The 54892-nt window shown below is 68.7% G+C and carries 54 protein-coding genes (2 of these 54 running past the window's edge); 33 read left to right on the forward strand and 21 right to left on the reverse strand.

The features are described 5' to 3' along the window. Positions 1 to 94 carry the final stretch of a glutamine synthetase beta-grasp domain-containing protein gene (locus AB5S17_RS09135; protein WP_369238459.1) on the forward strand. 947 nt of this gene lie to the left of the window's left edge, so 94 of the gene's 1041 nt are visible here — the last part of the coding sequence; its start codon lies beyond the left edge, outside the window; its stop codon occupies positions 92 to 94. A 144-nt stretch (positions 95 to 238) separates the two neighbouring features. On the opposite strand, the gene speB is transcribed toward AB5S17_RS09135, so the two are convergent. Further along, positions 239 to 1201: an agmatinase gene (speB, locus tag AB5S17_RS09140; protein WP_369238461.1), complete on the reverse strand. Its 963-nt coding sequence runs from the start codon at positions 1199 to 1201 to the stop codon at positions 239 to 241. A gap of 226 nt (positions 1202 to 1427) precedes the next feature. On the opposite strand from speB, the gene AB5S17_RS09145 reads away from it, so the two are divergent. Further along, positions 1428 to 1775: a DUF952 domain-containing protein gene (locus AB5S17_RS09145; RefSeq protein ID WP_369238463.1), complete on the forward strand. Its 348-nt coding sequence runs from the start codon at positions 1428 to 1430 to the stop codon at positions 1773 to 1775. After that, positions 1772 to 2875, forward strand: a complete 1104-nt coding sequence (locus tag AB5S17_RS09150; protein ID WP_369238465.1) for a quinone-dependent dihydroorotate dehydrogenase — start codon at positions 1772 to 1774, stop codon at positions 2873 to 2875. Before AB5S17_RS09145 ends, AB5S17_RS09150 begins: the two co-directional genes overlap by 4 nt. Before the next feature lie 62 nt (positions 2876 to 2937). On the opposite strand, the gene AB5S17_RS09155 is transcribed toward AB5S17_RS09150, so the two are convergent. Continuing rightward, on the reverse strand, positions 2938 to 4329 hold the full coding sequence (locus tag AB5S17_RS09155; protein ID WP_369238467.1) for an MATE family efflux transporter: 1392 nt from the start codon (positions 4327 to 4329) through the stop codon (positions 2938 to 2940). Positions 4330 to 4408: 79 nt separating this feature from the next. On the opposite strand from AB5S17_RS09155, the gene AB5S17_RS09160 reads away from it, so the two are divergent. The 3 genes from AB5S17_RS09160 (at position 4409) to AB5S17_RS09170 (ending at position 6256) form a co-directional block, all read left to right on the forward strand. Further along, on the forward strand, positions 4409 to 5311 hold the full coding sequence (locus AB5S17_RS09160) for a histone deacetylase (protein ID WP_369238469.1): 903 nt from the start codon (positions 4409 to 4411) through the stop codon (positions 5309 to 5311). A 94-nt stretch (positions 5312 to 5405) separates the two neighbouring features. After that, a complete protein-coding gene (locus tag AB5S17_RS09165; protein ID WP_369238471.1) occupies positions 5406 to 5606 on the forward strand; it encodes a hypothetical protein in 201 nt (66 codons plus the stop codon). 137 nt (positions 5607 to 5743) lie between these two features. Next, positions 5744 to 6256 carry a hypothetical protein gene (locus AB5S17_RS09170; RefSeq protein WP_369238473.1) on the forward strand — a complete coding sequence of 171 codons (513 nt, stop codon included), beginning with the start codon at positions 5744 to 5746 and terminating at the stop codon, positions 6254 to 6256. Positions 6257 to 6265: 9 nt separating this feature from the next. Here AB5S17_RS09170 and AB5S17_RS09175 read toward each other — a convergent pair whose 3' ends face one another. Next, positions 6266 to 6541 carry a DUF6460 domain-containing protein gene (locus AB5S17_RS09175; RefSeq protein WP_369238475.1) on the reverse strand — a complete coding sequence of 92 codons (276 nt, stop codon included), beginning with the start codon at positions 6539 to 6541 and terminating at the stop codon, positions 6266 to 6268. 279 nt (positions 6542 to 6820) lie between these two features. Between AB5S17_RS09175 and AB5S17_RS09180 the strand changes: the two genes are divergently transcribed. Beyond that, positions 6821 to 8185 (forward strand): sugar porter family MFS transporter, encoded by a 1365-nt coding sequence (locus AB5S17_RS09180; protein WP_369238477.1) that lies wholly within the window; start codon positions 6821 to 6823, stop codon positions 8183 to 8185. Positions 8186 to 8404: 219 nt separating this feature from the next. Here the strand turns inward: AB5S17_RS09180 and AB5S17_RS09185 are convergent, their stop codons facing one another. The 4 genes from AB5S17_RS09185 to AB5S17_RS09200 all read right to left on the reverse strand — a co-directional run bounded on the left by AB5S17_RS09185 (position 8405) and on the right by AB5S17_RS09200 (position 13639). Next, on the reverse strand, positions 8405 to 9604 hold the full coding sequence (locus tag AB5S17_RS09185; RefSeq protein ID WP_369238480.1) for a pyridoxal phosphate-dependent aminotransferase: 1200 nt from the start codon (positions 9602 to 9604) through the stop codon (positions 8405 to 8407). Positions 9605 to 9925: 321 nt separating this feature from the next. Next, a complete protein-coding gene (locus AB5S17_RS09190) occupies positions 9926 to 12088 on the reverse strand; it encodes an OmpA family protein (RefSeq protein ID WP_369238482.1) in 2163 nt (720 codons plus the stop codon). Positions 12089 to 12174: 86 nt separating this feature from the next. After that, complete coding sequence (locus tag AB5S17_RS09195; protein ID WP_369238484.1) at positions 12175 to 13350, reverse strand: FAD-dependent monooxygenase; 1176 nt, start codon at positions 13348 to 13350, stop codon at positions 12175 to 12177. Positions 13351 to 13393: 43 nt separating this feature from the next. Further along, positions 13394 to 13639, reverse strand: coding sequence for a zinc-finger domain-containing protein (locus AB5S17_RS09200; protein ID WP_369238486.1), 246 nt, complete (start codon positions 13637 to 13639; stop codon positions 13394 to 13396). A 137-nt stretch (positions 13640 to 13776) separates the two neighbouring features. Between AB5S17_RS09200 and AB5S17_RS09205 the strand changes: the two genes are divergently transcribed. From AB5S17_RS09205 to AB5S17_RS09215, 3 genes are all read left to right on the forward strand, one after another. Continuing rightward, the gene (locus AB5S17_RS09205; protein ID WP_369238488.1) at positions 13777 to 14535 is read left to right on the forward strand and encodes an alpha/beta fold hydrolase; all 759 of its coding nucleotides are present in this window, start codon (positions 13777 to 13779) and stop codon (positions 14533 to 14535) included. 185 nt (positions 14536 to 14720) lie between these two features. After that, the gene (gene cysE, locus AB5S17_RS09210; RefSeq protein WP_369238490.1) at positions 14721 to 15545 is read left to right on the forward strand and encodes a serine O-acetyltransferase; all 825 of its coding nucleotides are present in this window, start codon (positions 14721 to 14723) and stop codon (positions 15543 to 15545) included. 72 nt (positions 15546 to 15617) lie between these two features. Then, on the forward strand, positions 15618 to 15827 hold the full coding sequence (locus tag AB5S17_RS09215; RefSeq protein ID WP_369238492.1) for a DUF3126 family protein: 210 nt from the start codon (positions 15618 to 15620) through the stop codon (positions 15825 to 15827). Positions 15828 to 15969: 142 nt separating this feature from the next. On the opposite strand, the gene AB5S17_RS09220 is transcribed toward AB5S17_RS09215, so the two are convergent. Further along, positions 15970 to 16557 carry a transglutaminase-like cysteine peptidase gene (locus tag AB5S17_RS09220; RefSeq protein ID WP_369239078.1) on the reverse strand — a complete coding sequence of 196 codons (588 nt, stop codon included), beginning with the start codon at positions 16555 to 16557 and terminating at the stop codon, positions 15970 to 15972. 534 nt (positions 16558 to 17091) lie between these two features. Here AB5S17_RS09220 and AB5S17_RS09225 point away from each other — a divergent pair. From AB5S17_RS09225 to AB5S17_RS09245, 5 genes are all read left to right on the forward strand, one after another. Next, entirely contained in the window at positions 17092 to 18132 is a 1041-nt protein-coding gene (locus AB5S17_RS09225) for a cysteine synthase A (RefSeq protein WP_369238494.1), read from the forward strand. 11 nt (positions 18133 to 18143) lie between these two features. Continuing rightward, positions 18144 to 18878, forward strand: a complete 735-nt coding sequence (locus AB5S17_RS09230) for an alanyl-tRNA editing protein (RefSeq protein ID WP_369238496.1) — start codon at positions 18144 to 18146, stop codon at positions 18876 to 18878. 98 nt (positions 18879 to 18976) lie between these two features. Continuing rightward, on the forward strand, positions 18977 to 19834 hold the full coding sequence (gene sseA, locus AB5S17_RS09235; protein ID WP_369238498.1) for a 3-mercaptopyruvate sulfurtransferase: 858 nt from the start codon (positions 18977 to 18979) through the stop codon (positions 19832 to 19834). 5 nt (positions 19835 to 19839) lie between these two features. Next, on the forward strand, positions 19840 to 20388 hold the full coding sequence (locus tag AB5S17_RS09240) for a GNAT family N-acetyltransferase (protein ID WP_369239080.1): 549 nt from the start codon (positions 19840 to 19842) through the stop codon (positions 20386 to 20388). Then, entirely contained in the window at positions 20385 to 21323 is a 939-nt protein-coding gene (locus tag AB5S17_RS09245) for an ornithine cyclodeaminase family protein (RefSeq protein WP_369238500.1), read from the forward strand. Before AB5S17_RS09240 ends, AB5S17_RS09245 begins: the two co-directional genes overlap by 4 nt. Positions 21324 to 21366: 43 nt before the next feature. Here the strand turns inward: AB5S17_RS09245 and AB5S17_RS09250 are convergent, their stop codons facing one another. Together AB5S17_RS09250 and AB5S17_RS09255 are read right to left on the reverse strand one after the other, a co-directional pair. Further along, the gene (locus AB5S17_RS09250; protein ID WP_369238502.1) at positions 21367 to 21993 is read right to left on the reverse strand and encodes a hypothetical protein; all 627 of its coding nucleotides are present in this window, start codon (positions 21991 to 21993) and stop codon (positions 21367 to 21369) included. Positions 21994 to 21996: 3 nt separating this feature from the next. Next, positions 21997 to 22224 carry a DUF2188 domain-containing protein gene (locus tag AB5S17_RS09255; protein ID WP_369238504.1) on the reverse strand — a complete coding sequence of 76 codons (228 nt, stop codon included), beginning with the start codon at positions 22222 to 22224 and terminating at the stop codon, positions 21997 to 21999. Between the two features lie 167 nt (positions 22225 to 22391). On the opposite strand from AB5S17_RS09255, the gene AB5S17_RS09260 reads away from it, so the two are divergent. Further along, positions 22392 to 23396, forward strand: a complete 1005-nt coding sequence (locus tag AB5S17_RS09260; protein WP_369238506.1) for an alpha/beta hydrolase — start codon at positions 22392 to 22394, stop codon at positions 23394 to 23396. Positions 23397 to 23456: 60 nt separating this feature from the next. On the opposite strand, the gene pgsA is transcribed toward AB5S17_RS09260, so the two are convergent. Continuing rightward, positions 23457 to 24038, reverse strand: coding sequence for a CDP-diacylglycerol--glycerol-3-phosphate 3-phosphatidyltransferase (gene pgsA / locus AB5S17_RS09265; RefSeq protein ID WP_369238508.1), 582 nt, complete (start codon positions 24036 to 24038; stop codon positions 23457 to 23459). Positions 24039 to 24127: 89 nt separating this feature from the next. After that, on the reverse strand, positions 24128 to 26227 hold the full coding sequence (gene uvrC / locus AB5S17_RS09270) for an excinuclease ABC subunit UvrC (protein ID WP_369238510.1): 2100 nt from the start codon (positions 26225 to 26227) through the stop codon (positions 24128 to 24130). A 276-nt stretch (positions 26228 to 26503) separates the two neighbouring features. Here uvrC and AB5S17_RS09275 point away from each other — a divergent pair, with 276 nt between their 5' ends. Next, positions 26504 to 27187, forward strand: coding sequence for an outer membrane protein (locus tag AB5S17_RS09275; protein ID WP_369238512.1), 684 nt, complete (start codon positions 26504 to 26506; stop codon positions 27185 to 27187). Between the two features lie 66 nt (positions 27188 to 27253). Here the strand turns inward: AB5S17_RS09275 and AB5S17_RS09280 are convergent, their stop codons facing one another. From AB5S17_RS09280 to AB5S17_RS09290, 3 genes are all read right to left on the reverse strand, one after another. After that, a complete protein-coding gene (locus AB5S17_RS09280) occupies positions 27254 to 27850 on the reverse strand; it encodes a glutathione S-transferase family protein (RefSeq protein ID WP_369238514.1) in 597 nt (198 codons plus the stop codon). A gap of 11 nt (positions 27851 to 27861) precedes the next feature. After that, positions 27862 to 28404, reverse strand: a complete 543-nt coding sequence (locus AB5S17_RS09285) for a hypothetical protein (RefSeq protein WP_369238516.1) — start codon at positions 28402 to 28404, stop codon at positions 27862 to 27864. 67 nt (positions 28405 to 28471) lie between these two features. Further along, on the reverse strand, positions 28472 to 29314 hold the full coding sequence (locus tag AB5S17_RS09290) for a 23S rRNA (adenine(2030)-N(6))-methyltransferase RlmJ (protein WP_369238518.1): 843 nt from the start codon (positions 29312 to 29314) through the stop codon (positions 28472 to 28474). A gap of 186 nt (positions 29315 to 29500) precedes the next feature. Between AB5S17_RS09290 and AB5S17_RS09295 the strand changes: the two genes are divergently transcribed. Then, positions 29501 to 30613: an alkene reductase gene (locus tag AB5S17_RS09295; RefSeq protein WP_369238520.1), complete on the forward strand. Its 1113-nt coding sequence runs from the start codon at positions 29501 to 29503 to the stop codon at positions 30611 to 30613. Between the two features lie 148 nt (positions 30614 to 30761). Here AB5S17_RS09295 and AB5S17_RS09300 read toward each other — a convergent pair whose 3' ends face one another. Together AB5S17_RS09300 and AB5S17_RS09305 are read right to left on the reverse strand one after the other, a co-directional pair. After that, a complete protein-coding gene (locus tag AB5S17_RS09300; RefSeq protein WP_369238522.1) occupies positions 30762 to 31250 on the reverse strand; it encodes a DUF1236 domain-containing protein in 489 nt (162 codons plus the stop codon). Between the two features lie 221 nt (positions 31251 to 31471). After that, positions 31472 to 32254, reverse strand: coding sequence for a PadR family transcriptional regulator (locus AB5S17_RS09305; protein WP_369238524.1), 783 nt, complete (start codon positions 32252 to 32254; stop codon positions 31472 to 31474). Positions 32255 to 32438: 184 nt separating this feature from the next. Here AB5S17_RS09305 and AB5S17_RS09310 point away from each other — a divergent pair, with 184 nt between their 5' ends. Both AB5S17_RS09310 and AB5S17_RS09315 read left to right on the forward strand, forming a co-directional pair. Further along, a complete protein-coding gene (locus AB5S17_RS09310; protein WP_369238526.1) occupies positions 32439 to 34544 on the forward strand; it encodes a molybdopterin-dependent oxidoreductase in 2106 nt (701 codons plus the stop codon). Positions 34545 to 34900: 356 nt separating this feature from the next. Beyond that, positions 34901 to 35902, forward strand: coding sequence for an SDR family oxidoreductase (locus tag AB5S17_RS09315; RefSeq protein WP_369238528.1), 1002 nt, complete (start codon positions 34901 to 34903; stop codon positions 35900 to 35902). 76 nt (positions 35903 to 35978) lie between these two features. On the opposite strand, the gene purN is transcribed toward AB5S17_RS09315, so the two are convergent. Continuing rightward, entirely contained in the window at positions 35979 to 36695 is a 717-nt protein-coding gene (gene purN / locus AB5S17_RS09320) for a phosphoribosylglycinamide formyltransferase (RefSeq protein ID WP_369238530.1), read from the reverse strand. A gap of 13 nt (positions 36696 to 36708) precedes the next feature. Next, positions 36709 to 37776 carry a phosphoribosylformylglycinamidine cyclo-ligase gene (purM, locus tag AB5S17_RS09325; RefSeq protein WP_369238532.1) on the reverse strand — a complete coding sequence of 356 codons (1068 nt, stop codon included), beginning with the start codon at positions 37774 to 37776 and terminating at the stop codon, positions 36709 to 36711. A 220-nt stretch (positions 37777 to 37996) separates the two neighbouring features. Between purM and AB5S17_RS09330 the strand changes: the two genes are divergently transcribed. From AB5S17_RS09330 to AB5S17_RS09345, 4 genes are all read left to right on the forward strand, one after another. Further along, on the forward strand, positions 37997 to 39184 hold the full coding sequence (locus AB5S17_RS09330) for an AI-2E family transporter (RefSeq protein ID WP_369238534.1): 1188 nt from the start codon (positions 37997 to 37999) through the stop codon (positions 39182 to 39184). A gap of 8 nt (positions 39185 to 39192) precedes the next feature. Then, positions 39193 to 39912, forward strand: coding sequence for a DnaA/Hda family protein (locus AB5S17_RS09335; RefSeq protein WP_369238536.1), 720 nt, complete (start codon positions 39193 to 39195; stop codon positions 39910 to 39912). A gap of 245 nt (positions 39913 to 40157) precedes the next feature. Continuing rightward, positions 40158 to 42359, forward strand: coding sequence for an RNA degradosome polyphosphate kinase (locus tag AB5S17_RS09340; protein ID WP_369239082.1), 2202 nt, complete (start codon positions 40158 to 40160; stop codon positions 42357 to 42359). Beyond that, on the forward strand, positions 42352 to 43866 hold the full coding sequence (locus AB5S17_RS09345) for a Ppx/GppA family phosphatase (protein ID WP_369238538.1): 1515 nt from the start codon (positions 42352 to 42354) through the stop codon (positions 43864 to 43866). The genes AB5S17_RS09340 and AB5S17_RS09345 overlap by 8 nt, the downstream gene beginning before the upstream one ends. Positions 43867 to 43879: 13 nt before the next feature. Here the strand turns inward: AB5S17_RS09345 and AB5S17_RS09350 are convergent, their stop codons facing one another. Next, complete coding sequence (locus tag AB5S17_RS09350) at positions 43880 to 44944, reverse strand: RIO1 family regulatory kinase/ATPase (RefSeq protein WP_369238540.1); 1065 nt, start codon at positions 44942 to 44944, stop codon at positions 43880 to 43882. Between the two features lie 203 nt (positions 44945 to 45147). Between AB5S17_RS09350 and AB5S17_RS09355 the strand changes: the two genes are divergently transcribed. The 8 genes from AB5S17_RS09355 to AB5S17_RS09390 all read left to right on the forward strand — a co-directional run bounded on the left by AB5S17_RS09355 (position 45148) and on the right by AB5S17_RS09390 (position 53495). Further along, positions 45148 to 45648, forward strand: coding sequence for a cupin domain-containing protein (locus AB5S17_RS09355; protein WP_369238542.1), 501 nt, complete (start codon positions 45148 to 45150; stop codon positions 45646 to 45648). Between the two features lie 144 nt (positions 45649 to 45792). After that, positions 45793 to 47604 (forward strand): chloride channel protein, encoded by a 1812-nt coding sequence (locus tag AB5S17_RS09360; RefSeq protein ID WP_369238544.1) that lies wholly within the window; start codon positions 45793 to 45795, stop codon positions 47602 to 47604. 123 nt (positions 47605 to 47727) lie between these two features. After that, positions 47728 to 49398: a thiamine pyrophosphate-dependent enzyme gene (locus tag AB5S17_RS09365; protein ID WP_369238546.1), complete on the forward strand. Its 1671-nt coding sequence runs from the start codon at positions 47728 to 47730 to the stop codon at positions 49396 to 49398. A gap of 190 nt (positions 49399 to 49588) precedes the next feature. Further along, positions 49589 to 49777 carry a hypothetical protein gene (locus AB5S17_RS09370; RefSeq protein WP_369238548.1) on the forward strand — a complete coding sequence of 63 codons (189 nt, stop codon included), beginning with the start codon at positions 49589 to 49591 and terminating at the stop codon, positions 49775 to 49777. A 23-nt stretch (positions 49778 to 49800) separates the two neighbouring features. Next, positions 49801 to 50454, forward strand: a complete 654-nt coding sequence (locus AB5S17_RS09375) for a DUF2161 domain-containing phosphodiesterase (protein WP_369238550.1) — start codon at positions 49801 to 49803, stop codon at positions 50452 to 50454. Between the two features lie 206 nt (positions 50455 to 50660). Continuing rightward, a complete protein-coding gene (locus tag AB5S17_RS09380) occupies positions 50661 to 51806 on the forward strand; it encodes a mechanosensitive ion channel family protein (protein ID WP_369238552.1) in 1146 nt (381 codons plus the stop codon). A gap of 92 nt (positions 51807 to 51898) precedes the next feature. After that, a complete protein-coding gene (locus AB5S17_RS09385; RefSeq protein WP_369238554.1) occupies positions 51899 to 52048 on the forward strand; it encodes a hypothetical protein in 150 nt (49 codons plus the stop codon). A gap of 130 nt (positions 52049 to 52178) precedes the next feature. Next, a complete protein-coding gene (locus AB5S17_RS09390; RefSeq protein WP_369238556.1) occupies positions 52179 to 53495 on the forward strand; it encodes an extensin family protein in 1317 nt (438 codons plus the stop codon). A gap of 21 nt (positions 53496 to 53516) precedes the next feature. Here AB5S17_RS09390 and AB5S17_RS09395 read toward each other — a convergent pair whose 3' ends face one another. Continuing rightward, positions 53517 to 53954, reverse strand: coding sequence for a hypothetical protein (locus AB5S17_RS09395; RefSeq protein ID WP_369238558.1), 438 nt, complete (start codon positions 53952 to 53954; stop codon positions 53517 to 53519). Here AB5S17_RS09395 and AB5S17_RS09400 point away from each other — a divergent pair. Continuing rightward, positions 53947 to 54892 carry the 5' portion of a chemotaxis protein CheB gene (locus tag AB5S17_RS09400; protein ID WP_369238560.1) on the forward strand. 80 nt of this gene lie beyond the right edge of the window, so the window shows 946 of its 1026 coding nt (coding positions 1-946); its start codon is at positions 53947 to 53949; its stop codon lies beyond the right edge, outside the window. The genes AB5S17_RS09395 and AB5S17_RS09400 overlap by 8 nt on opposite strands.

Genomic DNA, 54892 nt, shown 5'->3' on the forward strand with positions numbered 1-54892 from the left:
GAACTCGCAGGGCGACCCGTACGCCATCGCCTCGCAGATCCTGAAGACGATCTCGGAAGTGCCGCTCGGCGCCGCCGCCGCTGCCGCCGCTTGAGCGGATGAACATCGGCCGCTCCGCTCGCCGGAGCGGCTGACGACATAAGCAAGGCCGGGTGCGACGGTGATGTCGCGCCCGGCCTTTTGGCCTTCGTGGGCGCCTGCGGCGGGGCCGGCCCGCTTGCCGGCCGCCGCGCGGCGGTCAGAGCGGCTGGCGCAGCACGGCCGCCTCGGCCGCGACGCACAGGAGTTCGAACAGCATCGTCGCGCCGGTGAGCGCGGTCAGCCCGCTCGAATCGAGCGGCGGCGAGACCTCCACCAGGTCCGCTCCCACGATGTCGACGCCGGCGAGTTCGCGCACCAGCGCCTGCGCCTGGAAGGTCGAGATGCCGCCGATCTCCGGCGTGCCGGTGCCGGGCGCGAAGGCCGGGTCGATGACGTCGATGTCGAAGGAGACGTAGGTCGGCCGTGTACCGGCCATCTCGCGCGCCTCCGCCATGACGTCGGAAATGCCGCGCCGCATCAGCTCCTCGATGAAGATCAGCCGGATGCCCTCGGCCCGCGCGAAGTCGTAGTTCGCCGCGCTCGAGATCGCGCCTCTCAGGCCGATCTGCACCATATGCTTGGGGTCGAGCAGGCCTTCCTCCACCGCCCGCCGGAACGGCGTGCCGTGATTGTAGCGATTGCCGAAGAAGTCGTCATAAGTATCGGAATGCGCGTCGAAATGAATGAGCCCGAGCGGCCCGCCCTTGGCGACGCCGCGAAGGATCGGCAGGGTGATCAGATGATCGCCGCCGGCGGTCAACGGTACCGCGCCGGCGGCCGTGACGGCTCTGTAGAACCCGGTGATCAGCTCGAGGCTCTCCCCGGGATCGACCGGGTTGACCGGCGCATCGCCGCAGTCGGCGACGCGCACCAGGTCGAAGGGCGAGCGCAGGGTGGCGTGGTGGACCCGGCGCACCAGGCTCGACTGGTTGCGGATCTCGCGCGGCCCGTGCCGGGCGCCCGTCCGATTCGTCGTGCCGCCGTCGAAGGGAATGCCGAGGAGCGCGATGTCGACCTCCTCCGGCGCCGCGATCGGCAGGCGCATGAAGGTCGCCGGCCCGGAAAAGCGCGGCACCGCACCGGAATCGAGCGGCTGGAAACGGGACAGATCGGTCGCCATGACGGGAACTCCACAAGAGGCGGAGGCCATACTCCGAGAGCGGCCGCGCCCTGTCCAGCCTTGCCGCCGAGGTGCCGGGCCGCATCCAGCCGAGCGACCCGGCACCCTTTCCGGCCACGACAACGCGAGGGGGCGTGGCGCGCCGAACGGGCGCGGAACCTTTGGCCCCTGCGGCAGACGCGCGCGGCCGATTGACGGCGGCCGCTTTGTTTGCCAACGGTTTGCCATGGAACAGCCCATCTACAAGATTGTGCCCCGCGACATGTGGGAAGCCGCGCAGGCGAAGGGCGTCTTCGACGGCGCGCCGGTGGACAAGGCCGACGGCTACATCCACTTCTCGACCAGCGCGCAGGTGCGCGAGACGGCCGAGAAGCATTTTTCGGGGCAGCACGGGCTCGTCCTCGTCGCTGTCGACCCGGAGAAGCTCGGCGAAGCGCTGAAATACGAGCGCTCGCGCGGCGGTGCGCTGTTCCCGCATCTCTATGCGGATCTGCCGCTCTCGGCCGTGCTCTGGACCGAGGACCTGCCGGTCGGGCAGGACGGCTATCACCTCTTTCCGGGCTCGATGCGATGACGAAGTGGTACCGGCTGGCGCGGCCGGTGCTGTTCCGCCTGGATCCCGAGCGCGTGCACGGGCTGTCGATCGACGCGCTGCGGCGCGGTCTGGTGCCGCGCCTCGACATTCCCGTCGACGACCGGCTGCGCACCAGGGTCGCCGGCATCTCCTTTCCCAATCCGCTCGGCCTTGCCGCCGGCTACGACAAGAATGCCGAGGTGCCGGATGCGGCGCTGAGGCTCGGCTTCGGCTTCGTCGAGGTCGGCACGCTGACGCCGCTGCCGCAGGAGGGCAATCCGAAGCCGCGGATCTTCCGGCTGGAAAAGCACAAGGCGGTGATCAACCGGCTCGGCTTCAACAACGAAGGCCATGCGGAGGCGGTGGAGCGGCTCGCCGCGCGCGCGCGAAAGGCCGGGATCGTCGGCGTGAACATCGGCGCCAACAAGGATTCCGAAGATCGCATCGCCGACTATGTCGAGGGCGTCAACGCCTTCGAGAGCTTCGCGAGCTATCTCACCATCAACATCTCCTCGCCGAACACGCCGGGCCTCCGCGGGCTGCAGACCGGTGACGACCTCGACCGGCTGCTGAAGTCGGTCGTCGCCGCCCGCAACGGCTTTGCCGCCCTGAACGCTTCCGCGAAGAAGCCCGTCTTCGTGAAGGTCGCGCCGGATCTGAGCGAGGATCAGGTCTGGGAGATCGCCGAGGCCGCGAAGAAGCGCGGGGTGGACGGGCTGATCGTCTCGAACACGACCCTGTCGCGGGCGGAGGTCGCCGGCGACCCGCTGGAAGGTGAGGCGGGCGGCCTCTCCGGCGCACCGCTGCTCGACCGCTCGACGCACGTGCTGGCGCAGTTCCGCCGCGCCGTCGGGCCGGACCTGCCGCTGATCGGCGTCGGCGGGGTGCACGACGCCAAGAGCGCGATCCGCAAGATCGAGGCCGGCGCCGACCTCGTCCAGCTCTATACCGGCCTCGTCTATGGCGGCCCGGGGCTGCCGTCGAAGATCCTCGCCGGGATCCTGCGCTATCTCGAGCGCCAGGACCTCCACCACGTCTCGGAACTGCGCGACCGGCGGCTGGAGGAGGAACTGGAGGCCCCGCCGCCCGTCGCGGCCTGAGGCAACGTCCGTCCGGCTCCAGAGCCGCTCGATCCGGCGCCCGCCCGGGCTGTCCGGTAGTGTCAGGGGACCGTCGGCGCGAAAGCCTGCCGCCGGCGCTTCGGCAGGACGGCGAGAAGGCTGAGGCCGCGGGTGCCGAGGAACAGCTCCATCGCGATCCACAGGCCGTGATTGCCGAGGATCGGCGTCAGGCCGTAGGCGCTCGCGACGAACAGGGCGAGCGAGAGGATCATCATGTCGCGCATCGTGTGCGACCAGGTCGCGCCGATATAGACCCCGTCCATGATGAAGGCGAGCGCGCCGGCGAGCGGCGTCAGCGCCGCCCAGACGAGATAGTCGGCGGCAGTCGTACGCACGCCGGCATCGGTGGTGAGAAAGGCGACGACGGCATTGCCGCCGGCGAGGAAGACGCCGCCGGTGAGGACGCCGAGGCCGAGGCCCCAGGCGATGGTCAGGCGCGTCGCGCGGTCGAAGGCGGGGCGCCAGTTGGCGCCGATGGCGCGGCCGATCAGCTGCTCGGCGGCGGTCGCCATGCCGTCGAGGAAGAACGAGCCGATCATGAAGAGGTTCATCAGGATGCCGTTCGCCGCCAGCATGGTCGCGCCGAAGCTCGCGCCGATCCGGGTGAACAGGGTGAAGGCGGTGAGAAGGCAGAGCGAGCGGATCATGATGTCGCGGTTGACGGCGATCATCCGGACGAAGCCCGCCCGCTCGAAGATCTCCCGCCGCGACGCGCGCTCCGACCCGTCGAAGCCGCGCAGCACCACGACCAGCCCGACCAGCGCGCCGGCCGCCTCGCCGCAGACCGTGCCGAGCGCGACGCCGGCGACGCCCCAGCCGAGGACGAGGCCGAACAGGATCGACAGGCAGATATTGGTGCCGTTGACCACGAGCTGCAGGGCGAGACCGAGACTGCCGCGGCCGCGCCCCAGCACATGGCCGAGGATGGCGTAGTTGAGGAGCGCGAAGGGCGCCGAGAACATCCGCACGAAGACATAGGTCTCGACCGTCGCGGTGACCCCCGGACCCGGCGCGACGGCGAGGAGGCCGAGCCGCACGGCGAGTGGTTCGAGAGCCAGCAGCGCGAGGCCGAGGCCGACCGCGAGCAGCGCGGCGCGCACGAACACCGCGTGGATCTCGCGCCGGTTGCCGGCCCCCACGGCCTGCGCCGTCAGGCCGGTCGTGCCGGAGCGCAGGAAATTGCAGACGGAGAAGGCGAAGTCGAAGATCAGCGATCCGACGGCCAGCCCGCCGAGCGCCGCAGCATCGCCGATCCGTCCGACCACCGCCGTGTCGGTCAGCCCGAGCAGCGGCGTCGTCAGGAAGGCGAAGGTCATCGGCAGCGTGATCGCCCAGACGTCGCGATGCGTGACGTCGAAGCGGCGGTCGGTCCCGCCTGCGGCACCGGAACCGGTTTCAGGTCTGTCGATGGCTTCGTCCGGCGCGCGCTGCATGGTGCTGCGATGGCATTGCGCGCCGCGCCGCGCAAGCGCGAACTCCCGCTCCCGGCATAACCTCCTATGTAGAGCGGCCATGCCGGTCCCGATCGTTCACCACCCCGCCTTCGACGCCCTGTTCGACGCGCATCATCGCTTCCCGATGTCGAAGTTCACCCGGCTCGCGGAGATCCTGATCGAGGACGGGGTCGTCGGCGAGGGGCGCTTCCACGTGCCGGCGCCGGCGCTGCCGACATGGCTGCGGCTCGCCCACGATCCCCGCTATGTCGACCAGGTGCTGCACCAGGCGGTGCCGCCGGCGATGGAGAAGGCGATCGGCTTCAAGGTCGACGAGCGCGTGGCGATGCGCTCGCGCTGCGCCACCGGAGGGACGGTGCTCGCCGCGCGTCTGGCGCTCGCCGAGGGCCTTGCCTGCAACACCGCCGGCGGCAGCCACCATTCGGCCCGGGACGGCGGCGCCGGCTTCTCGGTCTTCAACGACGTGGCGGTGGCGGCGTCGGTGCTCCTCGCCGACGGCGACGTCGGCCGTGTCCTCGTCGTCGACTGCGACGTGCACCAGGGCGACGGCACCGCGAAGATCTTCTCGGGCGAGCCGCGTGTCTTCACCCTGTCGCTGCACGGCGAGAAGAACTACCCGGTCCGCAAGGCGATCTCGGATCTCGACGTGCCGCTGCCGGACGGTACCGGCGACGCCGCCTACCTGGAAGTGCTCGGCGCGGCTCTGGGGAAAGCCTTCGAAGCCGCCAAGCCCGACATCGCCTTCTACAATGCCGGCGTCGATCCGCATGCGGAGGATCGCCTCGGTCGGCTGTCGCTCACCGACGATGGCCTCGCCGAGCGCGACCGCCGCGTCCTCGGCTTCTTCCGCGACAGGGACATTCCCGTCGCGGCGGTGATCGGCGGCGGCTACTCCCGCGACATCGACCGCCTGGCCCGGCGCCACACGATCATCCACCGTGTGGCGCGGGAGTTTGGGTGAAAAATCTACTCCGCGGCCCTCCGTTGAATTACGTAGAGGAAGATTGTACTCTATACAAGAAAACGTTGTGAGTGACTGCCGCTTGGAGCCCCATATGCCCGACGAAGCGCCGGATGCCGTTGCCCGAAATTTCTCTGTCAAAGATGTTCGAATTGGTGTTGCGGATTCCGCCGGAAACCACATTGATCGAGTGTACTTGAAGGTTGAAGATCTGGCGATCTATCGCGCGAGCCGCGTCGTGTGCGTGCAATTCTCGGATGATGTCGAACAGCGAAAAAGCAGCAGAACGCGGTGAGGCCGTTGCTGTCTCGTCGGGCGAAACTCGAGTACCTCGCGAGCGGCGTCGAGCGAACGACGGAATTTCGTCAATCTCAGATCGCCACGGCGATCCGGTTAGCCGTTGATGGCGCTGGTCAAGAAGCAAGTTCGCTCATGGACGACGCCATCACCAGCGTGATCCAGGAAAGACTCCTCCTGGGGCGAATGTCCTATACCGGATGCGCAGTGACGGTTGCTGGTGTGCTAGTTTTACTCAGTGTGTTCTGGGCGTCCCTCGACAAGAGCTTCGGTATTTTGGGAGTGGCGAGCATCTTCGGCACTCTCGGCGCATTCATGTCGATGGCCGTTGCTCTGAGGCGAAGGGCTGTATCGCCTGATCATCGCTGGCGACCAAACTTTTTTGACGCGGGATTGAGAACTCTCGTCGGGCTTTTGTCTGCCGTGGTGATTCTTGTTCTCATGCGGTCCGCACTTAATCCTGGGATCAAGATCGGCAGTTTCGATCCCGGCGCCCTAAAGGAGCCAAGTATCTACACGATCGCGATCATCGGCTTCCTGGCGGGATTCTTCGAACGACTGCTGCCGGATTTTCTAAAGCCGTTCGATCCTGACAATACCGGGCAGAGCGGTTCATCGTCCCGGCCCGCCACTGCGGAACCTCACTGATGAAATCGCTCAGTACCGGCTGCGTCCCATCTTCAAAATCCGCGAGATCAGGAACACCGGCACGACGATCGCCGCGCCGAGCAGGAAGTAGTAGCCGGCGCGCTGAACCGAGCCGAACAGGCTGACCCACAGCCAGTCGAAGAAGTGGACCGCCCAGCGGACCACATCGTGCGGGTTCCACGACAGCCAGGACAGGATCAGCCCGACGACGACCGACAGGACGATCAGCCGCACCGCGACCGCGATCGGCGAGCCCCCGAGAAATCCTGTGATGCGATCGGACATCCGTGTCTACCTTCAGCCTTGGCCCTTCGGCCTGCAGGTAGGCGGCCACGCATTCGGCTGCAAGGCACGAGGCGCGCTTCGCCATGTTTCGCGGAGACGGCGGACCGGCTGCATCGCGGGGAGCGCGGCCCTTTCGTCCGCCCATGGAAGCTGCCGTCCCACCGGCTCGCCGCCTCTGTTCGCCAGCCATGAACGGTGCGGAGCGTTCTCGCCAGGAACAATCAGCTTTCCGAACAAGTTTCACGCGCACCTATCTGCGTCAGCGTGAAAGCGCCCATCATGAGTTTTCGGAAAATCGCGGCGACGGCCTCGCTCGGCGGCCTGCTTTTCGGCTACGACACCGGCGTCATCTCCGGCGCCCTGCCGTTCATCAAGGACCAGTACTCGCTGAGCCCGACCGACCAGGGGCTGGTGGTCTCCATCGCGCTGGCGGGCGCCGCGGTCGGCGCCGGCTTCGCAGGCGGCATCGCCGACAGCCTCGGGCGGCGGCGGGTGATCATCACCGCGGCGGCACTGTTCGTCGCCGGCGCACTGATCTGCGCGCTGGCACCGAGTTACTGGATCCTGCTCGCGGGACGCCTCGTCCTCGGCCTTGCCATCGGCGTCGCGTCCATGCTGACGCCGCTCTACCTCTCGGAGATGGCCCCGGCGGACAAGCGCGGCGCCGTCGTGTCGCTGAACCAGATGTGCATCACCAGCGGCATCCTCGGCTCCTACATCGTCGATTACCTCCTGTCCGGCTCCGGCACCGGCTGGCGCTGGATGCTGGGCCTCGGCGCGGTGCCGGGCCTGGTCCTCGGCATCGGCATGATCTTCCTGCCGGACAGCCCGCGCTGGCTGGCGGGGCAGGGCGAAATGAACGCCGCCCGCGACGCGCTCAACCGCATCAACGGACCGAAGGGCGTCGACACCCAGCTTCACGAACTGCGGACCGACCTCAAGCGCGAGAACGGCCGTGTCGCGCCCTGGTCGGAGATGTTCAGCGGCAAGGTGAAGTACGCGCTGATCGTCGGCGTCGGCCTCGCCATCTTCCAGCAGATCACCGGCATCAACACCGTGATCTACTTCGCCCCGACGATCTTCAACGCGGCGGGCCTGCCGAGCACGTCGGCCTCGATCCTCGCCACCGCCGGCGTCGGCGTCGTGAATGTGGTCATGACCTACGTCGCGCTGCGGCTGATCGACCGCGCCGGGCGCCGCTCGCTGCTGATCGTCGGGCTGATCGGCATGGCGGTGACGCTGGCGATCCTGTCGGCCGGCTTCTTCATCGGCAATTCCGGCGCGCTCGCCTGGATCACCACGCTGTCGGTCGCCGCCTATGTCGGCTTCTTCGCCATCGGCCTCGGCCCGGTGTTCTGGCTGCTCATCTCGGAGATCTTCCCGCTTGCCGTGCGCGGCCGCGGAATGTCGATGGCGACCGTTGCCAACTGGGTGGCCAATCTCGTCGTCAGCCAGGTCTTCCTCGTTCTGATCGACGGTATCGGCTCGGCCTCGACCTTCCTCCTCTTCGGCGTCCTGACGGTCGCCGCGCTCCTCTTCACGCTGCGGCTGGTGCCGGAGACCAAGGGGCGGTCGCTGGAGGAGATCGAGGCGGATCTCGGCGGCGAGGAGCATGCCCATGGCGGCGCCCGCGCCTCGGCGTGAGGGCCGGGGGAGAGCGGCGGGAGGCATAGCCTCTCGCCAGCCCCGGCACGCCCCGAGGTGTGACGGAGAAGTTCGAGGTGCGGGCCCGAACGCTCCCGAGTTCGCCGCGATGCGTCCTCGTCAGTGCCTCCGGGTGTCAGCCTGCCGACCACGGTCCTGCGAGTAGCTTCAACCTCGCCGAAACAGCGGAAGGACGCGCAGCAAGGACGGAGAGGGCGTTCAGCTCCTCGCCGGATGCTCCGCGAGGAACGTCCCCATCCGTTCCAGCGCGCGACGGATGTTCTCCTCGGAATTGGCGTAGGACAGCCGGACATAACCCTCGCCGAGCACGCCGAAGTCCGGGCCGCCGATCAGCGCGACGCCCGCCTCTTCGAGCAAAGCGGATGCGAGCTTCTTCGCCTTCCAGCCGGTCCCCTTGATGTTGGGGAAGGCGTAGAAGGCGCCCTTCGGCGTCGCGCATGTCACGCCCGGAAGCGCGTTCAGCCCCTCGACCACCACCTTCCGGCGCCGGTCGAAGGCCGCCATCATCGCCGCGACGTCGTCCTGCGGCCCGTCGATCGCGGCGATGCCGGCGAACTGGCTCTGCGCGTTGACGCAGGACCAGCAGTTCACCGCCAGCTTGCGGACATTGTCGTAGAGCTTGCGGCCCGCGCCGCCCGCCGGCCAGATCGACCAGCCGAGCCGCCAGCCGGTCATCGCCCAGGTCTTCGACCAGCCGTTCAGGACGATCAGCCGGTCGGCGATCTCCGGGAAGGCGAGGAGCGATGTCGCGGCCTCGCCGTCGTAGGTCATGACGTCGTAGATCTCGTCGGACAGGATGGCGACGTCCGGATGGTCGGCGAGCCCCTTCACCAGTTTTTCGATCTCGGCGCGCGGGGTGACCCCGCCGGTCGGATTGGCCGGCGAGTTGAGGATCAGGAGCCGCGTCTTCTCGGTGATCAGCGCCAGCGTCTCCTCGGCCGAGAAGGCGAAGCCGTTTTCCTCGCGGATCGGCACCGGCACGGGCGTCGCGCCGGTATATTCGATCATCGAGCGATAGATCGGGAAGCCGGGATCGGGATAGAGAATCTCCGCGCCCGGCTCGCCGAACATCACAATCGCCGCGAACATCGTCGGCTTGCCGCCCGGCATGATCATCACCTGCTCCGGCGAAACCTCGACTCCGGTGGTCGTCAGCGTCCGGCGCACCACCGCCTCGCGCGTCGCGAGCAGCCCCGTCGCCGGCGTGTAGCCGTGATGGCCGTCGCGCAGCGCCTTGACCGCCGCCTCGACGATATGGGCCGGCGTCGAGAAGTCCGGCTGGCCGATGCCGAGATTGATGACGTCCTTGCCGGACTGCTGCAGGGCTGTAGCCCGGGCGAGCACGGCGAAGGCGTTCTCTTCGCCGATGCGGTCGAAGGCGGCGGTGGTATGCAGCATGACGTTGGTCCGTTCCTCTCCCAGGCCGGCAGCGTTGATGCCGGCGCTCCGATCCTTGGACCGGGCGGGCCGATTTTGGCAAGTGAGCGGCGGCGGATCTCGAGGGATTGGGACGGGGCGCGGGACGGTGGCCCGCAGCTGGGCTCACCGACGGTGGCCGCGTGGGTGCCGACGTCGCGGCGCGCCGCCCGCCGCCGCTTCAGGGCATGCGCCGTTAGAGGATCGAAGTCGTCCGATCTCCGCTTCCGGACATGCAGGCGGCCGGCGCACCCTTCGCAGGGGGCGCCGGCCGTCGATGGGCGTCTCAGCCGCCTGGCGACGTCATCGCGCCGAGGTTTCGATCGGCTTCACCAGCGGCGTGATGCGCAGAACGGTGACCCGCCGGTTCTCCCGGCTCGGCCCCTGCGTGTCCACCTTCAGCCCCTGCTCACCATAGCCCTGCGCGACGAGGTTCTCCGGCGGGATGTCGAAGTGGTCGGTCAGCGCCGAGGCCACCGCCTGCGCGCGCTCGTCCGACAGGACGAGGTTGCTCTGGACGCTGCCGACGGCGTCGGTGTGGCCTTCGACGAGGAAGGTCTCCCCAGGGTTCTTGTCGATGATCTGGCCGATCGCCTGCGCCAGCGCCCTCAGCTTGCCGATCTGGTCCGGCGCGATGGTCGCCGAGCCTGTGTCGAAGTTGATCGTGTTGAGATCGATCCGGCGGACCTTCTCGCGAATGCGCTGGGAGCGCAGGACCTGGTCGAGCGAATAGATCCGATCCACCGTCTCGACCGGCGGAGCCGCCAGCGTCTCGTAATAGAGATGCTCGTCGGGCTGTTCCGGATCGACGATGTACTCGTCGCGCGGGATGTCCAGCCGCAGCGGCGGCAGGTCCGCGCCGGGATCGTGCCGCCAATAGTCGGGGCGGTCCGTACGGCCGGCGTCCGGATCGTAGAACAGCACGATCTCGCGGCCGCCGGGCAGCACCTTCGAGCGCTGGATGACGTCGCCATAGCGGTTGCGGATCGTCACCACCCGTACGCCGTCTGGGCGGACCACGGTGTAGCGGGTGCGATCGCCCGGCAGCCGCTCGGCATACTGGTCGCGCGCATGCTCGGCGATGCGGCTGTGATCGTCGTTCTGGATGAAGTAGGCCGCGGCGCCGCCGACAGCGGCACCGGCGATGCCCGCGCCGACGATCGACAGGATGTCGCGATTGCCGACGCGATCGACGACCTTGGCACCCGGAGGAACCTGCGGCTCGTCCGGCCGGCGATGATCGCCGCGCCGGTTATCGTGCCGGCGGTCTCCACCGGCTCTGCCCTTGCCGCCGTTGTTGTTGATCGTGATGTCGATCCGCTGACCTTCCTGCGAGCGCACCGACGGCACCTTCACCGGCTGCTGCAGCTTCTGGACCTCGGCGTCGCGGGCGTTGAGGTTTCCGTTCGACGGGGCGTTCTGCAGGTCGGCGGGAACGGGCTGCGGCGTGCGTGCAAGATCGCGACGCTCCTGCTGCGATCCGGGCTTCGTGTCGGCCGCGGGAGCGCCGTTCGGCCCTGCCAGAGTGGCTTTGGCATCGGCGTTCGGTGCCCCGGGAAGAGCTTTGTCGGGGCTGCCGTCCGGACCGCGCCGATGTTCGCCGGGCCGGCGGGGGGCGCCCTGCGACTGCTGCGAGGCAGCCGGAGCCGGCGCCTCGGTGTCGGGCGTGTTGTCCCGCGGCATCGGGGCCTTCGGCACGCCCGGCGGCTGTGCCGGCTGCGGCGTGCGGGAGGTGTCTGCGCCCGGACGATGGTCGCGGCGCGCGCCACGCGGCTCGCCGGGCTTCGGCTCGACCTTCGGCACGGCCTCCTCGACGCTGCCGGCGCTCGGCTGCGCCAGAGCCTTCGGCGTCGCGCCCGCCTGCGGCTGGGGCTCGCGCACGGCCGGGGCGAGATCGGGCGCGGCCTGGCCGGGTTTCGGCTTCGGCGGCGCCTGGTCGTGGGCCGTCGGGTGGCCGGCCTTTTCACCGGGAGCCGCCTGCGGGGCGCTCGGCTTCTTGGGCTCGGGCTTGTCGCCCGGCGGCTTCGGAGTCTTCTGCTGGCGCTGCTCGAACATCTTCTTCGAGTCGTGCTTATCTTGGGCCGCGGGCCGGTCCCTCGCGTGATCGGGGGCGCGAGCCTGATCCGGGCGGGGCTTCTGGCTGTCCGCCTCGCCGGCGCGCGGGGCGGGCGCATGATCCGCGGCCGGGGCGTTCTGTTCAGGCCGCTCGGCATGGCGCGGCGAGGTCTGCCCCTGGGCCTTGTCGGGCGCACGGTGCTCGGCGCCACGTTGCTCGCCCACTTGTGCGGCCTCGGGCTTCGGCTTGCGCGGCGGCTTGGCGTCTTTGCCCTCCGGCGGCGGCGGGGCCGCCTGGGCGAGGCGCACCGGCGGCTGCTGCGCCTGCGCGGCGAGGGGGCCGGACAATGCGGTCGACGCAGCGAGCGCCGCCACCCCGAGCAGTCTGCCGGCGCGGGTGAAACTGGACATCTGGATTGCCTTCTCGTTCTGGTCCCTTGGGCCCCTGAACACCCGGGATCGCCGAGATGTTTCGCCGCGACTTGATCGGGGTCGCGTCAGGCCGACGGCGGCTGCCAGTCGTAGAGCCAGGCGAGATCGTCACGAAGGCTTGCGGCGGATCTGAGGCTGAGCACCGCGTCGCGGCCGAGCGTCAGCGGGAAGCGCAGGTGATAGACGCGGCGGTGGAAATCCACCCGCTCGCGTACCCGGTCGATCCGGGGCCGGCGCGCCGCCTCGTAGGCCGCAAGCGCTGCCGAGGTGGACGGCGTCGTCGCGAGCGATGCGGCCAGGACCGCGGCATCCTCGATCGCCATGGCGGCGCCTTGCGCTGCGTAGGGCAGCATGGCGTGGGCGGCATCGCCGAGGAGCACGATGCGGTCGTCCAGCAACCGCCAGGACCGGCCGCGGTCGATGCCGAGCAGCGGCCAGAAGGTCGGCCGTTCCGCGATGGCGATCAGCCGCGTGAGCGTCGCGTTCCAGCCTCCAAAGCGCCGGGAAAGGCCGGCCGGATCGGGGTCGGGCGCGTCGCCGGCGGGCTCGATCAGCACCAGATTGATCCCCTGCCTGTCCCGCACGGGATAGGAGACGGCGTGGCGGCGCGGGCCCAGCCAGGCGGTGATCTCTGCCTGTGCCCCGCCCGCGATCCCGGTCGCAGGAATCTGCGTCCGCCAGGCGATCGCCCCGGTGGCGACGGGGCCGGGCAGACCGAGCGAGCGGGCGATGGTCGAATGGACGCCGTCGGCGGCGATCAGAAGATCGGCTTCGAACCCGCCGGTCGCCTTCCCGTCTTGCTGGCCGAGGGTGACGCGGACCGCTGACCCGGCGGTGGGCTCGATCCCGCAAAGCTCGGAGCCGAGACGGAAGTCGATCGCCGGTTCGGCTGCGACCGCTTCGGCCAAGACGCCCTGCAGGTCGGCGCGATGGATCGAGAGGTAGGGCGTCCCGTCGCCGGCGTGCACCGGCACCTTCGCGACGACACGGCCGCTGCGGCCGTCGCGCAAGGTCACCTGCCGCGCCTCGCAGCCGCGCGCGCGCAGCGCCGGCATCAATCCCAGGCGGTCGAGGACCCGCAGCGCGTTCGGCGAGAGCTGCAGCCCCGCGCCGACCTCTTCCAGCCTGGCGGCGCGTTCATGCAGGGCGACGCGGAAGCCGAGCCGTGCGAGCTCGAGCGCGGCCGTCAGGCCGCCGATGCCGGCGCCGACGATGGCGATCCTGCGGCTGGCGAGGGTCATGGCCGGAGAGCCGGGCAGGGGGAGCTGTCGAAGGACGGGGCGGTTACGCCGCCTGGTCGACGAACAGGCAGCCCGGCGGGTTGGTCTCGTCCGGCTTCAGCGCGGTGTTCAGCTTGTAGAGCGTCGAGCAGTAGCCGCAGACGATCTCCGCCTCGTCGCCCATGTCGAGGAAGACGTGCGGATGGTCGAAGGGCGGATTCGCGCCGCAGCACATGAATTCCGTCACGCCGATCTCGATGCTCTGATGTCCCGCATCGTTCTGGAAATGGGGGATGAGATGTCCGGCCATGCCCGGTTTCCTTGCCTCGTGGTCTGGTCGGCGCGGACCATAGTGTCAGCGAAGCCGAATGAACAGGGGTGACAAGCCGCTGGTGCCGCGACTATCGAGGCGCATCTTTCGCGACGCAATCGCCGGGGACGAATCCGATGGACCACTTCACCCATGACGGGCTGCAGCTTGCCTATATCGACGAGGGCGACCGCGGCGCGCCCGTCGTCATGCTGCTGCACGGCTTCGCCTCGTCGATGCGCGTCAACTGGATCGATCCCGGCTGGGTGATGGCGCTGACCCGCGAAGGCTACCGCGTCGTCGCCTTCGACCATCGCGGCCACGGCAGGAGCGACAAGCCGACCGACGCGGCGGCCTATGCGCCGGAGAAGATGGCGTCCGACGCGCTGGCGCTGGCCGACCACCTTCAGATCGGGACCGCGACGCTGTTCGGCTATTCCATGGGCGCCCGGGTGTCCGCCTTCGCGGCGTTCGCCTATCCCGGCCGCTTCACCCGGCTGATCTTCGGCGGGCTCGGCATCGGCCTCGTCAAGGGCGTCGGCGACTGGGACCCGATCGCGGCGGCCCTGCGGGCGCCCTCGCTCGATGACGTCGCCGACGAGCGCGGCCGGATGTTCCGCGCCTTCGCCGACAAGACGAAGAGCGACCGGCTGGCCCTCGCCGCCTGCATCGAGACCTCGCGCGACGAGCTGACGCCGGACGAGGTGGCGAAGATCAACCAGCCGACGCTCATCGGCGTCGGCACGCGGGACGAGATCGCCGGCTCGCCGCAGGATCTCGCGGCGCTGATGCCGAATGCGCGGGTGTTCCAGATCGAGAACCGCGACCACATGCTGTCGGTCGGCGACCGCAGCTTCAAGGCGGCCGTCATCGACTTTCTGCACGAGACGGACTGACGTCTGCCGGCGACCCGCCGCCGGTGTCGCCGGACAGTCGAATCCGTAAGGGCCCGGGTCGATCGTTGCGGCTGAACGAGGTGTTCGGCAGCCCGCTCTTTCCCCGCCGCATCCGATCCCTTATCTGCCATGAACAAAGGCGGGCACGGCACGCTGCCGCCTGCCGACGGCGAGGGAGAACGCGCATGAGCGTCAACAGCCCGCAGTTCCAGGACAAGCTTCAGGCGGTCGATCCGATCTGGGCGACGGTCCGCAGCGAGGCAGAGGCCGCGGCCGAGCGCGAGCCCGTGCTGTCCGGCTTCATCTACGCGACCGTGCTCAACCAGCGCAGCCTGGAAGCGGCGCTGATCTACCGCGTGTCGCAGCGGCTCGATCATCCCGACGTTCCGGCGGTGCTGATCGCCCAGGCCTTCGAGGAGATGCTGGCGAGCGGCGGCAGCTTCCCGGAGACGCTGCGCACCGACATCCAGGCGGTCTACGACCGGGATCCGGCCTGCGAGCGCTATCTGGAGCCGCTCCTCTACTTCAAGGGCTTCCACGCGATCCAGACGCACCGGCTCGCCCACTGGCTCTGGGGGGAGGGGCGGCGCGACTTCGCCCTTTATCTCCAGGCGCGCTCCTCCGCGGTGTTCCAGACCGACATCCATCCGAATGCCGGCATGGGCCGGGGCATCTTCCTCGACCATGCCACCGGCCTCGTCGTCGGCTTCACCGCGAAGATCGGCGACAACGTCTCGATCCTCCAGGACGTCACGCTCGGCGGCACCGGCAAGGAGTTCGGCGACCGGCACCCGAAGATCGGCTGCGGCGTCTTGATCGGCGCGGGCGCCAAGATCCTCGGCAACATCAAGGTCGGTAACTGCTCGAAGATCGCCGCCGGCTCGGTGGTGCTGAAGGAGGTGCCGCCGCATTCGACGGTCGCCGGCGTGCCGGCCCGTGTGATCGGCACGACGGGCGATTGTGACGAGCCAGCGCGGGAAATGGATCAGCGCTTCGACCGCCCGGACTGATCATTCGAAAGAGCTTGAATTCTCGCGGCGCGATCTAGCTAAGCCCCTTCGAACATTCAGAGGGAGAGCACCGTGAAGCCTGACGAGATCCGCAAGCTCGAAAGCTATCTGAAAAAAAGCTTCAAGGGCGCGGACCTGGAGGTTCGCACCCTGCCGCGAAAGGCGGATTCGGCGGAGGTCTACCTCAACGAGGAGTTCGTCGGCCTGATCTCCAAGGATACCGACGAGGGCGAGACCTCCTACCATTTCACCATGACGATCCTCGACATCGACCTGGAATAGCGCGGGCCGCGTCGAACGCTGGAATGAAGAAGGGGCCGGTCTCCCGGGAGACCGGCCCCTTCGGCGCGCTCGGGACAGGACGGGAACACCCGCGCGCACCGAACGAGAGGAGACCCGGCAAGGCCGGGTCCGCTCCAAGTCCTTATCGCACGCTGCCGACGAGCAGGTTGCGGCTGTCGTTGATCGAGACCCACTTGCCGGGGTCCTTGTCCGACTGGCGCTTCAGATACTGGTAGTCCGTCGCGTCCCAGGCGAGCACCCGGTTGTCGAGATTGTCGAGGATGTAGTCGCCCTGGTCGGTGCGCACGGTCAGCACCGCATGGCCTTCGCCATTGGTCTGCCGCACCACGGTGATCAGGAGAGCCGACGCCGGGACCCCGTCCCGCTGCAGCATGTACTGCTTCAGCAGCGCGAAATCCTCGCAGTCGCCCGCGGTGGTCGGATAGGCCCAGTATTCCGGAACCCCGTAGATCTCCTGGTCCGTCTCCGGGATGATCGCCGTGTTGACGGCATTGTTGACCTCGACCAGCGTCGTCCAGGCGGCGCGCGTCAGCTTCAGCGCCGCGACCACCTTGTTCGGCTGGCAGGTGGCGGGATAGCGCTTGCAGAAGTCGTAGTGGCCGATCGGCTGCGAGGTGATGCCGCCGGTCAGCATCGCGGAGCCGTTTGCGCTGGCCGGCGTGGCGAGCGCGGCCGCCGCCAGAAGTGCAATTCCCGCCGCGGCGGCCATCCTGATGATCTTTTTCATTGTTCATTCTCCCCGTCGTTCCCAGGAGAATGGCAGACCAGTTTTACTTTGACGCGAAAGACGCAAACGCGGTTTGATTCAAATTGCGGCCAAAGTTGCAGGGAATTTTACTTAGATAAATCTCAACTTCGTCAGGAGAAATGTGGCCTGAAGTTTCGTGTTCTGTCAACCATGTTGCGCCGGAGTGGCCGGCGGCAGGGCTGCCGGCCGGTCTGGCCGGATCGCAGGCGGCGCTTCCTCGGGGAAAAGGCGTGCCAGAGCCGCGGGGCGGCGCGGTAAGGATTGGCTCCGACGGCACCGAAATCCGCAAGAGATCGGAAAGCATGGCGGAGAAATCGCGCCGGCCGGCCCCGCCCGATCCACGCCGCAAACGGCGCTCCGGCGACAGCATCCATTCCAGACCGGTGTTCCGGCCAGGCGCAGCGAAGCGCCCGCGCCGTCAACCTTGCCTTGCTCCTTCCCGGGTCATAGGTTCCCCGTAACGTTCCGAAGCCCAGCGCCCCCGAGTCCCCGCAAATGACCCGCTACAACTCCGTCATCGACGCTATCGGCAATACGCCGCTGATCCGCCTCAACAAGGCGTCGGAGGCGACCGGCTGCGAAATCTACGGCAAGGCCGAATTCATGAACCCCGGCCAGTCGGTGAAGGACCGGGCCGGCCTGTTCATCATCCGCGACGCGGAGGAGAAGGGGCTGCTCGAGCCGGGCGGCCTGATCGTCGAGGGCACGGCGGGGAACACCGGCATCGGCCTCGCGCTGGTCGCGAACGCGCTGGGCTACAAGACGGTGATCGTCATCCCGGAGACCCAGAGCGAGGAGAAGAAGGACGCGCTCCGCCTGATGGGCGCCGCCCTGATCGAGGTCCCGGCCGTCCCGTACAAGAATCCGAACAACTACGTGAAGCTGTCCGGCCGCCTCGCGGAACAGCTCGCCCGAACGCATCCGCAGGGGGCGATCTGGGCCAACCAGTTCGACAATACGGCCAACCGCGACGGTCATGTCGTCACCACGGCCGAGGAGATCTGGCACCAGACCGGCGGCGAGGTCGACGGCTTCATCTGCGCCGTCGGCACCGGCGGCACGCTCGCCGGCACGGCGATGGGGCTGAAGCGCCATTCCGGCAAGATCAAGATCGGCATCGCCGATCCGATGGGGGCTGCGCTCTACGAATACTACGCCCATGGCGAGCTGAAGTCCGAGGGATCCTCGATCACCGAGGGCATCGGCCAGGGGCGCGTCACCGCCAATCTCGAAGGCTTCGAGCCGGACTTCGCCTACCAGATCGGCGATGCCGAAGCCCTGCAGATCATCTTCGACCTCGTGCCCGAAGAGGGGCTCTGCCTCGGCGGCTCCTCTGGCATCAACATCGCCGGCGCGATCCGCATGGCGAAGGAGATGGGACCGGGCCACACGATCGTGACCATCCTCTGCGACTACGGCAACCGCTACCAGTCGAAGCTGTTCAATCCGGCCTTCCTGCGCGAGAAGAACCTGCCGGTGCCCGGCTGGATCACGGAGCGGCCGCAGTTCGACATCCCCTACGAAGCGGTCTCCTGAGCGTGGCCGGCATGGGAACCGAACGGGTCTATCAGGAGGACAGCTACCTCTCGACCATGGAGGCGCGGCTGGTGCGCACCGCAGGCGACAACGGCCTCGTCTTCGACCGCACCAATTTCTTCGCCACCGGCGGCGGCCAGCCGGGCGACACGGGCTTCGTCGAGCGAGAGAACGGCGACAAGATCGCCATCGGCGCCACCATCTATTCGGACGACAAGGAAGACGTGGTCATGCTGGCGGAGGAGGGGGCGACCCTGCCCCAGCCCGGCGAGACACTGGTGCTGCATGTCGACTGGAAGCGGCGCTACAGACTGATGCGCATGCACACCGCCTGCCATCTCCTCTCCGTCGTCCTGCCGTTTCCCATAACGGGCGCCGCTGTCGGCGAGGAGGAGAGCCGGGTCGACTTCGACCTGCCCGACGCCGAGGCGGACAAGGCTTCGGTGACGGCGCGGCTGATGGAGCTCGTCGGCGGCAACCACCCGGTCTTCACCCGCTGGATCACCGAGGCGGAGCTCGACGCCAATCCGGGGCTGGTGAAGTCCGCCAACGTCAAGCCGCCGCGGGGCGCCGGCCGCATCCGGCTCGTCTGCATCGGCGAGGAGGGCGCGGTGGACACGCAGCCCTGCGGCGGCACGCATGTGCAGGAGACCGGCGAGGTCGGCGAGATCCATATCGGCAAGATCGAGAAGAAGGGCCGGGAGAACCGCCGGTTCCGCATCCGCTTCGGGCCGCTTCCCGCCTGAGCGGGCCGCGGGATTTTCCGTTGCCGGGCAATTTGCGCGGTGGCGGGACTGTCCTAAGTCTGACGAACCGCCCGCACACGTTCCAAGATGTCGGTTGCATGAACCAGAATCCGTTCCTCGTCACGCCCGCAGATCTCGCGCCGCATCTCGGCCGCGCCGGCCTGTCGGTCGTCGACGCCTCCTGGTACCTGCCGGTGCAGGGCCGCGTGGCCTATGCCGAGTTCGAGGCCGCGCATGTCCCCGGCGCCGTCTTCTTCGATCAGGACGAGGTGGTGGAGCCCGGGTCGAACCTGCCGCATACGCTGCCGTCGCCAGAGATCTTCGCCGAGGCCGCCGGCCGGCTCGGGATCAGCGAGACCGACACGATCGTCGTCTATGACGGGATGGGGCTGTTCTCCGCGCCGCGCGTCTGGTGGATGTTCCGCACCTTCGGCGCGAGGGACGTCCGCATCCTCGACGGCGGCTTTCCCGCCTGGCGGGAGGCCGGCCTGCCGATCGGGACGGGTCCGGCCGGGCCTCGCCGCGCGATCTTCACGCCGCACTTCGATGCGGGCGCCGTGGCGAGCCTGTCCGACATGCGCGGGATCGTCGCCGATGGCAGCCGCCAGATCGCCGACGCCCGTCCGGCCGACCGCTTCGCCGGCGCTGTGCCGGAGCCGCGGGCGGGCGTGCGGTCCGGCCATATGCCGGGTGCCCGCAACGTGCCGATCGTCTCGCTTGCGGAGAGCGGCCGGCTGAAATCGCCCGACGCGCTGCGTGCGGTCTTCGCCGCGGCCGGCATCGACCCGGAGAAGCCGGTGGTGACGAGCTGCGGCTCGGGCGTGACGGCTGCGGTGATCAGCCTGGCGCTCGAAAGCCTTGGCAGCCGCGACCTCAAGCTCTATGACGGCTCGTGGACGGAGTGGGGCTCGGCAGACGACACGCCGGTCGAGACCGGCGCCGCATCCGGCCGTTGACCCTGATGCGCCTGCTCGCGACGACGGTCACCAGCCTCGAGATGCGCCGGCGTCCGGACGAGCGCCTGCCGCCGCCGCCGACCGACGCACCGCTGAGGATCGACGAGGTGCGCCAGATGCCGATCGAGCGCTACCGCGCGCTCTACAAGGCCATCGGCGCGCCGCATCACTGGACGTCGCGGCTCCTCCCGGATGCCCGGCTGAAGCGCGAGATCCACGCGCCGCGCACCCGCATCTTCGTCATGACGCTCGGCAGCGCGACCGCCGGCTGGTTCGAGCTGGAGATCAAGCGCGAGATCGACGAGGCGCGCATCGTCCATTTCGGCATCATGCCCGGCTTTCGGGGGCGGGACCTTGCGCACTTCATGCTCTCGCAGGCGATCTGGGCGGGATTTTCCGAGGGCGCCAGGCGGCTGACCATCGAGACCAACACGCTCGACCATCCCGCCGCGCTGCCGCTCTACAAGAAGCACGGCTTCCGCCCCTATGCGACGCGCGACGTCAAGACGCCGGCGATCGAGGCCGTGCGCGAACCGGTGCGGGAAGTCCGATGAGGGTCATCTCCTTCGATGAGGCCGACCGGCTGCTGACCTGGTCGATGGTGGCGGATGCGATCGCGGACGGTCACCGTAGCGGCCCCGCGGAGATCGGCGACCTCCTGCTGCAAAAGGACGGCAACAGCCTCCTCAACCGCGCCGCCTGGATCGGCGGGCTCGGGATCGCGCTGAAGTCGGTGACGGTCTACTCCGGCAATCCGCAGAAGGCGCCGCCGCTGCCTTCGGTGCAGGGCAGCGTCCTCTTGTTCGACGAGGCCACCGGCGCGCCGAGCGCGGTGATCGACGGCGTCCTCGTGACCAAGTGGAAGACCGCCGGCGACTCGGTCCTCGGCGCGAGGCTGCTGGCGCGGCCGGACTCGCGCGAGCTCCTGGTCTGCGGCGCCGGCACGGTGGCGCGGACGCTGGTCGCCGCCTATCGCGAGCTGTTCCCGGCGCTCCAGGCGATCCGCATCTGGAACCGCTCGCCGGACAAGGCCGAGGGGCTGGCGGCCGAACTGGCGGGCGAGGGCGCTCCGGTGTCTGCGGCAACCGACCTCGCCGAGGCGGCGGCGTCGGCCGACATCATTGCGACGGCGACCATGGCCAGCCAGCCGTTCCTCAGGGGCGAATGGCTGAAGCCCGGCACCCATGTCGACCTGATCGGCGCCTATCGGCCGGACATGCGCGAGGCGGACGACACCGTCCTCACCCGGAGCGAGCTCTTCGTCGACAGTTTCGCGACGACGATCGGCCATATCGGCGAGATCGAGATTCCGCTGCAGGCCGGCACGATCGCCCGCAGCGACATCCGCGGCGACCTCTCCGACCTCGTCGCCGGCCGCGCCGGACGCAGCGGAGCGGACGCGATCACCGTCTTCAAGAACGGCGGCGGCGCGCATCTCGACCTCATGGTCTCCGAACTGATCCGGCGACGGGTGGAAGCGGCGGTGTGAGGGCGCCGAGCCGCAACCGTTCGGTTCGTTATGTCCTCCGGCCTCATGCGACCCCAACCTCTGCCACCCAGATGAGCATCGAATCCAACAATTCTTTCGTCGGATAGTCCTGAATGTCCTCTTCCGAGAAGCCGGCTCGCAATTGTCTCTCGTAGTGCCATTCCTGGAAGTCAACATACTTCCCAAGGATCAGAGCTGCGCCGAGATTGTCGGCACCTGCTTCGCTCACCAGCCAGTTTCGAACCTTCCGGACAGCCTTCTGATAATCGGCCTCGTGTGTTTCGATGTCGCAGCCGGATAAATCCGACAGTGCGGCCTGATATCGGTAACGCTTCTCTTCCAGGATGAGGATCTTTTTCTCTTCCCTGCCGCTGCCGAAGTAGAGGCGGCACGCATAGTCGATGCCCAGCTCAAAAGGCATGTTGAGCCGATAATGTTCACCGGCAACGGTCGCCTGGCAGCGGCTGAGGTCGTGGATCGAGTAACGAGATGACTCGATCAAGCCGCGAATTTTCTCCAGTCGATTCTCGGCGGAATCTGTCCGCTCTGTCGCAAGTCGAGGGACAAATCCGAGGTAGACGACGCAGAATAGGATCGCCTGCAATATAGGCGAATAGTCGTCGTCAAAGGGACAGTTGATGAAAACGGAGTTCTCGAAGGAGGACGCCAACCGTCAACCCTTAGGCGGATAGGAGTCGTTTCCATACGAGTTTCGCTCGCGAATTCGGCCGTCCTCGCCATGGATATACAGTTCTGTCTTCTGGGCCCGCGCGATCCGGCGGGCTTCCTCTATGGCTTCCTTCTGCGTCGGGAATGTTCCGGAGGCGCGTGACGCGCCTGCCCGCCGGACGCTCCAGTTGTTTCCGCTTGGTACGACGTGCTGACCCTTCTTCGACCGCATTGTCCTGCCCCGATCTTGATCCCGTCACGATATACGATCCTTCGCCTGCTTCTGCCATCCCGGAAGGTGCGCGGACCCCGTCGCCAGGAGCGCCTAGGTGGTTCCACCCCGCCGCCGGACGCGCTAGAGGTTCTCCGCCTCATGATCCGCGAACGGACGTCTGACCCTTGCTCGCACGCATCCTCCTCGGAATTCTCGCCTTCGTCGTTCTTGTCCTCGTCGCCGGCGCCGGCTTCTGGTTCCTCGGCCCCCGCGAGCCGGTGGACACGACCGTGACCTTCGATCCCGCGGTGATCGGCAGCGATCCCGATGCCTATCTCGCGCGGGAGGAGGCGGACATTCCGAACCTTCGGCAGAACGCGCAGAAGGAGATCGTCTGGGCCTATCCGGCCTCGCGCGCCAAGACGCCGCTCGCGATCGTCTACATCCACGGCTTCTCCGCGGCGAAGGCGGAAGTGCGCCCGCTGCCGGACGAGGTGGCGAAGGCGCTCGGCGCCAACATCTTCTACACACGCCTCACCGGCCATGGCCGCGACAGCGCCGCCATGGAGCAGACGAGCGTCCACGACTGGATCAACGACCTCGCCGAAGCCGTCGCGATCGGCCGCCGGATCGGCGAACACGTGATCATCATCGCCACCTCGACCGGCGGCACGCTGACGACGCTGGGTGCCAGCGTCCCGCACCTCATGGACGGCGTCGAGGGCGTGGTGATGATCTCGCCGAACTTCGCCATCCAGAACCGCTGGGCGTTCCTGCTCGACATGCCCTACGCCCGCGAGATCCTGCCCATGATCGGCGGCAAGACCTACGGCTTCCGGCCGCTCAACCGGGCGCAGGCGGAGAACTGGACCACCAGCTATCCGATCGGCGCGGTGGTGCCGATGGCGGCGATGATCCGGGCCGTCGACCGTCTCGACCTCTCGAAGATCAAGCTGCCGCTGCTCGTTCTCTATTCGCAGAACGACAAGGTCGTCGATCCGAACGCGACGGAGAAGGTGCTGTCGCAGTGGGGCGGTCCGCATCAGGCGGTGGACGTGCCGAAGTCCGGCGACCCGGCCAACCACGTGATCGCCGGCGCCATTGTCTCGCCGAAGACGACCGACGAACTGGCGCAGCGGATCGTCGAATGGGTGAAGGCGCTGCCGACGGGCAATCCGCCGGCGTCGTAGGGCTGACGAAGAACGGCTATGCGATGTCCGCCGCGGGCGATGCGGCGGCTCACGACCGACTCAGTCGTCGATATGCCGCAGCCCCGCGCGGAAATAGTCGTAGCCGGTGTAGAGGGTGATCACGGCGGAGACCCAGAGGAGCAGGATGCCGGCGATGGTGATGCCCGGCACGATCTTATCGCCGGCAGGGCCGAGCAGCAGGAAGCCGATGGCGATCATCTGCATCGTCGTCTTCCACTTGGCGAGCCGGGTGACCGGGACGGAGACCTTCAGCTCCGCGAGATATTCGCGAAGGCCGGAGACGAGGATCTCGCGGCACAATATGACGATCGCCGCCCACAGGCTCCAGCCGGCGATGGTGCCGTCGGCGGCGAGCAGCAGCAGCGCCGCGGCGACGAGCAGCTTGTCGGCGATCGGGTCGAGCATGCGGCCGATCGTCGAGGTCTGCTGCCAGGCCCGGGCGAGATAGCCGTCGAAATAGTCGGTGATCGAGGCGATGATGAAGATCGTCAGCGCCGTCCAGCGGGCATAGTCCGGACTCTTCAACTGGCCTTCCATGAAGAAGGTCAGCACCACCAGCGGAACGCAGACGATGCGGAAATAGGTGAGGAGGTTGGGAAGGCTGTAAGCCCGAGATGCCATGGGACTGTCCGATCGGTAAGCGCGTCAGTCAAAGCGCGGGGAGGCGCCCCGCGTCAACCGCCGAGATGCCGGGATTGTGTGACGTTTCGCTAACCCCGCTCGTGGAAGTGGTCGTAGATCGACCGGGCCATGGCGGCGGAAATGCCTTCCACCTCGGTGAGGTCGGAGAGCGCGGCGCGCGAGACGGCCTTCGCCGTGCCGAAGTGGTGCAGCAGCGCGCGTTTGCGAGAGGGGCCGATGCCGGCGATCTCGTCGAGCGGGTTCTTCACCATCTCCTTCTTGCGCCGCGCCCGGTGCGAGCCGATGGCGAAGCGGTGCGCCTCGTCGCGAAGGCGCTGGACGAAGTAGAGGACCGGGTCGCGCGGCGGCAGCGAGAAGGGCTCGCGCGTGCCGGTGACGAAGCGCTCGCGTCCGGCGTCGCGGTCGACGCCCTTGGCGACGCCGATCGTGACCACCTTCTCGGCGATGCCGAGTTCGTCGAGGATCGCGCGCACGGCCGAGATCTGGCCCTTGCCGCCGTCGATCAGCACGAGGTCCGGCCAGGCCGGCATCGCGGCGTCGGCGAGCGCCTCCGCCTCGTCCTCCGGCTCCTCGGCCGCGGCGGATTCCGCAGCCGTCGGGGCGTCCGGCGCCTCGTCGGCATGCTCCTTCAGGAGCCGCGAGAAGCGGCGGCGCATGACCTCCTTCATCATGCCGAAGTCGTCGCCCGGCGTGATGTCGTCGCCCTTGATGTTGAACTTGCGGTACTGGTTCTTGGCGAAGCCCTCCGGCCCCGCGACGATCATCGCGCCGACGGCGTTGGTGCCCATGATGTGGGAGTTGTCGTAAACCTCGATGCGCCGCGGCGGCCGGGCGAGGCCGAAGGTCTCCTGCAGGCCCTTCAGGAGCCGCGCCTGCGACGACGTCTCGGCGAGCCGCCGGCCCAGCGCCTCGCGGGCGTTGGCACTGGCATGGTCGACGAGGTCCTTCTTCAGGCCTCGCGCCGGGACGTTGATCTGCACGCGGCGCTCGGCCTTGAGGCCCAGCGCCTCCGCCAGAAGTTTCTCGTCCTCCACCGCGATCGGCAAGAGGATCAGCCGCGGCGCCGGCTTGTCGTCATAGAACTGCGCCAGGAAGGCGCCGAGGACGGCTTCCGGCTCCAGCAGCGGATCGGCCTTGGGGAAGTAGGCCCGGTTGCCCCAGTTCTGGCCGGTGCGGAAGAAGAACACCTGGATGCAGGTGAGGCCGCCCTCCTGATGGATGGCGAAGACGTCGGCCTCCTCGATCCCGGCGGGATTGATGCCCTGGTGGCTCTGGACGTGGCTGAGCGCCGCGAGGCGGTCGCGATAGATCGCCGCCCGCTCGAAGTCGAGATCGTCGGAAGCCGCCTGCATCGCTTCGGCCATGTGGCTCTTCACCTGGCTGGAGCGGCCGGAGAGGAAGTCCTTGGCCTCGCCGACCAGAGCCTTGTAGCCTTCGGCCGAGATCTCGCCCGTGCAAGGGCCGGAGCAGCGCTTGATCTGGTAGAGAAGGCAGGGCCGCGTGCGCGTCTCGTAGACGCTGTCGGTGCAGGTTCTGAGCAGGAAGGCGCGCTGCAGCGAGTTGATCGTGCGCCCGACCGCGCCGGCCGAGGCGAACGGGCCGAAATAGGCGCCCTTCCGCGAGCGGGCGCCGCGATGCTTCATGATCGCCGGCGCCTCGTGGTCCTCCGAGACCAGGATGTAGGGGAACGACTTGTCGTCCCGCATCAACACGTTGAAGCGCGGGCGCAGCCGCTTGATGAGGTTCGCCTCGAGCAGCAGCGCCTCGGTCTCGGTGCGGACCGTGACGAACTCCATGTGCCGCGTCGAGGCGATCATCCGGGCGATGCGCTGGGTGTGGCCGCCGAGGCGCGTGTAGTTGACGACGCGCTTCTTCAGGGAGCGCGCCTTGCCGACATAGAGGATCTCCCCGTCCTTGCCGAACATGCGGTAGACGCCGGGCCGGTTCGGCAGGCGCTTGGCGAAGGCCGCGATCAGCTCGGCGCCGGTGAGGTCGCCGTCGATCGCCTTGCCGCCGTCGTCCCAGTCGATCGCCGCGAGCAGCGCGGCGCTCCGGTCGCCGGCGGCAGCGGCTTCGGCATCGCCGTCCTCGGCGGCTTCGTCCTCGAGCTCGTCGTCGAACGGTTCGGCGGCGTCGGTCATGTCGTCGGTGTCGGGCAGGTCGGGCATTGGCGGCATCAGGGCCCGGCCGCTTCGTCCCGACCATTTCTGCGGACGCGAGCGGCTCACGGGGCATTCCTCTCTTCGGATCGACCCTGCTTATATGATTCTTCGGCGCCGCGAATGCAGGGGGGGCGGGCTCTGCGTTCGACGGCGCTGCAGAGGGTGCACGTCTCTGTTGCGGCCAGGCAACGCTGCGCGAAAATCGGATGATGCCGCCACAGATTTTCCCGATGTGCCTTCTTTACCTCCGCCGGCTTCCCATCTGACGGGAAAGGAGTTCGAATGGTGTTGGAAACCATGCGCGCGCACCTGTCGATCCGGGCCATCGCCGCCGCTGCAGCCTTCTTGCTGGGGGCTGTGTCGGCGCGTGCTGCGGATCTGCCCGCCGCGGCCGCACCGCCGGCGCCGCTCGGCGCGCCGGCCGAGCCGATCCACATCTGGACGGGTCCCTATGCCGGGGCCTTCGTCGGCTACAACATGTCGCATTACGACCAGTCCGGCGGCGCCTCCTTCAGCGGGGACGGCTTCGTCGGGGGCGTCTATACCGGCCTGAACTTCCAGTCCGGCCCGCTGGTCTACGGCATCGAGGGCGATCTCGGCGGCGCGGGCGTCTCCGGCGACGGCTTCAATTCGACGTCGACGGCGCGCATCGACGCCAACGAGAACATCTTCGGTTCGCTGCGGGCGCGCGTCGGCGTGCCGGTGGACCCGTTCCTGGTGTTTGCGACCGGCGGCCTCGCCATCGCCAACAACAAGCTGTCGCTGGGCGGGGTTTCGGACACGAAGACCGCCGTCGGCTATACGCTCGGCGCCGGTGTCGAGGCGAAGATCACCGACGACGTCTCCGCGCGGCTGGAGTATCGCTTCTCCGACTACGGCAAGGAGAAGTACGACCTCGGCAATACCAGCGTCTCCTCCGGCTTCGACGAACACTCGATCCGCGCCGGCATCGCGCTGAAATTCTGAGTTGCGCGGAACAGCCCCCGGACGGGACGTCCGGGGCTCTGCCTCATTGCCGGGCTGGCAGCCGCCTCAGGCGCGCGGCCGCAATTCCTCAAAGGCCGGGAAGAGCGCCGGAAAATCCGCCAGCCAGGCCGCGAGCTTCGGGCGCTCGCCGGCGATCTTGCCGGCGAAGCGCAGCTCCATCCAGCCGAGCAGGGCAGCCAGCGCGAAATGCGCCGTGGTCGGGCCGTCGGGAAGCTCGTCCAGCATCGTCTCGAGTGCCGCCAGGCCGCGATCGGCCTTGCGCATCTGCTTGTCGACCCAGCCCTGATGCCGCTTGTCCTCGGGCCGGAAGCGGGCCTCGTAGACGACGAGGATCAGCGCGTCGCCGACGCCGTCGGCCAGCGCCTCGAACGTCTTGACGAAGCGCCAGGCGCCGAGCTCCTGCGGAACGAGCTGGTTGCCGCTCATCCGGTCGAAATAGTCGCAGATCACCGCGCTGTCGTAGACGGCCGTGCCGTCGTCGAGCACAAGGACCGGGATCTTGCCGAGCGGATTGGCGGCGAGAAGGTCGGCCGGCTCGGCGGAGGTGTCGGCCGGAACGGTTTCGACCGGCAGATCGCAATGGCGGGCGGCCATACGGGCCTTCGCCGCGAAGGGCGAGGCTCTGGAATAATAGAGACGCATGGTGGGATCGCTTACTTCGTGACGTAGAACTGCCGGCCTTCTACCGAGCCTTCCGGCTGGTGCCGGCGGAGCGATTCGCAGTTGGCGCCGTAGACGTGCCACTGGTCAAGGCCGAGGACGCAGCCCTGGGCCTTCCAGGCCGGCACCGGCGACAGGAAGCCGAGATGGGCGCCGACCGTGGCAAAGCCCATCGGATATTCGATGACGTAGTAGACGGTGCGGCGGACGTGGTCGGACAAGAGCGCCTGCGCCTGGCAGTAGCGGCGCTCGATCGGCCGCGGCGAGGGGATTTCGTCCGCCACGACCTGCGGCAGATAGGCCTTCTCCTGCATGTGGGAGAATTCCAGGATCGTCAGCTTTTGCTCCAGCACGCGCGGCGCGCCGTATTCGAACTGGTCCTCGACCTCGCCCAGCACGGCGGCATTGTCGCAGGCCGGCACGAGCGCCGGTTCGGGCGCGACCGGCGCTGCCAGGATGTCGGCGGCACGGCCGGGTACCGGCAGGGCAGAGGCGCCGATGAGGGCGGCGAGAAGGGCGGTGGGGATGAAACGCATGACCAAGTATCCACTGCACGGGGTCCGTATGGCGGCGACGCTAGCACCAAACGGTCTCTGACTCTTATCAAACCCTTCGGGCGCCCGGTTCAAAAACTTGCGCTGTTGCCGCATTGCCGCGCCCGAGGATCGGTAGAAGCCGCGCCATCACGGCCTCGGCCTCCTCGGCGAAGACGAAGGGCGGGTTGATCACCGCGAGGCCGGAGCCGACGAGCCGCTCGTCCGGCGTGTAGGGCTCGCGCAGGAATTCGGCGAAGACGATCTCGGCCGGCGCCCGGGCGGCGAGCGCCTCGCGCAGCCGCTCCACGCTCGCCGGGCGCTTCAGCGGGTACCACACCGCATAGATGCCGCCCGGCCAGCGCTTCCACGCCTTTTCCAGGGCGGCGGCCATGTCGTCGATCTCGGTGACCTTCTCGAAGGGCGGGTCGATGAAGACGAGGCCGCGCTTCTCCTTCGGCGGCAGATGCGCCCCGAGCGCCAGCCAGCCGTCGAGGGCGATGGCCTTCACCTGCAGGTCGCCGGAGAACACCGCCTTCAGCGCCTCCGCGTCGTCCGGATGCAGTTCGTAGGCGGAGAGCCGGTCCTGGGGACGAAGCAGCCGCCGCGACAGGAGCGGCGAGCCGGGATAGCGGCCGGCGGCGACGTCGTCCCGCACGGCCTCCCAGTAGGGCGCGATCAGCGGGTCGCAGCGTGCGTCCGGCGCGGCCGCGAGCCGTTCGATCCCCTCCGCGGCCTCGCCCGTCCGCGTCGCCTCGGAGGAGGCGAGGTCGTAGGTGCCGCGTCCGGCATGCGTGTCGTAGACGCGGAATGGCTTCTCCTTGCGCCGGAGATAGAGCACCAGGCGGGCCAGGAGGACGTGCTTGACGACGTCGGCGAAATTTCCGGCATGGAAGGCGTGGCGGTAGTTCACGAGAATTCCGGTCGGTTTCGGGCGTCGCCGCGTCTGCTTCGCGGGGCCCTGACGCCGCAGCTTCGGTCCCGGCTTTGGAACGCAGCGTTCATGCGCCTTTTCGCAATGCGGAAATTTCCCATCTGTCCCGCGACCGATCGCAAGGCGCAACGGAACGCGTCTTGGCATCCGGAGAAGGAGACTGCAATGGTGAGTTCCAAACTGTTCGAGCCCTATGACCTCGGCCCGACGCGCCTGTCCAACCGCGTCGTCATGGCGCCGCTGACCCGCTCGCGCGCCACCGACGACCAGGTGCCGAAGGACATCCACGTCGAGTATTACCGCCAGCGTGCCGGCGCCGGCCTGATCATCACCGAGGCGACCAACATCTCGCCCGAGGGGCGCGGCTACGCCTGGACGCCCGGCATCTTCTCCGACGAACAGGTCGCGGCCTGGAAGCGCGTCAATGACGCCGTCCATGAAGAAGACGGCAAGATCTTCCTGCAGCTCTGGCATGTCGGCCGCATCTCGCATCCGGACCTGCAGCCGGGCGGCGCGCTGCCGGTGGCGCCCTCCGCGGTGAAGCCGGAGATGAAGGCCTTCACCAAGGACGGCTTCAAGGACATTCCGGCGCCGCGGGCGCTGGAGAAGGACGAACTGCCGCGCGTCGTCGCCGACTACGTGAAGGCGGCGGAGAACTGCAAGAAGGCCGGCTTCGACGGCGTCGAGATCCACTCGGCCAATGGCTACCTGCTCGACCAGTTCCTGCGCGACGGCGCCAACAAGCGCACCGACGAATATGGCGGCTCGGTCGAGAACCGCATGCGCTTCCCGCTGGAAGTGGTGGATGCGGTGGTCAAGGTCTGGGGCCCCGAGCGCGTCGGCATCCGCATCTCGCCGGTGAGCCCGGCGAACGACCTGGCCGACAGCGATCCGGAAGCCGTCTTCGTTCCCTATGTCGAGGAGCTGTCGAAGCGGGGCCTCGCCTACCTCCACGTCATCGAGGGGGAGACCCGGGGCAATCGCGATCCGGCAGGGTTCAAGGCGTGGTCGCTGCGTGACCACTTCAAGGGCACCTATATGGGCAACAACAACTACACGCCCGAACTCGCCATGGAGCGGGTCGACAAGGGCGAGATCGACCTTGCCTGCTTCGGGCGCCCGTTCATCTCCAATCCGGATCTCGTCGAGCGCATGAAGCTCGGTGCGCCGCTGGCGGAATACGACGAGAGGACCTTCTACGGCGGCGGCGCCGAGGGTTACATCGACTATCCCGCGCTGACGGTCGAGGAGCGGGCGCGCTACGGCCAAGCGGCGTAGGCCGGCGTCATAGTCCCCGGGCGCGAAAAACGCGGCGCCCGGGGGCACGGGTTTGTACCATATGACAAGGGGCTCCCGGCGGCTTGGCCGGGAGCCCCTTTGTCGTCATGCCGTCCGCGGACGATGCCGCGGCAGCCGTCGGCGAAGCTCAGTCCTGCTTGACGATGTAGACGACCTTGCGGCTGTTCGGGTCGACCAGCACCGGCTGACCGTTGGCATAGACATACTCGTACTTGTAGTCGGGGATTTGCTGCAGCTCGACCGTCTGCGGAAGCTCCGTGCCGACCGTCACGTCCTGCTGGAACTGCACGGGCTGGACCGGATGGCTGCGCACATACTCGACCGTCGTGTTCGGCGGCGACACCGCCGCACCCGCGACGAGGCCGACCGCACCACCGACCGCTGCGCCGACCGGACCGCCCACCACGGCGCCGGCGACCGCGCCGGTCGCAGCGCCGGCGAGCTCACCGCCGCCGTTGCTGTCCTGCGTCTTGACGACCCGCGTCTCCGTCTCGGGCTGCGGCTGCGTCGTTTGCGGCTGCTCGACGATCACGGTCTTCGTCTGGGCCAAAGCGGGCAGGGCGACGAGGAGGGTGGCGGAGGCGGCACCGGCCGCCAGAAGATGATGGAATCGCATGTGGTTCTCCTGAATCTTCACGTCTGGGCGCCGACTGGCGCCTTGGATAGCCACCCAAAGGTTCTTCCTCTGCTTCCGGTTCCCGCGGCGTCCATCAGCAAATGTTTCAGGCGTGAACAAACATCGCTGCAACGGGGGAGGCATCCGCCATGGTGCCACGACGCCAAACGGCCGGAGCGCACGGCCCCGACCGTCCTGCTGTCGCGTCGCTTCGGGCCGTGTCAGCTGCCCTCGATCTCGCTCGCGGCGCGGTCGAGCGCGGTCGTGATCGCGCGCACCGTCTCGGGCGTCACGTCGCCCTTGGCGAGCCGCACCTGAAGCGCGGCGCGGACATTGTGCATTGCCCGCATCACTTCCGGCGCCGGCGCGTCGCCGAAGCGGGCGCGGGCCGCCTCCAGCCGATCGCGGACGGCCTGGACTTCGGCCGCATGGGCGTCGAGTTCGGCGCGGCCCTCGTGGGTGAGGGAATAGCGCTTCTTCGCGCCTTGGGTCTCGCCGGCGATCAGCCCGGTCTCCTCCAGCAGGGTGAGGGTGGGGTAGATGACCCCCGGGCTCGGGCTGTAATGGCCGCCGAACGCCTCCTCGATCGCCTTGATGATCTCGTAGCCGTGCCGCGGCTCGGCCGCGATCAGGTCGAGGGTCAGCCATCTGAGGTCGCCCTGTTCCAGCGCCCGCCGCCCGCCGCCGGGGCCGCGCCCCCAGGGGCCGCGCCCGCCAGAGCCTCCGGGACCGCCGGGACCGCCGCGCCCCCGCGGTCCGCGGCCGAACTCGCCGCGCATGAACCGGAAGCCGCGCTCGCCGCCGCGTCCCTCCTCGAACATGGCCCGCCAATGCCGCCTGGCCTCGCCCATGGCCGCGAAGTCCGGCCGGTCGTCGTCCTGGCCGAACGTGCCCTCGCTTTCGAAGGCGCTTCGGTCGAAGTCGTCGCGACCCTGCGCCTCGTGCTCGCGATGCGACCGACAGCGATGCCGGCCGTGCTCGTGGTGATGATGATGTCCGAACATCTCAAATCCTTTCTTCGATATATCGGATGTTCGATATATCGCAGATGGCTCGGGTCTTCGCAAGATCGTTATATCGAAGATGTCTCGAAAATTTGTCGGCGGTGCTGGGGCGGCCTGCGAATGATCGGATCGATCGCGAAAACTGATTGGGGGCGGCGGCCGGATTGCGCTATCGCTCGGGGTCATGAACAAGCCGCTCGACATCACCACGCTCCACTCCGCCTGTCCGCACGACTGTCCGTCGACCTGCGCCCTCGATGTCGAGGTGGTCGGCGGCAACCGGATCGGCCGCCTGCGCGGCGCTGCCGACAACAGCTATACGGCGGGCGTCATCTGCGCGAAGGTCGCGCGCTATGCCGAGCGGATCCACCACGCGGACCGGCTGCTGAAGCCGCTGCAGCGCGTCGGCGAGAAGGGCGCCGGCGATTGGCGCGAGATCGGCTGGGACGACGCCCTCGACCTGATCGCCGAGAAGTTCCTCGCGGCGGAAGTCGCCTACGGGCCGGAGGCGGTCTGGCCCTACCACTATGCCGGCACGATGGGCCTCGTGCAGCGCGACGGGATCCACCGTCTGCGCCACGCCAAGCGCTACTCCAACCAGTTCGATTCGATCTGCACCAACATGGCCTGGACCGGCTGGTTCGCCGGCACCGGCGCGATGCGCGGCTCCGACCCGCGCGAGATGGCGGTGTCGGACTGCGTGGTGATCTGGGGCACCAACGCGGTGGCGACGCAGGTCAACGTGATGACCCACGCGGTCCGGGCGCGGAAGGAGCGGGGCGCGAAGATCGTCGTCGTCGACATCTACGACAACGCGACGATGGCCCAGGCCGACCTCGCGCTGAAGCTGCGCCCCGGCACCGACGCGGCGCTCGCCTGCGCGCTGATGCACATCGCCTTCCGGGACGGCACCGCCGACCGCGCCTATCTCGGCGAATACACCGACGATCCCGCCGGGCTCGAGGCGCATCTGCAGGACCGCACGGCGGAATGGGCGGCCGCCATCACCGGGCTCTCCGTCGACGAGATCGAGGCCTTCGCGGCGCTGGTCGGACGGACGCCACGCACCTTCTTCCGCCTCGGCTACGGCTTCACCCGCCAACGCAACGGCGCGGTCGCCATGCATGCGGCGCTGTCGGTGCCGGCGGTCTTCGGCCATTGGCGGCACGAAGGCGGCGGCGCTTTCCATTCGAACTCCGACATCTTCGCGCTCGACAAGTCGGAGATCATGGGTGCGCGGGACCGAAACCCGTCGGTGCGCTATCTCGACCAGTCGCGCATCGGTGCGGTCCTCACCGGCGACGCCGAGGCACTGTCCGCCGGGCCGAAGGTCGCGGCGATGCTGATCCAGAACACCAACCCGGCGAATGTCTGCCCCGAGCAGCGGCTGGTGAAGCAGGGTTTCCTGCGCGACGACCTCTTCGTCTGCGTCCACGAGCAGTTCATGACCGACACGGCGAAGCTCGCCGACCTCGTCATCCCCGCCACGATGTTCCTGGAGCATGACGACATCTATCGCGGCGGCGGCCAGAACCATGTGACGCTCGGGCCGAAGGTGGTCGAGCCGCCGGAGACGGTGCGCTCGAACCATTTCGTGATCGAAGAACTGGCGAAGCGCCTCGGCGTCGCGGACCGGCCGGGCTTCGGCCTCACCGAGCGCCAGCTGATCGACAACATGCTGGCGGCGAGCGGCTACAGCCAGAGCTTCGAGGACCTGAAGCGCGAGCGCTTCGTCGACCGCCAGCCGGATTTCGAGACGGCGCACTATCTCTCCGGCTTCAACTGGCCGGACAAGAAGTTCCGCTTCAGGCCGGACTGGACGGGCAGCCGCGCGCCCAACCGGCCGCCGGAAAGCCTCGGCCTGCAGGGCCCTGTGGCGGGGCTGCCGGTGTTTCCGGACCATGTCGACCTTATCGAGGTCGCCGACGCCGAGCATCCCTACAGGCTGGCGACCTCGCCGGCCCGGCAGTTCCTGAACTCGACCTTCGCCGAGACGCCGGGTTCGCGCCAGCGGGAGGGGCGGCCGGAGCTGATGATCCACCCCGAAGACGCCGTGCGCGAAGGGCTCACGGACGGCGCGGTCGTGACGATCGGCAACACGCGCGGCGCGGTCCGCCTGCCGTTGAGGGTGACCGGCGCGGTGAAGCCGGGCGTCCTCGTCCACGAAGGGCTGTGGGCGAATTCGGATTTTCCGGACGGCGAGGGCATCAACACGCTGACCGGCGCCGATCCGGTCGCACCGTTCGGCGGCGCGGCGTTCCACGACACGCGGGTGTGGCTGCAAGGCTGACGCGCCGGCGGCGAGAGGAACGGCGTTTGTCGGCGCCCGTCATTTGACCTCAGTGAGGGGCCCGTCGGTCGGCGACGAAAGGTCGCGCCGCCCCGTGACGTCACCGTCGTGGGCCGGCCCGGCGCCCGGTGCCTAGGCGACTGCGGCTGCGCGCCGGCGATCCGATATCGCCGCTGCCGCCGCGTTCGTTCGCCGGCTGCGTGCATTTTGGCCGCGGCGGCCGAACCCTTTCTGTGACGACAGGTTTCTGACGCATCGCGAGCAAGGCGCATCCTCTTCGGCGGCGTCTGGCTCTTCACCGGCCCCTCCCGGATGCGAGGGCCGGTGCCCCTCCGATCGACAGAAGCGAGAGACCGATGTCCGATTTCGATCCCACCCGCCGTGCCCTGATGGCCGGCGCCGCCATGGCGGGCGCGGCCGCAGCCACGGCACCCGCCTTCGCGCAGAGCAGTTCCTCGAACGGCGGCGGCGGCGCGACGGCGCCGCAGGCGAAGGATTTCCCGGAGCCGCCCTATCCCAAGCAGCACCAGCCCTGGCCGGGTCTTGCGCAGAAGATGGATCCGCGTCCCGATCACGGCGAGGAGACCTATCACGGTACCGGCCGGCTCAAGGGCCGGAAGGCTCTGATCACCGGCGGCGACAGCGGCATCGGCCGCGCGGCCGCGATCGCCTTCGCCAAGGAGGGCGCCGACGTCGCGATCGCCCATCTGCCGCAGGAAGAGCCGGATGCGAAGGACGTGCGCAAGGTGGTGGAGGCGCAGGGCCGCACCTTCGCCAACTTCCCGGGCGACCTCAGGGACAAGGACTACACGACCTCGCTGCCTGAGAAGGCCGTGCAGCAGCTCGGCGGCCTCGACATCCTGGTCAACAACGCCGGCTACCAGCAGTGGGTCTCCGGGCTCGAGGATCTGTCGGACGAGCAGTTCGACCAGACGATGAAGACCAATCTCTACGCCATGTTCTGGCTGACCAAGGCGGCGCTGCCGCATCTGAAGTCGGGCGCGTCGATCATCAACACGTCCAGCGAGGTCGCGGCGTCGCCGCCGATCGGGCTGATCGACTACTCGATGACCAAGGCTGGCATCCTGATGTTCACCAAGACCATGGCCAAGCAGCTCGGCTCGCGCGGCATCCGGGTGAACGCCGTGACGCCCGGGCCGATCTGGACGCCGCTGCAGGTCTGCGGCGGGCAGACGATGGACAACCTCGTCCACTTCGGCGCGAAGACGCCGATCGGGCGCGCCGGCCAGCCGGTGGAACTCGCGCCGCTCTATGTCGCGCTCGCCGATCCGGCGTTCAGCTACTCGACCGGCCAGGTGTTCGGCGCGACCGGCGGCGATCCGCAGCCCGCCGGCTGATCCGCGGTTGCTCGTCCGGGCCGCCATGGTGCGGTCCGGGCGAGCTTTGCCGCGCCATCCGGTGGCGCCGCGCCCGTCAGTTCCGCCGCGCGTCCGGCGAGACCAGGATCGGTGCGCCGCCGGCAATGCGCAGCGGCTCGTCCTCCCCCTCGTTGGGCTTCGGCGCGGCCCGCGTGATCGCGCGGCCGTTCGACATGCGCACGTCGCCCTCGAGCACGAGCTTCAGCGCGTGCGGGTAGAGCCGGTGCTCGGCTCGCAGCAGCCGCTCGGCCAGCGTGTCCGGCGTGTCGTCCGGCTCGATGGCGATCGCCGCCTGGGCAATGATCGGGCCCTCGTCCATGCGCTCGGTGACGAAGTGGACGGTACAGCCATGCAACCGCATGCCGGCGTCGATCGCCCGCTTGTGCGTGTCGAGCCCCGGAAACAGCGGCAGCAGCGAGGGGTGGATGTTGATCATCCGGCCGGTGTAGCGGCGCACGAAGTCGTCCGAGAGGAGCCGCATGTAGCCGGCGAGGCAGACGACGTCGGGCTTCATCTGGTCGAGCTGTTCGAGCACCGCCGCCTCGTGCTCCTGCCGGCTGTCGAAGGCCTTCTGGTCCACCGCGACGGCGGGAATGTCGTAGCGGCGGGCGGTGTCGAGGCCCGGCGCGCTCGGGCGGTTGGAAATGACGCCGACGATCTGGCCGGGAAAGGCCGGGTCCATGCAGGCCGCGATCAGCGCGCTCATATTCGATCCCCGGCCGGAGATCAGGACGGCGATCCGCTTGCGCCGCGTCGCATTCACCTGGCTCATCACCGCATCTCCCTCAGAGGGCGAGCGCGCCGTTGAAGGTCACCGCCGCATCCTGGCGCGGTCGCAGCCGGCCCAGCGGCACGACGGTCTCGCCGGCGCTCTGCAGCAGGGCGCTCGCCGTCGCCGCATCCGCCTCGGACACCACGACCACCATGCCGATGCCGCAGTTGAAGGTGCGCAGCATCTCCGCCTCCGCGACGCCGCCGGTCTTCGCCAGCCAGCCGAACACCGGCGGCGGGGCGATGGCGAAAAGGTCGATGTCGGCGCGCAGATGCTCCGGCAGGACGCGCGGGATGTTCTCCACGAAGCCGCCGCCGGTGATGTGCGCCAGCGCCTTGATGCCGGAGGTCTCGCGGATCGCCTGGAGCAGCGGCTTGACGTAGATCCGCGTCGGCTCGATCAGCGCCGCGCCGAGGGGCTTCTGCGGGTCGAACGGCGCGGGTGCCTCCCAGCCGAGGCCGGCGGCCTCGACGATCCGGCGGACCAGCGAATAGCCGTTGGAGTGGACGCCGGAGGAGGCGAGGCCGAGCAGCATGTCGCCGCTCTCGATCGACGCGCTCTTCGGCAAAAGGTTGCCGCGCTCGGCGGCACCGACCGCGAAGCCCGCAAGATCGTAGTCCTTCTCGGCGTAAAGGCCCGGCATCTCCGCCGTTTCGCCGCCGATGAGGGCGCAGCCGGCCATGCGGCAGCCCGCGGCGATGCCCTCGACGATCGCCTCCCCCTCGGAAGGGTCGAGCTTTCCGGTGGCGAAATAGTCGAGGAAGAACAGCGGCTCTGCGCCCTGCACCACGAGGTCGTTGACGCACATGGCGACGAGGTCGATGCCGATCGTGTCGTTGAGCCCGGTCTCGATGGCGATCTTCAGCTTGGTGCCGACGCCGTCATTGGCGGCGACCAGCACCGGATCCGAAAAGCCCGCGGCCTTCAGATCGAACAGGCCGCCGAAGCCGCCGATCTCGCCGTCGGCGCCCGGCCGCGCCGTCGAGCGCACATGCGGCTTGATGCGCCGCACGAGTTCGTTGCCGGCATCGATATCGACGCCCGCATCGCGATAGGTGAGTGAGTTGGTCTTGTCCGCCATGGCCCTCGATCCTCTGTCGCGGAGGTGACACGATCGGCCCGCGGCGGCAAGTCCCCGCATCTTCGGCGTTACCCCTGAGCGCCGTGTGGGAAGCGGGGATGGCGCCCCGTGCCGGCTCCGCGCGGCTTGACCATCGGCTCGCGCGCTACCTATCTCAGCCTGCGGTAGACGGCACGGGGATGATCCGGTTCGGCCGGCCGGCGCGAGGGAAGGGGAGTAGATGACCGACCGAAGCGCGCTGATCCGGCGCCAGGTTCTGTTCTGGAGCATTGCGGCAGCGGTCCTCGTGCTCCTGCTCTGGATCTTCGCCGGCATCCTCCTGCCCTTCGTACTCGGCGCGGCGATCGCCTACTTCCTCGATCCGGTGGCGGACTGGTTCGAGCGGCGGGGGCTGTCGCGCGTTGCGGCGACCGGCGTCATCCTCGTGCTGTTCGTGGTGATCTTCGGGGCGATCATCGGCATCATCGTGCCGATCATCGGCGGCCAGGTGGCCGGGCTTGCCGAACGCGTGCCGCAATATGTCGACAAGGCGCAGTTGATCGCCGAGCACTTTCGCACCGGCCCGTTCGGCTGGCTGCTGCCGGACAGCCAGACCAATCTGAAGCAGGACTTCGCCCAGATCGTCAGCGAAGGCACGGGGATCGTGACCTCGTTCCTCGCGTCGCTCTGGTCGTCGTCGCTGGCGGTCGTCAACTTCGTGTCGCTGTTCGTGGTCACGCCGGTCGTCGCCTTCTACCTGCTGATCGACTGGGACCGGATGATTGCCGAGGTCGACGGCTGGATCCCCCGCCAGCACATCGACACGGTGCGGCGCATCGCCCGCGACATCGACCGCTCGGTCGCCGGCTTCGTGCGCGGGCAGGGCGGCGTGTGCCTGATCCTCGGCACGTTCTACGGCGTTTCGCTCACGCTGGTGGGCCTCAACTTCGGCCTGCTGATCGGCCTCTTCACCGGCCTCATCGCCTTCATCCCCTATATCGGCTCGGCGACGGGGCTGATCCTCTCGGTGGGCGTCGCCTTTTTCCAGTTCTGGCCGGAATGGCCCTGGGTGCTGGTGGTGCTCGGCATCTTCATCGTCGGCCAGTTCATCGAGGGCAACATCCTGCAGCCCAAGCTCGTCGGCGCCTCGGTCGGTCTGCATCCGGTCTGGCTGATGTTCGCGCTGTTCGCCTTCGGCGCGCTGTTCGGCTTCGTCGGCCTGCTCATCGCGGTGCCGGCGGCGGCGGCGGTCGGCGTCCTCGTGCGCTTCGCGCTGTCGCAATATCTCCAGAGCGAGATGTATTACGGCCGGGAACTGCCGCCGCAGCCGGCCGTCGGGTCGGAGCGGCCGGTCACCATCGAGGCGGCCGGTGCTCCCGTCGCTCCCCGCGAGGAGCGTCCGGCTTCGGCCGCGCCGAAGCGCGTCTGAGGATGGCGATGGCGACACAGCTGCCGCTCGACCTGCCGCACCGACCCTCCTTCGCGCGGGACGATCTGGTCGTATCGGCCGCGAACCGCCTTGCGGTGGAGGCGGTGGACGCCTGGCCGCGATGGGCGCATGCGGTGCTGATCGTCGTCGGCCCCGCCGGCGCGGGCAAGACCCATCTCGGCCATGTCTGGGCCGAGCGGGCCGGCGCGCGCATCGCGACGCCGGACACCGTGCATGAGATCGCGGGTGCGTCGCCCTTCGCCGTCGTCCTCGACGACATCGACCGCGCCGGCTACCGCGAGGAGGACCTGTTCGCGCTGGTGAACGCCGCGCGGCTCGGCGGCGGCAGCGTGCTCGCGACGGCGTCGCGGCCGCCCGCCGAATTCGAGCTGGCGCTGAAGGACCTACGCTCCCGCCTCTGCGCCGCGAGCCTCGTGCGGATCGAGACGCCGGACGACGACCTCCTCGCCGGCGTCCTCACCAAGCTCTTCGCCGACCGGCAGCTCGACGTCGAGCCGGGTGCGGTACGCTACCTCACCGACCGCATGGAGCGATCGCTGGAGGCGGCGCAGCGGGTCGTGGCGGCCGCCGATCGGGAGGCGCTCGCCGCCAAGGGACGGATCACGCGGCCGCTGCTGCGGCGCGTCCTCGATGCGCAGGACGGCGCTTCACGTCATCAAACGGTTGCTACACAAGATTATGCGGGCGACGCGACGGAGGATTTGTGACGATGGACGACGAGACCCCGAAGACCGAGCGCCCGGCACCGCGCACCCGCCGCCGGCCCGCATCCGCCAAGAAGCCGGCGGCTGCGACGACGACGCGGACGCGGCGGCGGGCGTCGGGCAGCGGCTCGGGCTCGGCGCCCGCGCTCGACCCAAAGGCTGAGGCCGGCGAGGCCGCGCCGGCCGCCTCGGCCGTCGCCGAGCGGGTCGTCGAGACGCCTCCGTCCGAAGCGGCCTCTGAAGCGGCGCTGATCCTCGAACAGCTGCCGGCCGAGCTTCACGCCGGACCGCCGGAGAAGGCGGTCGACGACGGCGAGCTACCCGCCGACCGCTTCATCAACCGTGAGGTCTCCTGGCTGCAGTTCAACCGGCGCGTTCTGGAGGAGTCGCAGAACGCCGAGCATCCGCTGCTGGAACGCGTTCGCTTCCTGTCGATCTCGGCCGACAATCTCGACGAGTTCTTCATGGTGCGCGTCGCCGGCCTCGCCGGCCAGGTGCGCGAGAAGATCGCGATCCGCAGCGTCGACGGCCTGACCCCGCAGGAGCAGCTCGACAAGATCCTGGAGGAGGTCGAGCATCTCCAGAACGAGCAGCAGGCCTCATTGGCCGAGCTCGTCAAGGCGCTGCGCCAGGAGAAGATCCTGATTGTCGGTGCCGGCGAGTTGCGGGGCGCCGACAAGGCCTGGCTGGAGCGTCACTTCGACGACACGATCTTCCCGGTGCTGACGCCGCTGTCGATCGACCCGGCGCATCCCTTCCCCTTCATCCCCAATCTCGGCTTCTCGATCGCCCTGGCGCTGACGCGGGAGCGCGATTCCCAGAAGATGAACGCGCTCCTGAGGCTGCCGGTGGCGCTGCAGCGCTTCATCGAGATGCCGGTCGGCGACAACGGGCTCGTGCGCTTCGTGCCGCTGGAGAGCGTCGTGGCGCTGTTCATCGCCAAGCTCTTCCCGGGCTACCGGGTGAAGGGGTCCGGCACCTTCCGCATCATCCGCGACTCGGACATCGAGGTGGAGGAGGAGGCCGAGGATCTGGTCCGCCTGTTCGAATCGGCGCTGAAGCGGCGGCGGCGCGGCCGGGTGATCCGCATCGAGTTCGACTCGGTCATGCCGGAGGATCTGAGGAACTTCGTCGCTGGCGAACTCGAAGTGCCCGAAGCGCGCATCTCGGTCATGGACGGCATGCTGGCGCTGGATTCGGTCTCGCAGATCTGCAAGCTCTCGCGCGACGACCTGAAGTTCAAGCCGTACATCCCGCGTTTCCCCGAGCGCATCCGCGAGCACAACGGCGACTGCTTCGCCGCGATCCGCGAGAAGGACATCGTCGTCCACCACCCCTACGAATCCTTCGACGTGGTGGTGCAGTTCGTCCGCCAGGCGGCGCGCGATCCGGACGTCATCGCGATCAAGCAGACGCTCTACCGCACCTCCAACGACTCGCCGATCGTGCGGGCGCTGATCGACGCGGCCGAGTCCGGCAAGTCGGTCACCGCGCTGGTCGAGCTGAAGGCCCGGTTCGACGAGGAAGCCAACATCCGCTGGGCGCGCGACATGGAGCGCGCCGGCGTGCAGGTGGTGTTCGGCTTCATCGAGAAGAAGACCCATGCCAAGCTCTCGCTGGTCGTGCGCCGCGAGGAGGGCCGGCTGGTCAACTTCGTCCATATCGGCACCGGCAACTACCATCCGATCACCGCGAAGATCTATACCGACCTCAGCTACTTCACCGCCGATCCGGACATCGCCCACGACGTCAGCCTCGTCTTCAACTACATCACCGGCTATGCCGAGCCGACCGAGGTGAAGAAGCTGGCGATCTCGCCGCTGACCCTGCGCAGCCGGATCATCGGCCACATCCAGGACGAGATCGCGCATGTGAAGGCGGGCCGTCCGGGCCAGATCTGGATGAAGATGAACTCGCTGGTCGACGCCGCGGTGATCGACGCGCTCTACCGGGCGAGCCAGGCGGGCGTCGAGATCGACCTCGTGGTGCGCGGCATCTGCTGCCTCCGGCCCCGCGTGCCCGGCCTGTCGGAGAACATCCGGGTGAAGTCGATCGTCGGCCGCTTCCTGGAGCACAGCCGGATCTTCTGCTTCGGCAACGGCCACGGCTTGCCGTCGGAGCAGGCGATCGTCTATCTCGGCTCGGCCGATATGATGCCGCGGAACCTCGACCGACGGGTGGAAGTGCTCGTGCCGATCACCAACAAGACGGTGCACAGCCAGGTCCTGTCGCAGATCATGCTGGGGAACATTCTGGACAATCAGCAGAGCTGGTCGGTGGCGGCGGACGGCACGTCGCGCCATATCGTGCCTTCGCCGGGCGAACAGCCGTTCAACGCCCAACGCTATTTCATGACCAACCCGAGTCTTTCCGGACGCGGGAAAGCGCTGAAGACGGATGCTCCCAAGCTCATCGCACGCCAACGAGCCGACCACTCCCGCTTTGACTGAAGCCATTGCGCAGGGGCGGCTGCAGGATCGCCGCCCGGTCGGGGTCGTCGACATCGGCTCCAACTCGATCCGGCTGGTGATCTACGAGGGCAATGTCCGCGCATTGACCCAGCTGTTCAACGAGAAGGTCCTGAGCGGCCTCGGCCGGGGCCTTGCCCAGACCAACCGCCTCGATCCCGCCGCGATGGACAGCGCGCTCGCCGCGCTGCGCCGCTTCGCCAAGCTCGCCGAGCAGGCCGAAGTCGCGGAGCTCTATCCGCTGGCGACCGCTGCCGCGCGCGAGGCGCAGAACGGTCCGGACTTCATCGCCGCCGCGGAAGCGGCGATCGGCCGGCCGATCCGGATCCTGTCCGGCGCCGACGAAGCGCGCTTTGCCGCCGAGGGCGTGCTGGCGGGCTTCTATCAGGCGGACGGCATCGCCGGCGATCTCGGCGGCGGCAGCCTGGAACTCGTCGACGTCCATGATGGCACCTCCGAGGGCGGGCTGACCCTGCCGCTCGGGGGTCTCAGGCTACGCGACCTCGCCGACGGGGACCTTGCGCGGGCGCAGGCGATTTCCGACAGCCACGTCTCCGTCTGCGCGCTCGCCGCCAAGTCCGCCGGCCGTCCCTTCTACGCCGTCGGCGGCACCTGGCGGAACCTCGCCAAGCTGCACATGGAGCAGGAGACCTATCCGCTGCATGTGATGCACGGCTACGAGATCCCGACCGACAATCTCGAGCCCTTCCTCGACTCGGTGATCCGCAGCGATCCGGACAAGCTTCCGCGGATCGACGCCGTGTCGAAATCGCGCCGGGCGCTGCTCGCCTACGGCGCAGTGACGCTGAAGAGCGTGATCAAGTATCTCAAGCCCTCGAAGATCGTGCTCTCGGCCCTCGGCGTGCGCGAGGGTTATCTGCATTCGCTGCTCTCGGAGGAGGAGAAGGCCAAGGATCCGCTGATCGAGGCGTCGGCCGAGCTGGCGATCCTTAGATCCCGCTCGCCAGCCCATGCGCGCGAACTCGTCGTCTGGTGCCGGCGCACCTTCGAGGCGCTCGATATCGAGGAGACGCCGGAGGAGGAGCGGCTGCGCGAGGCGGCGTGCCTGCTCGCCGACATAGGCTGGCGGGCGCATCCCGACTATCGCGGCAAGCAGTCGCTGTCGATCATCGCGCATGCGGCCTTCCCGGCCGTCGACCACCGCGGCCGGGCCTTCCTCGGCCTCACCAACTTCTATCGCCACGAAGGACACTTCGAGCAGAACCAGTTGCCGGAGATCGAGCGCCTCATCGACCCCCGCCTGATGCACCGGGCGCGCGTCCTCGCCTCGCTGTTCCGGGTGACCTACCTCCTGACCGCGTCGATGCCGGGCATCCTCGACCAGCTGAAATGGGCGCAGGACCCGCGCGGCGGCTTCACCCTGGTGATGCCGGGCTCACTCGGCGCCCTCGTCGGCGAGCGCCCGGACGGGCGGCTGCAGCAGTTCGCCCGCGTCGTCGAGAAGACGCTCCGCCTGGAGGCGCGATAGCGGCGCCGGCCGGTCAGACCTTCAGCCGCCGGTCGGTGAAGTTGCGCCTGTCCGCGGCGATCGTATGGGCGAGCGCCAGCGTCTCGGCGCTGCCGGCCATGGTGTCGATCCGGTCGACCTGGTTGATCGCGATCAGCCTGAGCAGGTCCTCGCGCACGCGCCCGTCCTCGTCGCGCGGCAGCCGCTCGACCGCCTGGATGACGTCCGGCCGCGGGCCGCCGCCGAAGCTCAGCCGCTTCTCGACTTCCGGCCCGTTGGCGCCCGGCAGCATCTCGACGAAGGCGTAGATGCCGACGCCCTTCTTCTTGGGGTAGGGGAAGAGCGCCAGCGACAGGTCGGCGACCGCCGGATCGGCGGCGATGCGCGCGGCGATCGCCTTGCCCTCGTGGTCGAGCCGGTCCTTGGTGCCTTCGCCGTCCGACCAGCCGAAGACGCCGCGCGTGACGAGGTTGTAGACGGGCTTGCCGGTGCGCAGCCAGACGCGGGCGGGCACGCTCTTCGTCGCCAGGATCTTCTTCTCGCTGGCCGTCAGGTGCTCCTTGCAGAAGCTGCGCTTCTGCTTGAGCAGATGCCGAAGGTCCTCGCGGGCCATCAGCCGGAACATCGGCCCGCGGCGGCGGAAGACAGTGGCGAGCTGCATGTCGATCAGCGCCGCCCGCCCGTCCGGCGTGATCAGCCAGTTCTGCGGCTTGGCGAGGTCGTTGTGGGTCACCCCGGCCCGGTGCAGCGCGTGCAGGAGGCGCTTGGCGTCGCGGAAATAGGCGGCGTTGCCGCGCGGCTTGGCGACGTGCAGCGGCGTTCCCTCGATGAACGAGCGGTAGAGCGCCTGGTCGTCGACGCCGAGAAGCTTCGGCACGCCCTCGACGGCGTCGAGCCGCTTCAGGGCGCGGATCTCGCGGTTGGCGAGGTGCCAGGCGAAGCTGCGCACCCATGGCGCCGAGGCGCCGACGCGGCGGCGGATGACGACCGTCTCCGGCGCGTCCTCCAGATAACCCGAGGCGATCTCGCCGAAGATGTCGCGCTTCAGGACGGTCCGGGCGCTGAACGGCGAGGGCAGCGTTGGCAGGTCTGGGATCATGGTGCCTTCTCGTCGGCGGACGGCGCGTGGCGGCGGCACGCCGAGGTGCCGCGGCAAGAGCGGTGCACCCTCTGCATCGGAGCGCAATGCTTCCCGTCCAAGCGCAATTTCGGTTCTGACCGGCCGTCTAGCGGAACTCGCCGAAGATGTGAACGTCTATCCGGTGACGAAGCATGTCTCGCAGATCCAGCCGGGAGGCCGCCATGAATGTCGAAACCCATCGCTTCGAGCCCGATTCGACGATGCCGAACAGCCAGTTCCCGCTGATCGTGATGCCGGGCGCGATCGCCGGCGGCGACGCGTCTCCCGAGGCGATGGCGGCGCGCTTTCAGGGCAATGGCTGGCAGGGCACCTGGACCTATACGGTCTTCGACTACTGGCACTACCACATCGAGGGTCACGAGGTGCTGGGCTGCGTCCGGGGCGAGGCGACGGTGGGCTTCGGCGGCGAGGACGGCGCGCGCATCGAGATGCGCCAGGGCGACGTGGTGATCGTCCCGGCGGGTGTCGGTCACAAGCGCCTGAGCGCGACGCCGGACTTCGCCGTCGTCGGCGCCTATCCGCCCGGCCAGAACGGCGCGATCACCCGGGCCGGCGAACTCGACCTCGACAGCGCCCGGGCCGCGATCGGCCGGCTCGCACGCCCGGAAACCGACCCCGTGACGGGCGCGAGTCCCGGTGCGATCTCCGCCTGGATGCAGTGAATGGGGTGGCGGAGCGGACGGAATAGCGCCCGATTCCGGGGCGCCGTCCGGGTTTTTTGATCGGCGCCCTTCCTATCGCGGCCGGACAGTGAAATAGAAAGGGCAACGTCCCGCCCTGTCCGCAACATCCCTTAGCCGAGCACCATGTCCGTCGAAAGCCCGTCCGTCTCCGCCGCTGCGACAACCGCGACGGAGGCCGAGGCGCCGCCGGACCGCGAGGTCAATCTCCCGGTGATGCTCGTCCTGGCGCTGATCGTCGGGATCGTCGCGGGCCTGGGCGCGATCGTCTTCAAGTTCCTGATCGCGATCATCTACAATTTCTCCTTCTACGGCGTGTTGCAGCCGCATCTCGACCCGAACGTCTACGGCCCGCCGAGCCCCTGGGGGGCGGGCATCATCCTGGTGCCGGTGATCGGCGGCCTGATCGTCGTCTGGCTGGTGCAGACCTTCGCCCCGGAGGCCAAGGGCCACGGCGTGCCCGAGGTGATGTTCTCGATCTACCACCAGAACGGCAACATCCGCGCCATCGTCGCGGTGGTGAAGTCGCTGGCCTCGGCGATCTCCATCGGCACCGGCGCGTCGGTCGGCCGCGAAGGCCCGATCATCCAGATCGGCTCCTCCTTCGGCTCGACCTTCGCTCGAGCCTTGCGCCTGGTGCGCCACCAGAAGATCACGCTGCTCTCGGCCGGTGCCGGTGCCGGCATCGCGGCGACCTTCAACACGCCGCTCGGCGGCGTGCTCTTCGCTTCGGAGATCCTGCTGCCGGAAGTCTCGACCCGCACCTTCCTGCCGGTCGTCGTGGCGACGGCCACCTCCACCTACATCTACCGCTTCGTCATGGGCATCGAATCGGCCTTCGTCGTGCCCTTCGACGGGATCGTGCACGGCCAGGCGGTCAACGGCGCCGAGCTGATCCTCGCGGCGATCGTCGGCGTGGTGATCGGGCTCGCGGCCTATGCCTTCGTCAAGCTGCTCGCCTGGGCCGAGGACGTCTTCGAGGATTCCAACCTCAACCCCTACGTCCAGAACGTCATCGGCATGCTCTCGGTCGGCGTGCTCGGCTACCTCTTCCTGCTCGGCGCCGGCCATTACCACGTTCTCAGCGTCGGCTATTCGACCATCCAGGACGTCCTCAACGGCGGCACCACGAGCGCCTGGCTGCTTCTGCTGCTGTTTGTCGGCAAGCTGGTCGCGACCTGCATTAGCCTCGGATCGGGCGCGTCCGGCGGCATCTTCTCGCCGAGCCTGTTCATGGGCGCGACGCTCGGCGGCGCGATCGGCGTCATCGGCCACACGCTGCTGCCGGGAGAGCACCTGACGGTCGAGACCTTCGCCATCATCGGCATGGGCGCCATGGTCGGCGGCTCGACCAGCGCCGCGATGACGGCGATCGTGATGATCTTCGAGATGACCCGCGACTACCAGATCATCTTGCCGCTGGTCCTGTCGGTGGCGATCGCGATCGGCGTGCGGCGGGCGCTCGTCGCCTCCGATATCTACACGATCAAGCTCCGCGACCGCGGCCGGCCGATCCCCACCGACCGCACCACCAACATGTATCTCGTGCAGTCGGCGGCGGAGACGATGGTGAAGAACTTCACCGTCCTGCCGGAGTCGATGACCGTGACCGACGCGCTGAAGCGCATCGACATCGACACGAGCCGCGTGATCATCACCGACGGCAACCGCATCACCGGCTATGTCCGCTTCGGCACGATTCCCTATCAGGCAGACCGCTTCACCAAGCAGACGCTGAAGGACATCGGCTCGTCGGACTTCATCATCGCCAGCGTCGGCAACAATCTCAACACGGTGGTGACCCGCATGAGCCGGCGCGGCCGACACTACGCCATCGTCGTCAACAATCCCCGCGGCATTCCGCGGCCGGAGGACATCGTGGGCATCATCGGCCGCGAGGAGATCGCCAACGCGGTGGTGCAGAACCACTACGGGTGACCCCGAGCCGCATCGCCGCCCGCGGCGACGCCTCCGGGGGCGCTGCGGGTCGGCCCGTCGTCATCCGGCCGCCGCCTCGTCGCGGCGCCGACAGCCCGTCACCGGATATCTCGAAAGTTCCGCATGACCTTACCTCCGAAGCCTCGCACCGGCGGTCGCATCCTGGTCGATCAGCTCCTGGCGCAGGGTGCCGACACCGCTTTCTGCGTTCCCGGCGAGAGCTATCTCGCCGTGCTCGACGCGCTCCATGACAGCCGCGAGGCGATCCGGCTGGTCAATGCGCGGCACGAGGCCGGCGCCGCGAACATGGCCGAAGCCTATGGCAAGCTGACGGGACGACCGGGCCTCTGCTTCGTCACCCGCGGTCCCGGCGCCTGTCACGCTGCGGTCGGCGTCCACACCGCCTTCCAGGATTCGACGCCGATGATCCTGTTCGTCGGCCAGGTCGGCCGGGACATGCGCGATCGGGAAGCCTTCCAGGAGATCGACTACCGCCAGATGTTCGGCCCGGTCGCGAAATGGGCGGCCGAGATCGACAGCGCCGCGCGCATTCCCGAATATGTCGCCCGGGCCTATCGCACGGCCATGTCCGGCCGGCCGGGACCGGTGGTGCTGGCGCTGCCCGAGGACATGCTGACCGAGACGGCAGACGTTCCCGATGCACCGCATGTCGGACCGGTGGCGGGCAATCTGTCGGCTGCCGACGCCGATGCGATCCGCGCCGTGCTGGAGACGGCGAAGAAGCCGCTGATGCTCGTCGGCGGCAGCGGCTGGAGCGACGAGGCGGCGCGCGGCATCACCGCCTTCGCCGAGGCGAATGGCCTGCCGGTCGCCTGCTCCTTCCGCCGCCAGGACGTCGTCTCGTCGCGCTCGCCAGCCTTCGTCGGCGATTTCGGGACCTCCGGCCTGCCGAGCCTCGTGAAGCGCATGGCGGAGGTGGACGTGCTCTTCGTCGCGGGCGCACGGCTCGGCGAGATGACCACCAAGGGCTACACGACACTTGACGCTCCGGGGCCGAAGCCGCGGGTGATCCATGTCCATGCCGGAGCCGACGAGATCGGCCGCGTGTTCCAGCCGGAACTCGGCCTCAACGCCTCGTCGGCGCATCTCGCAGAAACCCTTGCCGAGGCCCGCTGGTTCGACGGCGCCCGCTGGCAGGACTGGCGCGGCGAACTGCGCGCGGCGTTCCAGGCGGACCAGGAGCCGCAGGGGGAGGCGGGGCCGCTCGACCTGTCCGCTGCCTTCGCCGCCCTGCGCGAGACGCTCGGCGAAGATGCGATCGTCACCGTCGATGCGGGCAACCACACCGGCTGGCCTCAGCGCTATCTCGCCTATGGCCGGCCCGGCCGCCAGCTCGGCTCGACCGCCGGCGCAATGGGCTACGCCGTGCCCGCCGCGGTCGCCGCGGCGATCCGCCATCCCGAGCGCACCGTCATCGGCTGCGTCGGCGACGGCGGCTTCCAGATGAGCGGCATGGAGATCGCGACGGCCGTGCAATACGGCGCGCGGCCGATCGTCTTCGTCTTCGCCAACGGCATCTACGGCACGATCCGCATGCATCAGGAGCGGGAATATCCGGGGCGCGTCGTCGGGACGGATCTCGTCAATCCCGACTTCCGGGCGCTCGGCGCGGCGCTCGGCGCGCATGCGGAGCGGGTGACGACGACGGCGGAGTTCATGCCGGCCTTTGAACGCGCGCTAGCCGCGAAGAAAGCGGCGGTGATCGAACTCGTCACCGATCCGGCCCGCATCTCGACCCGCTCGGCGCTCCCCGGCGCGAAATCCGCGTCCTGACGGCCGAGAGCGAAGAAGAAGCCGGCCGCCGGGTTCGGCTTCGAGATATTCAGGAACGCATCGCCCACCGAGATTGGCGAGCTCCGGCAAGCGGCGCTCGTGCCGTCGCAGCCTTATTCGCCTACGACGATGTTGCCGACCGGTGACGGACGGATTACAGGCGATCATATCTCCCGTGTGAAGGTTCGAAATGTCCGAAAAGCCGAAGCGCTACGTCGCGCTGGAAACCGCCCATGGCAAGTCCGTCATGATCATCCCGCTGATGGTCACCCACATTACGGCGCGCGGCGCCAGCGAGGCCGACGTCTTCTTCGTCGGCGGGGCCTCGGTCGCCATCAGGGGGACGGCCGAGGACGTGGCGGCGCAGATCTTCGGCTGAGGCCTCGGGCCGTCCGCCCCCGCATGCGCGAGACCTCGCTCTACGGGCCGGTCAAGCAGTTCCTCGAAGGGCTCGGGCTCGCCGTGAAGGGCGAGATCGGCGGCTGCGACCTCGTCGCGCTGAACGGCGGCGATCCGCCGGTCGTGGTGATCTGCGAGCTGAAGCTCTCCTTCAACCTCGAACTCGTGCTGCAGGCGGTCGATCGCGCGAGCGCCTGCGACGAGGTCTGGCTGGCGGCGAAGCTGTCGCGCGGCGGCAAGGGCCGCGAGGCGGACAAGCGCTTTCGCAATCTCTGCCGGCGCCTCGGCTTCGGCCTGATCGGCGTCGCCGAGGACGAGACGGTTCACCTTCTTTTGAGCCCGGCCGCGCCGGCGCCGCGCCGCGACCCGCGGCGGCGCTCGCGGCTGGTCGACGAGCACAGGCGGCGGCGCGGGGATCCGGCTCTCGGCGGCGGGTCGCGTGCGCCGATCATGACGGCTTACCGCCAGGATGCGCTCGCCTGCGCCAGGGCGATGGCGGCCGGGCCGAAGCGCCCGCGCGACCTCGCTCCGGTTGCCCCAAAGGCCGCGGCGATCCTGCAGCGCAATGTCTACGGCTGGTTCGAACGGGTGGAGCGGGGCCTCTACAGTCTGACGCCGGCCGGCCGGGAAGCCCTCCTGCGCTGGCCGCAGGGCTGAACCGGCCGGCGCTGCGGCACGCCGTCATCGCCGGGCGTTCCGACCTGCGGCTTCTCGTTCGTCGGCGCCGCAATTCCTGACCCGCCGACCCGTACCATCCCGCTCCGCCGCCTTCTCCGCTGCACGTTGCGACCTATCCTCCCGCGCTGCGGGGGGAATGGACATGCCGGCCGGCCAATCTGGCGGCATGAGGCAACGGGGAACGCATGCTTCCGGTGGACAATCTCTTCGCGCAGGTCGGAACCACGCTCGGCTGGCTGCCGCATCCTGTCGCGGGGCTGCTCTTGATCGCGCTCGCGATCGGCATCGCCCTCGGCCTGCACTGGATCGCGGTGCGCGTCGTGCGGCGGACGATGAAGCGCTCGCAGGAATACTGGCGCAACATTCTCCTGCGCACCCGCGGGCCGAGCCGTCTCGCCTTCCTGATCATCTTCATCGGGGCGGCGGTCAGCGCGGCGCCGTTCCGGGTGAGCACCAAGCTGGTCTTCACCCACATCCTGCTCGTCGCCTTCATCGGACTGCTCGGCTGGATCGCCATGCGCACGCTGCAGATCGCGGCGGACGTCTATCTCCGGCGCTTCCGGCTCGACGTCGAGGACAATCTCCTCGCCCGCAAGCACGTGACGCAGATCCGCATCCTGCTGCGGGCCTCCACCGTCCTCCTGTTCATCCTGACGGCGGCGGCGATCCTGATGACGTTCCAGAGCGTGCGCCAGTACGGCGTCTCGCTCCTTGCCGCCGGCGGCGCGGCTGGCATCGTCGTCGGCCTCGCGGCGCAGCCGGTGCTGTCGAACCTCCTCGCCGGCATCCAGATCGCCATCACCCAGCCGATCCGGCTGGAGGACGCGGTGGTGGTCGAGGGTGAATGGGGCTGGGTCGAGGAGATCACCATGACCTACGTCGTGGTGCGCCTGTGGGACTGGCGGCGGCTGGTCCTGCCGATCCGCTACTTCATCGAGAAGCCGTTCCAGAACTGGACGCGGCAGACCGGCGCGATCATCGGAACGGTGCTCCTGCAGCTCGACTACACCGCCCCCGTCGCGGCGATCCGCGAGAAGGCGGAGGAATTCGCCGCCGCCTCGCCGCTCTGGGACAAGCAGGTGATCAACGTGCAGGTTTCGGATGCGCATTCGGAGACGATCGAGGTCCGCATCCTCGCCTCGGCCAGCACCTCGCCGCGCACCTGGGACCTGCGCTGCGAGATCCGCGAAAAGCTGATCGCCTGGCTGCAGGCCGAGCATCCCGCCTGCCTGCCGCGCCGGCGCATGGAGTTCTCCGGCCAGTCCGGCGGCGACGCCGAGAGCCTGCCGACGGTGCGCGTCGCCTCGGCCGGGCAGATGGCGGCGGAGTAGCCGGGCAGGGCACGGCGCCGGGCGGCGCGGCCCCCACGTCGGAACCGCTTGCCGCGCGGGCGCGTCTTCCTGTGAGACAGGGAGAGCGAGACATGGCCGATACCAAACGGGAAGCCGATGCCGAAGTGAGCCCCATGGAGGCGCAGGACACGCATCAGCCGGGCCGCAAGCCGGGCAAGCAGCAGGACATGCCGGATGAGGAGGGGAAGCGGACGAAGCCGACGCCCGACGACAAGGGCTGAGGGGTTCGATGCTTCGCCCCGGCGCCAGCGGTCTGCCTCTGATCATCCTGCCGCGATTCACCTCCCGCTAACCAACTGCGCCTAGCCTCTCCGCATCCCGCTCGAGAGCGGGGGGACGAAAGGCCACGGCATGGTGTTGCGTTCGAGAGCCGGGCCGTTCGGCATGCTCGCCGTCGCCGCTCTGGCGGCGGCGGGCCATCCGGGGCGGGCCGAGGCGCAGGATTGGGGCAGGTCGGCTGCGCGCGCCGCCGGCGGAACGCTGGTATGGGGCGGACGCATGCCGCAGCCCGGCGACGGCTACGTCCCGAGCGTTCCCGACCCGGCCGCTCCGCCGCAGGCGCGGGTCTCGCCCGCGCCGGCGAACGACGGCGCGCCGGATCGCAGCGCCGTACCTCCGCAGGATCTCTCCCCGGCAGACCAGGACGCGCCTGCCGAAGCGCTGACGGAGCCGCCAATGCCCGCCGCGGCCGTTGACGCCGGATCCTCGGGGCAGGGCGCGCTGCCGGATGAGACGGACGCGGCGCCGCAGCCTGATCCGCCCGCCGCCTCGCCCGGCTGGTCCCTGCAGGACGATCTTCTCGGCCATCGCGCGCGGCGTCGCGGCACCGGTGCACCGCTCAGCGAGGCCGCGCCGACAGCCACGCCGCCGCCGCTCGCGGCGCCGATTTCCATCGGCCCGGATGTCGTCGCGACCGGCGAGAGCGTGACGGAAGACGGCGAGGACGATCCCTGGGCCGGACTGAAGCAGGTGACGCCCGGCGCCGTCCCGCAGCCACCCGTTTCGCGACCCCGAACCACCACGCGTCTTGCCTCGCTGGAGCCGCCGGACGGGCCCTCCGCCGGCGCCGATGCGCTTCCGGGCCGGGGGGAGCTGGAAGCCGAGACGCCGGACGGCTACCAGCCGATGCCGCGGGCCGAGGCGCTCTGCCGCGCCGCCCTGCGGAAGCTGAATGTGACGTTCGTCGACATCTCGCCGATCGGCAGGGGGCGCAGCTGCGGCATCGAGCACCCGGTCAAGGTGCTGGCCTTCGCCGGCGACGTCGCGGTGAAGCCGGCCGCGATCCTCAACTGCCCGGCCGCGGCGCGCATCTCGCAATGGGTGGAGAACGAGGTGAAGCCGGCGGCGCGCTGGAAGCTCTGGGAGCGGCCGGTGGCGCTCCTCAACGCCTCCTCCTATCGCTGCTCGCGCATCGCCGGCACGCGCACGATCTCGGAACATGCCAGCGGCAACGCCCTCGACGTGCGCGGCTTCGTCTTTGCCGACGGCAGCACGTTCGACGTCGAGAAAAAGGGCTTCTTCTCCTTCCGCGAAAAGAGCTTCCAACGGGCGATCCGCACCGCCGGCTGCCGCTATTTCGGCACCGTGCTGGGCCCCGGCTACAACTACGATCACCGCAACCACCTGCATCTCGACGTCAAGCCGCGCCGGCGCGTGGTCTGCCGATAAGCCCCGCGGGCGAGGTTGCAGTCAGGCTCGGTCCTTCGCTTCGAGCCGGCGGATCGCCTCGCAGATCAGGCGCCGATGCTCGTGCCAGACGGCAAGGGTTTCCTGCAGCGTGTGGAGATAGCGTTCGGCGCTGGCCGTATCCTGCTCCTCCTGGCGGAGCCGCGCGATCAGCTCTGCCTGCCTGGCGATGCGACCTTCGCCCTCGCTGATGTCGCGGTCGGCCAGGGCGAGCCGCCGGCGCTCTTCCTGCAGCTCGTGATCGTCTCGCGGGGAGCGCGTGTTCATCGGCGCCTCGTCGCGCGCAAAGGGCACGGGTCCGGGCAGCATACACGCTTCCGATGCGCGGGCCACGCCGGCCCGCGACAATTCGTAGCCGGAGGCGGGCATCGGCAGGAACGTTGCCGGCGGACGGCTGGTTGAGTGTGAGGCTCGCAACTCCGGGAGAAGCGCCGTGACCAATCGGGACATCGTCGTCATCGGCGGTTCGTCCGGCGCTACCGCGCCGCTGAAGGACATCCTCGCCGCGCTGCCGGCAGACCTGCCGGCGGCCGTGTTCGTGGTCCTGCACATCCCGGCGCGCAGCCTCGGAATCCTCGCGACGGTCGCCGCAGCCGCGGCGCGTCTGCCGGTCCACGCCGCGGCCGACGGGATGAAGATCGAGCCCGGCAACATCTATCTCGGCGTGCCCGACCACCATCTTCTGATCGTGAACGGCCGAATCAAGCTGGGGCGAGGACCGCGCGAGAACATGGTGCGCCCGGCGATCGACGCGCTGTTCCGCTCCGCCGCGGCGAGCTACAGCTCGCGCGTCATCGGCGTCGTGCTCAGCGGCTTCCTCAACGACGGCGCCGCCGGGCTGAACGCCATCAAGCAGTGCGGCGGCCTCGCGCTGGTGCAGGATCCGACGGACGCCATCGCGGACGAGATGCCGCTCAGCGCCCAGCGTGCGGTCGCCGTGGACGCCATCGTGTCCGGCGCGCGCATGGGCGACATTCTCTCGCATCTCGTCGAGGAGACGGCGGGACCCTCGCGGCCCGTCCCGCCGGAGATCCGGCTCGAGATCGACATCGCCGCCGGCGAGCGCCTGGACAGCGAGCAGCTGCGCAGCCTCGCCGAGCCGGCGGCGCTGACCTGCCCGAGCTGCGGGGGCGTGCTGTCGGAGGTGCGGCATGCCGAGCCGATCCGCTTCCGCTGTCAGGTCGGCCACGGCTTCACCGCCGACGTCCTCGCCACCGAACAGGAGAATTCGGTCGACGAAGCGCTGCGGGTGGCGCTGCGGATCATCGAGGAGCGCGCCGAACTCGTCACCCGGATGGCCGAGGACGGGCGCAGGACCGGCCGCGCCGCGGTGGTCAAGATGTATGAGGAGCGGGCGCGGGAATACCGCGCCTATGCCG

It is taken from the genome of Jiella sp. M17.18 (assembly GCF_041027365.1).
GTDB lineage: Bacteria > Pseudomonadota > Alphaproteobacteria > Rhizobiales > Rhizobiaceae > VKMB-3413.

Excerpts from the sequence above, each read along its gene's own strand:
- AB5S17_RS09145 (WP_369238463.1), top strand. The coding sequence starts at position 1,428 with ATGGAACAGCCCATCTACAAGATTGTGCCCCGCGACATGTGGGAAGCC.
- AB5S17_RS09195 (WP_369238484.1), bottom strand. The coding sequence starts at position 13,350 with ATGACCCTCGCCAGCCGCAGGATCGCCATCGTCGGCGCCGGCATCGGC.
- AB5S17_RS09180 (WP_369238477.1), top strand. The coding sequence starts at position 6,821 with ATGAGTTTTCGGAAAATCGCGGCGACGGCCTCGCTCGGCGGCCTGCTT.
- AB5S17_RS09370 (WP_369238548.1), top strand. The coding sequence starts at position 49,589 with ATGTCCGAAAAGCCGAAGCGCTACGTCGCGCTGGAAACCGCCCATGGC.
- cysE (WP_369238490.1), top strand. The coding sequence starts at position 14,721 with ATGAGCGTCAACAGCCCGCAGTTCCAGGACAAGCTTCAGGCGGTCGAT.
- AB5S17_RS09300 (WP_369238522.1), bottom strand. The coding sequence starts at position 31,250 with ATGCGATTCCATCATCTTCTGGCGGCCGGTGCCGCCTCCGCCACCCTC.
- AB5S17_RS09390 (WP_369238556.1), top strand. The coding sequence starts at position 52,179 with ATGGTGTTGCGTTCGAGAGCCGGGCCGTTCGGCATGCTCGCCGTCGCC.
- AB5S17_RS09240 (WP_369239080.1), top strand. The coding sequence starts at position 19,840 with ATGCGCCTGCTCGCGACGACGGTCACCAGCCTCGAGATGCGCCGGCGT.
- AB5S17_RS09380 (WP_369238552.1), top strand. The coding sequence starts at position 50,661 with ATGCTTCCGGTGGACAATCTCTTCGCGCAGGTCGGAACCACGCTCGGC.
- AB5S17_RS09355 (WP_369238542.1), top strand. The coding sequence starts at position 45,148 with ATGAATGTCGAAACCCATCGCTTCGAGCCCGATTCGACGATGCCGAAC.
- AB5S17_RS09305 (WP_369238524.1), bottom strand. The coding sequence starts at position 32,254 with ATGTTCGGACATCATCATCACCACGAGCACGGCCGGCATCGCTGTCGG.
- AB5S17_RS09295 (WP_369238520.1), top strand. The coding sequence starts at position 29,501 with ATGGTGAGTTCCAAACTGTTCGAGCCCTATGACCTCGGCCCGACGCGC.
- AB5S17_RS09280 (WP_369238514.1), bottom strand. The coding sequence starts at position 27,850 with ATGCGTCTCTATTATTCCAGAGCCTCGCCCTTCGCGGCGAAGGCCCGT.
- AB5S17_RS09190 (WP_369238482.1), bottom strand. The coding sequence starts at position 12,088 with ATGTCCAGTTTCACCCGCGCCGGCAGACTGCTCGGGGTGGCGGCGCTC.
- AB5S17_RS09375 (WP_369238550.1), top strand. The coding sequence starts at position 49,801 with ATGCGCGAGACCTCGCTCTACGGGCCGGTCAAGCAGTTCCTCGAAGGG.
- sseA (WP_369238498.1), top strand. The coding sequence starts at position 18,977 with ATGAACCAGAATCCGTTCCTCGTCACGCCCGCAGATCTCGCGCCGCAT.
- AB5S17_RS09175 (WP_369238475.1), bottom strand. The coding sequence starts at position 6,541 with ATGTCCGATCGCATCACAGGATTTCTCGGGGGCTCGCCGATCGCGGTC.
- AB5S17_RS09170 (WP_369238473.1), top strand. The coding sequence starts at position 5,744 with ATGGACGACGCCATCACCAGCGTGATCCAGGAAAGACTCCTCCTGGGG.
- purN (WP_369238530.1), bottom strand. The coding sequence starts at position 36,695 with ATGAGCCAGGTGAATGCGACGCGGCGCAAGCGGATCGCCGTCCTGATC.
- AB5S17_RS09225 (WP_369238494.1), top strand. The coding sequence starts at position 17,092 with ATGACCCGCTACAACTCCGTCATCGACGCTATCGGCAATACGCCGCTG.
- AB5S17_RS09185 (WP_369238480.1), bottom strand. The coding sequence starts at position 9,604 with ATGCTGCATACCACCGCCGCCTTCGACCGCATCGGCGAAGAGAACGCC.
- AB5S17_RS09220 (WP_369239078.1), bottom strand. The coding sequence starts at position 16,557 with ATGGCCGCCGCGGCGGGAATTGCACTTCTGGCGGCGGCCGCGCTCGCC.
- AB5S17_RS09310 (WP_369238526.1), top strand. The coding sequence starts at position 32,439 with ATGAACAAGCCGCTCGACATCACCACGCTCCACTCCGCCTGTCCGCAC.
- AB5S17_RS09160 (WP_369238469.1), top strand. The coding sequence starts at position 4,409 with ATGCCGGTCCCGATCGTTCACCACCCCGCCTTCGACGCCCTGTTCGAC.
- AB5S17_RS09245 (WP_369238500.1), top strand. The coding sequence starts at position 20,385 with ATGAGGGTCATCTCCTTCGATGAGGCCGACCGGCTGCTGACCTGGTCG.
- AB5S17_RS09155 (WP_369238467.1), bottom strand. The coding sequence starts at position 4,329 with ATGCAGCGCGCGCCGGACGAAGCCATCGACAGACCTGAAACCGGTTCC.
- AB5S17_RS09285 (WP_369238516.1), bottom strand. The coding sequence starts at position 28,404 with ATGCGTTTCATCCCCACCGCCCTTCTCGCCGCCCTCATCGGCGCCTCT.
- AB5S17_RS09335 (WP_369238536.1), top strand. The coding sequence starts at position 39,193 with ATGGCGACACAGCTGCCGCTCGACCTGCCGCACCGACCCTCCTTCGCG.
- AB5S17_RS09255 (WP_369238504.1), bottom strand. The coding sequence starts at position 22,224 with ATGCGGTCGAAGAAGGGTCAGCACGTCGTACCAAGCGGAAACAACTGG.
- AB5S17_RS09315 (WP_369238528.1), top strand. The coding sequence starts at position 34,901 with ATGTCCGATTTCGATCCCACCCGCCGTGCCCTGATGGCCGGCGCCGCC.
- AB5S17_RS09165 (WP_369238471.1), top strand. The coding sequence starts at position 5,406 with ATGCCCGACGAAGCGCCGGATGCCGTTGCCCGAAATTTCTCTGTCAAA.
- pgsA (WP_369238508.1), bottom strand. The coding sequence starts at position 24,038 with ATGGCATCTCGGGCTTACAGCCTTCCCAACCTCCTCACCTATTTCCGC.
- AB5S17_RS09330 (WP_369238534.1), top strand. The coding sequence starts at position 37,997 with ATGACCGACCGAAGCGCGCTGATCCGGCGCCAGGTTCTGTTCTGGAGC.
- AB5S17_RS09230 (WP_369238496.1), top strand. The coding sequence starts at position 18,144 with ATGGGAACCGAACGGGTCTATCAGGAGGACAGCTACCTCTCGACCATG.
- AB5S17_RS09275 (WP_369238512.1), top strand. The coding sequence starts at position 26,504 with ATGGTGTTGGAAACCATGCGCGCGCACCTGTCGATCCGGGCCATCGCC.
- AB5S17_RS09385 (WP_369238554.1), top strand. The coding sequence starts at position 51,899 with ATGGCCGATACCAAACGGGAAGCCGATGCCGAAGTGAGCCCCATGGAG.
- uvrC (WP_369238510.1), bottom strand. The coding sequence starts at position 26,227 with ATGCCCGACCTGCCCGACACCGACGACATGACCGACGCCGCCGAACCG.
- purM (WP_369238532.1), bottom strand. The coding sequence starts at position 37,776 with ATGGCGGACAAGACCAACTCACTCACCTATCGCGATGCGGGCGTCGAT.
- AB5S17_RS09205 (WP_369238488.1), top strand. The coding sequence starts at position 13,777 with ATGGACCACTTCACCCATGACGGGCTGCAGCTTGCCTATATCGACGAG.
- AB5S17_RS09150 (WP_369238465.1), top strand. The coding sequence starts at position 1,772 with ATGACGAAGTGGTACCGGCTGGCGCGGCCGGTGCTGTTCCGCCTGGAT.
- AB5S17_RS09360 (WP_369238544.1), top strand. The coding sequence starts at position 45,793 with ATGTCCGTCGAAAGCCCGTCCGTCTCCGCCGCTGCGACAACCGCGACG.
- AB5S17_RS09350 (WP_369238540.1), bottom strand. The coding sequence starts at position 44,944 with ATGATCCCAGACCTGCCAACGCTGCCCTCGCCGTTCAGCGCCCGGACC.
- AB5S17_RS09200 (WP_369238486.1), bottom strand. The coding sequence starts at position 13,639 with ATGGCCGGACATCTCATCCCCCATTTCCAGAACGATGCGGGACATCAG.
- AB5S17_RS09365 (WP_369238546.1), top strand. The coding sequence starts at position 47,728 with ATGACCTTACCTCCGAAGCCTCGCACCGGCGGTCGCATCCTGGTCGAT.
- speB (WP_369238461.1), bottom strand. The coding sequence starts at position 1,201 with ATGGCGACCGATCTGTCCCGTTTCCAGCCGCTCGATTCCGGTGCGGTG.